Raw genomic sequence first — 57,671 nt, 5'->3', positions numbered from 1 at the left:
AACCCGGTGGTCACCCTCAACCGGGCCGTCGCCGCGGGCATGGCCCACGGGCCCGCGGCCGGTCTCGCCGTCCTGGACGGGCTCGGCGGCCGGCTGGCGGGCCACCACCGCCTCGACGCCGTCCGCGCCCACCTCCTGGAGGCGGCCGGCGACACCGGGGGCGCGGCGGCGCACTACGCCGCCGCGGCGGCCCGCGCCACCAACCTCCCCGAGAAGCGCCACCTCACCCTCCGGGCCGCCCGGCTCCGGGACCGGGCCTGACGCACCGGCACGAGGGGCCCCGCGGTTGCCCGGCCGCCCCCGGCGGCGCGCCCCTCAGCGCGCCGCGTGCCAGGCTGCGGCGTAGCCCCGCAGGAAGAGCGCCTCGGCGAGGGACATCCGCTCCAGCTCCACCGGGTCCACGCTCTCGTCGATGCCGTGGATGGCCGTCAGCGGCTCCTCCACGCCGACCAGCACCAGCTCCGCCCGCGGGTACAGCCGCCGCAGGGTGTTGCAGAGCGGGATCGAGCCGCCCTCGCCCGCCAGGACCATCTCCCGTCCGTACGCCTCCCGCAGGGCCGTGCCCATGGCCGCGTAGGCCGGGCCGCCGGTGTCGGCCCGGAAGGGGTCGCCGGTGCCGCCGCGGACGACCTCCACCCGCGCGCCCCAGGGGGCGGCGGCCTCCAGGTGGGCGACGAGGGCGTCCTGCGCCGCCCGGGCGCCGACGCCCGGCGGGACGCGCAGGCTCACCAGGGCGCGGGCCCGCGCCTGCACCGACGCCGTGGCGCCCACCACGGGCGGGCAGTCGATGCCGAGCACCGTCACCGAGGGCCGGGCCCACAGCCGGTCCGCCACCTCGCCGGTGCCGACCAGCCCCACCCCGTCCAGCACCCCGGCGTCGGCCCGGAACTGCTCCTCGGGGTAGGCGACGCCGTCCCAGCGCTGGTCCGCGGCCAGTCCGGCGACCGTCGTCGCGCCGTGCTCGTCGTGGAGCGTCCCCAGCAGCCGCACCAGGGCGGTGAGCGCGTCGGGCGCGGCGCCGCCGAACTGGCCGGAGTGCAGGTTGCCCGCCAGGGTGGAGACGGAGACCTCCACGGTGGTGCTGCCGCGCAGGGAGGCGGTGGCGGTGGGCAGACCGGGGGCGAAGTTGCCGGTGTCGCCGATGACGACCGCGTCGGCCGCCAGCAGCTCCGGGTGCGCCTCGGCGTACCGCTCCAGGCCGCCGGTGCCGCGCTCCTCCGAGCCCTCCACGACCACCTTGAGCCCGACCGGCAGGCCCGCGCCGGCCGCGCCGTCCCCCGCGCCCCCGTGCACGGCCCGCAGGGCGCGCAGCGCGGTGAGGTGCATGAGCACGTTGCCCTTGCAGTCGGCCGCGCCGCGCCCGTACCAGCGGCCCCCGCGCTCGGTGAGGGTGAACGGCGGGGAGGTCCAGGCGGCCTCGTCCAGCGGCGGCTGCACGTCGTAGTGGGAGTACAGCAGGACGGTGGGCGCGCCCTCCGGGCCGGGCAGCTCCCCGTACACCGACTGCGTGCCGTCGGGCGTGTCGAGCAGCCGGACGTCCCGCAGCCCCTCGGCGGCGAACGCGTCGGCGACCCAGCGGGCGGCGCCCTCGCACTCCTCGACCGGGTACTGCCGGGGGTCGGCGACCGAGGCGAACGCGACCAGGTCCGCCAGGTCCGCCCGGGCCCTGGGCATCAGCTCCCGCACGGCGTCGGCGAGGTTCTGCTGCGGGGTCATGCCGGCCTCCGGGGCGGGTACGGGGGAGTGCGACGGGGGTCCGGTAGATCGTCGCACACCCGACCGTGCGCCTCCCGCGCACCGCCGCGCCGGTGCCGGGCGGTCGCCCGGTCGGCGGCGGCACATAGGATGGCGCAACGTGACGGACAAGATCGAGGACGTCTGGGACGTCGTGGTGGTCGGGGCCGGACCGGCGGGCTCCTCCGCCGCGTACGCGGCCGCTGCGGCGGGACGCAAGGTACTGCTGGTCGACAAGGCCGAGCACCCCCGCTACAAGACCTGCGGGGGAGGGATCATCGGCCCGTCCCGGGACGCGCTGCCGCCGGGCTTCGCCCTGCCGCTGCAGGACCGGGTGCACGCGGTCACCTTCGCGCTGGACGGCCGCTGGGAGCGCACGCGCCGCTCCCGCCGGATGATGTTCGGCCTGGTGAACCGGGACGAGTTCGACCACGCGCTGGTCAAGGCCGCCCAGCAGGCGGGCGCCGTGCTGGAGACCGGGGTCACGGTCACCGGCGTGGAGCAGGGCGGCGAGGACGCGCCCGACCGCCGCACGGTGGGGGTCACCACCCAGGACGGGCGCACCCTGCGGGCCCGGGCCGTGGTCGGCGCCGACGGCAGCGCGAGCCGGGTCGGCCGCCACGTCGGTGTCGCCTTCGACCAGATCGACCTGGGCCTGGAGGCCGAGATCCCGGTCCCCGAGGACATCGCCCGCCTCTGGGAGGGCCGGATCCACCTCGACTGGGGGCCCCTGCCCGGTTCGTACGGCTGGGTGTTCCCCAAGACCGCCTCCCGCAGCCTCACCGTCGGCGTCATCTCCGCCCGCGGGCAGGGCGAGCGGACCAAGCAGTACCTGGCGGACTACATCGCCCGGCTCGGCCTGGCGGGCTTCCCGCCGTCCGTGGAGTCCGGGCACCTGACGCGCTGCCGCACCGAGGACTCCCCGCTCTCCCGCGGCCGGGTCCTGGTGGCGGGCGACGCGGCCGGGCTGCTGGAGCCGTGGACCCGCGAGGGCATCTCGTACGCGCTGCGCTCCGGGCGGCTGGCCGGCGAGTGGGCCGTGCGGGTCGCGGAGGCGGCCGAGCCGGCGGACGTGCGGCGGCAGGCCCTCAACTACGCCTTCGCCGTCAAGGCGGGGCTCGGGGTGGAGATGCGGGCGGGCAGGCAGCTGCTCGCCGCGTTCGAGCGGCGGCCGGCGGTGTTCCACGCCGGGGTCGTCTCCATGCCGCCGATCTGGCGGGCGTTCGTCCAGGTCACCCAGGGGGCGACCACCTTCGGCGAGGCGCTGCGCAGGTACCGCGGCGTGCAGCGGCTGGCGGCCCTCGCCGGCCGCTGACGGAGGGGCCGGGGCGGGCGGCGGGGCGAGGTCGCCCCGCCGCCCCGCGCCTCGGGCGGGACCGGACGGGTCCCGTCCCGGCGGCGGCCTGCGGGGCCTGCGCGGCCTGTGGGGCCTGCGGGGCATCGACCCGCGCCCGAGCCCCCGTCCCGCCGGGTGCCGGTTCCCGCTCCGCGCGCGGGAGCGCTCCCACGAATGCGGAATTCACGCCGTCCCAGGGATTACATGACCGCGTCATGCGGGGCTACGCTCGACTCGGCCTGTGCGGGAGCGCTCCCACGCGCTCACCGCCCACCCACCCAGGCCCTCTCCCACCCCGAGAGCGCGCTCTTCCACCCAGAGAGCACGGAGGACGATGTGACATCCCGCGCCACCCCCGGGCGCTCCGCCGCCCCCGCCGGCGGACCGCCGTCCGCACACCCGCCCGTACCCGCGCCCGGACACCGTCCGGAGCACCTGCCCGCCGGGCCGCCGGAGGGCCTGCCGGAGCACCCGTCCGGCCGCCCGCACCCGTACACGCACCCGTCCCACCCGCACCCGCACCGGGCGCCGCGCCGCCGGCTCCGCGCGGTCGCGCTCGCCCTCGCCGCCGCCGGCACGGCGGCGGCGGGCCTCGTGCTCGCCGGGCCGACCAGCGCCGGAGCCGCCGTGCAGGGCGCCCTCCCCGCCGGGACGCAGTTCTACCGCGACCCCGCCTCCCAGGTCGTCAAGTGGTCCGCCGCCAACCCCGGCGACTGGCGCCAGCCGGTCGTCTCCCGGCGGATCGCGAGCCAGCCGCAGGGCATCTGGTTCGCGAACTACCGGCCCGACACCGTCACCTCCGACGTCCGCGGCATCACCTCGGCCGCCGCCTCGGCCGGGCAGGTGCCGGTGCTGGTCGTGTACGAGATCCCCAACCGCGACTGCGGCGGGGCCTCCGCCGGCGGCGCGCCCGACCTGGGGTCGTACGACGCCTGGGTGCGCGGCTTCGCCGCCGGGCTCGGCAGCGGCCGTTCGCTCGTCCTGCTGGAGCCGGACTCGCTGGCGCTCACCAGCTGCCTCTCCTCCCAGCAGCAGGCCGACCGGTTCGCCTCGCTCTCCCGGGCCGCCGCCGCCATCCGCTCCGCCGCGCCCGCGGCCAAGGTGTACCTCGACGGCGGCCACTCGGCCTGGAACAGCGCCGCCGAGCAGGCCTCCCGGCTCCGCGGCGCGGGCGTCCTGACCAACGCGGACGGCTTCTTCACCAACGTCTCGAACTTCAACACCACCGCGAACGAGACGTCCTACGCCAAGGCGGTCCTCGGCGCGCTGGGCAGCCCCTCCCAGCTGCACGCCGTCGTCGACACCAGCCGCAACGGCAACGGGCCGGCGGGCGGGGGCGCCTGGTGCGACCCCTCCGGCCGGTCCATCGGCGCCTACCCGACCGCGGACACCGGGGACCCGGCGATCGACGCCTACCTGTGGGTGAAGCCGCCCGGCGAGGCGGACGGCTGCGCCGCGGCCGCGGGCACCTTCAGCCCCGACATCGCCTACGCCCTGGCCTCCGGGGCCCAGGACCCGCCGACCTCCACCAGCCCCCCGACGACCCAGCCCCCGACGACGCAGCCCCCCACCACCCCGCCCCCGACCACGCAGCCCCCCACGACCGCCCCGCCCACCGGCTCCGCCGCGTGCGCGGTCACGTACCGGGTCACCAACTCCTGGGCGGGCGGCTTCACGGCCGACGTCACCGTGAAGAACACCGGGAGCAGCCAGGTGAGCGGCTGGCGCCTCGCCTGGACCTTCCCCGGCGACCAGCGGATCACCAACGCCTGGAACGCCACGGCGTCCCAGTCCGGCGCCTCGGTGACCGCCGCCGACGCGGGCTACAACGCCGCCCTGGCGCCGGGCGCCTCGACGACGCTCGGCTTCCAGGCCGCCGTCGGCGCGGCCAACCCCGCGCCGACGTCCTTCACCCTCAACGGCGCACCGTGCAGCGCGTCCTGACGCGCTGAGCGCCCCACCGCGTGCCGCCGGCCGGAGTCCGGGCCGGCCGGCGGCACTTCCTCCCGGCCCCCGCGCGCGCCTCCCGGCCCCCCGCAGCCTCCGGCGTCAGAGCGGGTCGCCGAGCGGCCCGTGCTCCCCCTCCAGGGCCTCGGCCCAGTGGGCGGCCCAGTCCGGCTGCGTGCCGTCCGCGTCGGTGAAGCCGTACTCCCGGTACAGCCCCCAGGTGGCCAGCGCCCGGCCCGACCGCGCCATGACGTCCGGGTCGGCGGCGAGGGCGGCGACGGCCCGTCCGAGGTAGGCGGGGCTCTCGGAGTGGGCGAAGTGCGGGTCCTTCGCCGCGCCCTCCCGCCAGGTGGCCTCGGTGACGCCGAAGTGGTCCAGCATCGCCTCGGACCGCAGGAAGCCGGGGGTGAGCGCCACGGCCGCGACGCCGTGCGGCCGCAGCTCGGCGGCCTGCGCGACGGCGAGCCGGATCACCGAGGACTTCGCGAGGTCGTAGAAGAACGACCCGCGGTACCGGGCGGTGTTGCCGTCGGTGACCTCCACCACCAGGCCGCTCCGGCGGGCCACCATCAGCGGCAGCGCGAACCGGCTGGTGACGACGTGCGTCTCCACGGCCTGCCGCAGCAGCCGCAGCCCGGTGCCGAGGTCCTGCTCCCACAGCGGGTGCGCCCAGTCGGTGAGCGGGTCGCCGCCCCACACGCAGTTGACCAGCACGTCCAGGCGGCCGTCCTGCTCGGCCGCGATCCGGTCCACCAGGGCGCGGACCTCCTCCGGGCGGCTGTGGTCGGTGCGGAGGGGGACGCCGAGGCCGCCGGCGGCGGTGACCCGCTCCGCGGTCCCCTCGACGGTCTCGGGGCGGTCCATGGCGGAGCGTCCGGCCGCGCTGCTGCGTCCGGTGACGTACACCGTGGCGCCCGCCGCGCCGAGTTCGACGGCGATGCCGCGTCCGCCGCCCCTGGTCCCGCCGGCCACGAGGGCCACCTTCCCGGCCAGTGGCCGGCTGCCGTCGTTCACGCGTCCTCCAGGGGGGTGCCGTCGGATGAGGGGAGGTGGGGGCCGAGCAGGGCGGCGAGTTCGCGGCGCAGGCGCTCGGGCAGGGTGCCGCGCCGGTCCAGGGCCCAGGTCAGGCCGGTGCCGGCGACGACCGCCCGCACGGAGGAGGCCAGTGCCGCGGTGTCCGTGCCGGGCCGCAGCTCCCCGGCGTCCGCCGCCTCGGCCAGCAGGGCCGCGACCGCCCGCCCCTGCGCCTCGTGGACGGCCAGGGCGTGGGCGCGCAGCCCGGGGTCGGCGAGGTCGGCGCAGAGGAACGCCAGATGGTTGGCGTAGGCCTCGGGCGCGGCGATCCCGGCCGTGGACTCCACGGCGAGCGCGACCAGCGCCGCGAGGGCCGAACCGTGCCCGGCCCGGACCCGTCCGGCCAGCGCCTCCGCGTCCCGCGCGGACTGCTCGGCCAGGGCCAGGAGCAGGCCCCGCTTGGACCCGAAGCGCTGGACGAGGGTGGCGGGGGCGAGCCCCGCCTCGCGCGCCACGGCCGCGAGGGTGAGGCCCGCGGGGCCTGTGCGGCCCATCACCTCGGCGGTCCGGGCCAGGACGACCGCGTCGTCGACCCCCCGGGGGCGTCCTGCCACCGCGCTCTCCTCTCTATAAATGAATGTTCATTTATTAAACCTCCAGCCCGGCACTCCCGCAAACGGGGGGGCGGACGGAGAAAAAGAAGCAAGCATGCTTGTTTCTTTCGGGTGATGCTGCAAGGCTGCCGGGGGAGACGGCAGTGACGCCCTTTCAGGCGGAGGGAGTGCCCCCATGGTGGATCCCCGTACGGTGCTGGACGACCTGCGCGCGGAGAGCGACGAGGTCGACGCCCTGGTCTCCGGACCCGGCGAGCGGCACTGGCACGACCCCACCCCCGCACCCGGCTGGACCCTCGCCCACCAGGTCGCCCACCTCGCCTGGACCGACGAGCAGGCGCTGCTCGCCGCCACCGGCCCCGACCGCTTCGCCCGCCTGCTGGAGCGGGCCGCCGCCGACCCCGAGGGCTTCGCCGACGCCGAGGCCGCCCGCACCGCGGACCAGCCCCGCGACCGGCTGCTGGCCGCCTGGCGGTCCGGCCGCGAGGCCCTGCTGGAGGCGCTGGCCGCCGTCCCGCAGGGCGCGCGGATGCCCTGGTTCGGCCCGCCGATGAGCGCCGCCTCCATGGCCACCGGCCGCCTCATGGAGTACTGGGCCCACGGGCAGGACGTCGCCGACGCCCTCGGGGTGCACCGCGTGCCCACCGTCCGGCTGCGGCACGTCGCCCGCCTGGCCGTCCGGGCCCGCGACTACGCCTACTTCGTGCACGGCGAGCAGCCCCCCGCCGGGGAGTTCCGGGTCGAGCTGGCGCCGCCGGGCGGCGGGGAGGCGTGGACGTACGGGCCCGAGGACGCGGAGCAGCGGGTGACCGGACCCGCCCTCGACCTCTGCCTGCTGGCCACCCGCCGCCGCCACCGCGCCGACCTCGGCCTCAAGGCCGAGGGCGCCGACGCCGACCACTGGCTGGACATCGCCCAGTCCTTCGCCGGGCCCGCCGGGCGCGGCCGCACCCCGGGGCAGTTCGCATGACCGCCGCCCCCGCGCCCGGCCCCGCGCCCGCCCCGGACCCGGCGGCCGGGCCCGCGCCGCTGCGGATCGGCAACGCCTCCGGCTTCTACGGCGACCGCTTCGAGGCCGTCCGCGAGATGCTCACCGGCGGCCCCCTCGACGTCCTCACCGGCGACTACCTTGCCGAGCTGACCATGCTCATCCTCGCCCGGGACCGCATGAAGGACCCCTCCCGCGGCTACGCCCGCACCTTCCTGCGCCAGATGGAGGAGTCCCTCGGCCTCGCCGTCGACCGCGGCGTGAAGGTCGTCGTCAACGCGGGCGGCCTCAACCCGGCCGGCCTCGCCGACGCCCTGCGCGCCCTCGCCGGGCGCACGGGCGTCCCCGCCGCCGTCGCCCACGTCGAGGGCGACGACCTGCTGCCCCGCGCCGCCGAGCTCGGCCTGACCGGCGAGGACGGCCCGTCCGGTGAGGGCCGCCCGTCCGGCGGGGGCGGCCTGCTCGCGGCCCACGCCTACCTCGGCGCCCGCGGCATCGCGGAGTGCCTCCGCGCCGGGGCCGACGTCGTCGTCACCGGCCGCACCACCGACGCCTCCCTCGTCGTCGGCCCCGCCGCCGCCCACTTCGGCTGGCGCTGGGACGACTGGGACGCCCTGGCCGGCGCCACCGCCGCCGGGCACGTCCTGGAGTGCGGCGCCCAGGCCACCGGCGGCAACTACTCCTTCTTCACCGAGCACGACGTGCGCCGCCCCGGCTTCCCGCTCGCCGAGGTCCGCGCCGACGGCAGCAGCGTGATCACCAAGCACCCGGGCACGGGCGGCGCCGTCACCGTGGAGACCGTCACCGCCCAGCTGCTCTACGAGACCGGGCCCGCCCGCTACGCCGGGCCCGACGTCACCACCCGCCTGGACACCCTGCGCCTGCGCCAGGAGGGCCCCGACCGGGTCGCCCTCACCGGGGTGCGCGGGGAGGCCCCGCCGCCCGCGCTCAAGGTCGGCCTCAACCGGCTCGGCGGCTGGTACAACGAGGTCGTCCTCGTCCTCACCGGGCTCGACGTCGAGGCCAAGGCCGCCCTGGTGCGCGAGCAGCTGGAGGCGGCCCTCGGCAAGCACCGCCCCGCCGAGCTGCGGTGGACCCTCGCCCGCACCGACCGGCCCGACGCCGCCGTCCAGGAGGAGGCGAGCGCCCTGCTGCGCCTCGCCGTCCGCGACCCCGACCCGGAGGCCGTCGGACGCGCCGTCAGCGGCGCCGCCGTCGAGCTGGCCCTCGCCAGCTACCCCGGCTTCCACGTCACCGCGCCGCCCGGCAACGGCACCCCGTACGGGGTCTTCGAGGCCGCGTACGTCGACGCCGCCGCCGTGCCGCACACCGCGGTGCTGCCCGACGGCCGCCGGGTCGCGGTGCCCCCGGCGCCCCGGACCGCCGCCCCGGCGGAGGTCCCCGCACCGGAGCCGCCCGAACCGGAGCTGCCCGCGCCGCTGCCGCCCGGCCCGACCCGCCGCGCCCCGCTCGGCCTGGTCGCCGGGGCCCGCAGCGGCGACAAGGGCGGCGACGCCAACGTCGGCGTCTGGGCCCGCACCGACGACGGCTGGCGCTGGCTCGCCCACGCCCTCACCGCCGACCGCCTGCGGGAGCTGCTGCCCGAGACCGCCGGCCTGCCCGTCACCCGCACCGTCCTGCCCCACCTGCGCGCCGTCAACTTCACCGTCACCGGCCTGCTCGGCGAGGGCGTCGCCTCCCGCGCCCGCTTCGACCCCCAGGCCAAGGCGGTGGGGGAGTGGCTGCGCTCCCGCCACCTCGACATCCCGGAGGTGCTCCTGTGACCGTGCTCGCCTCGTCGCTGGACCCCGGCTCGCCCGACTTCGCCGCCAACCGCGACGCCATGCTCGCCAAGCTCGCCGAGCTCGACGCCGAGCACGCCAAGGCGGTCGGCGGCGGCGGACCCAAGTACGTGGAGCGGCACCGCCGCCGCGGCAAGCTCCTCGCCCGCGAGCGCATCGAGCTGCTCCTCGACCCCGACTCGCCGTTCCTGGAGCTCTCCCCGCTCGCCGCCTGGGGCAGCGAGTACCCGGTCGGGGCGGCCCTGGTCACCGGCATCGGCGTCGTCGAGGGCACCGAGTGCGTCATCACCGCCAACGACCCCACCGTGCGCGGCGGCGCCTCCAACCCGTGGACGCTCCGCAAGGCGCTGCGGGCCAACGAGATCGCGCTGCGCAACCGCCTCCCGCTGGTCAACCTGGTGGAGTCCGGCGGCGCCGACCTCCCCAGCCAGAAGGAGGTCTTCATCCCCGGCGGCGCCCTCTTCCGCGACCTCACCCGCCTCTCCGCCGCCGGCATCCCCACCGTCTCCGTCGTCTTCGGCAACTCCACCGCCGGCGGCGCCTACGTGCCCGGCATGTCCGACCACGTGGTGATGGTCAAGGAGCGCTCCAAGGTGTTCCTCGGCGGCCCGCCGCTGGTGAGGATGGCCACCGGGGAGGAGGCCGACGACGAGTCGCTGGGCGGCGCCGACATGCACGCCCGCGTCTCCGGCCTCGCCGACCACCTCGCCGTCGACGAGCCCGACGCGCTGCGCCTGGCCCGCCGCGTCGTCGCCCGGCTGCGCTGGGACAAGCGGGGCCCGGCGCCCGCGGCCGGGGTGGAGCCGCCCAAGTACGACCCGGAGGAGCTGCTGGGCGTCGTCCCAGGCGACCTGAAGACGCCCTTCGACCCGCGCGAGGTGGTCGCCCGGGTGGTCGACGGCTCCGACTTCGACGAGTTCAAGCCGCTGTACGGGACGAGCCTCGCCACCGGCTGGGCGTCGGTCCACGGCCACCCCGTGGGCATCCTCGCCAACGCGCAGGGCGTGCTCTTCAGCGCCGAGGCGCAGAAGGCCACCCAGTTCATCCAGCTCGCCAACCAGCGCGACATCCCGCTGCTCTTCCTCCACAACACCACCGGCTACATGGTGGGCCGGGAGTACGAGCAGGGCGGCATCATCAAGCACGGCGCCATGATGATCAACGCCGTCTCCAACAGCCGCGTGCCGCACATCTCGGTGCTCATGGGCGCCTCCTACGGCGCCGGGCACTACGGCATGTGCGGGCGGGCGTACGACCCCCGCTTCCTCTTCGCCTGGCCCAGCGCCAAGGCGGCGGTGATGGGTCCGCAGCAGCTCGCCGGGGTGCTCTCCATCGTGGCCCGGCAGTCGGCGGCGGCCAAGGGCCGGCCGTACGACGAGGACGCCGACGCGGCGGTCAGGGCCATGGTGGAGCAGCAGATCGAGGCGGAGTCGCTGCCGGTCTTCCTCTCGGGGCGGCTCTACGACGACGGGGTCATCGACCCGCGCGACACCCGCACCGTGCTGGGCCTGTGCCTCTCCGCGGTGCACAGCGCGCCCGTGGAGGGCGCGCGCGGCTACGGCGTCTACCGGATGTGAGGGCCACCGAACAGATGATCACCTCAGTGCTGGTCGCCAACCGGGGCGAGATCGCCCGGCGCGTCCTCCGCAGCTGCCGGGACGCCGGCCTGGACGGTGTCGCGGTCTTCTCCGACCCCGACGCCGACGCCCCGCACGTCCGGGAGGCCGACGCCGCCGTCCGCCTCCCGGGTGCGGCCCCCGCCGACACCTACCTCCGCGCCGACCTGCTGGTGCAGGCGGCGCTGGCCGCGGGCGCGGACGCCGTCCACCCCGGCTACGGCTTCCTCTCCGAGAACGCCGGCTTCGCCCGCGCCGTCCTCGACGCGGGCCTGGTCTGGATCGGCCCGCCGCCCGAGGCCATCGCCGCCATGGGCTCCAAGACCGGCGCCAAGCGGATCATGGCCGGGGCGGGCGTGCCCGTCCTCGACGCCGTCGACCCCGCCGCGGCGACGGAGGCCGACCTGCCGCTGCTCGTCAAGGCCGCGGCCGGGGGCGGCGGGCGCGGCATGCGCGTCGTCCGCGACCTCGCCGCCCTCGACGGCGAGCTCGCCGCCGCCCGCGCCGAGGCCGCCTCCGCCTTCGGCGACGGCGAGGTCTTCTGCGAGCCGTACGTGGAGACCGGCCGCCACGTCGAGGTGCAGCTCATGGCCGACGCCCACGGCACGGTGTGGGCCGTCGGCGACCGGGACTGCTCGGTGCAGCGCCGCCACCAGAAGGTCGTCGAGGAGGCGCCCGCGCCCGGGATCCCCGACGCCGTGCGCGAGGCCCTGCACGAGGCCGCCCGCACCGCCGCCCGCGCCATCGGCTACACCGGCGCCGGGACCGCCGAGTTCCTGCTCGCCCCCGACGGCCGGTTCTTCTTCCTGGAGATGAACACCCGCCTCCAGGTCGAGCACCCCGTCACCGAGTGCACCACCGGCCTCGACCTGGTCGCCCTCCAGCTCCGGGTCGCCGAGGGCGCCGCCCTGCCGCCCCGGCCCCCCGCCACCCGCGGCCACGCGATCGAGGCCCGCCTGTACGCCGAGGACCCGGCCGCCGACTGGCAGCCGCAGGCCGGCCCGCTGCACCTGCTGGAGCTGCCCGGCACCACCGCCCGCTTCCGCACCCCGGCGGGGGAGGAGTCCGGCCTGCGGCTGGACTCCGGCGTCGAGGACGGCGACACCGTGACCGTCCACTACGACCCCATGCTCGCCAAGGCGGTCGCCTGGGCGCCCACCCGCGCCGAGGCCGCCCGCCGCCTCGCCGCCGCCCTGGCCCGCGCCCGCATCCACGGGCCCGCCACCAACCGGGACCTTCTGGTGCGGGTGCTGCGCCACCCCGCCTTCCTCGCGGGGGACGTCCACACCGCCTTCCTGCGGCAGCACCACGCCGACACCGTCGCCCGCCAGGCCCCCGACAAGGAGACCGAGGCGCTGGCCGCCCTCGCCGCGGCCCTCGCCGACGCGGCGGGGCGGCGGGCCGCCGCCCCCGTCCTCGGCGGCCTGCCCGCCGGGTGGCGCAACGTGCCCTCCGCCCCCCAGGCCAAGCGGTACCGCACCGCCGACGCCGAGCACGAGGCCCGCTACCGGCACACCCGCGACGGCCTCCTCGCCGAGGGGCACCCCGGCGTCCGGCTGGTCTCCGCCGCGCCCGGCCGGGTGGTGCTGGAGACGGGCGGGGTGCGGCGGGCGTTCGCCGTCGCCCGGTACGGGGACACCGTCCACGTCGACGGGCCGCTCGGCGCCGTCGTCCTCACCGCCGTCGGACGCTTCCCCGACCCCGCCGCCCAGACCGCCCCCGGCTCGCTGCTCGCGCCCATGCCGGGCACCGTCGTGCGGACCGCCGTCGCCGAGGGCGACGCCGTGCGGGCCGGGCAGACCGTGCTGTGGCTGGAGGCGATGAAGATGGAGCACCGGGTCACCGCGCCCGCCGACGGCACCGTCGCCGAGCTGCGCGTCCGGCCCGGCCAGCAGGTCGAGCCCGGCGCGCTGCTCGCCGTGGTCCGGGAGGCCGCCCCCGCCGGGGGCGGCGCCTCCGCCGAGGGCCCCTGAGCGCCCGTGCCCCCGGGCCCCGGCCCGGCCGCCCCCGACCCCGGGGGTCCGGCACGGAGGGGTCCCGACTCCGGCACGCCGGACCCCTCCCCGGCCGGGCCCCCGGCCGCCGCACTCGGACCACGGCCTCCCGCCCGCACCCGTCACCCGGCGCCGCCGCGCCCCCGGGCCCGGCCGCCCGTACGGCCCGCGGTCCGTCCGCAGCCCGCGACCCGCCCCCCGCGCAAGCCCCCGCAGAAGACCTGCAGCACCTGCAGAAGGGACGATCGGCATGACCGGCACCACCTTCCAGGAGTCCGCGTTCAGCGAGTCCGAGGAGCGGCAGGCCCTGCGCCGCGCCGTCTCCGACCTCGGCCGCCGCTACGGCTCCGAGTACTTCCTCGCCAAGGCCCGCGCCGGCGAGCGCACCGACGAGCTGTGGCGCGAGGCCGGCAAGCTCGGCTACCTCGGCGTCAACCTGCCCGCCGAGTACGGCGGCGGCGGCGCCGGGTGCTACGAGCTGTCCATCGTCCTGGAGGAGCTGGGCGCCGCCGGCTGCCCGCTGCTCATGCTGGTGGTCACCCCCGCCATCTGCGGCTCCGTCATCGCCCGCTTCGGCACCGAGGAGCAGCGCCGCCACTGGCTGCCCGGCTTCGCCGACGGCTCCCTGCGGATGGCCTTCGCGATCACCGAGCCCGACGCCGGCTCCAACTCCCACCGCCTCGCCACCGTCGGCCGGCGCACCCCCGACGGCTGGCGGCTCACCGGCCGCAAGGTCTACATCTCCGGCATCGAGGGCTCCGACGCGATCATGGTCGTGGGCCGGACCGAGGACGCCCGCACGGGAAAGCTCAGGCCCGCCCTGTTCACCGTCCCCGTGGACGCCCCGGGCCTGGAGTACCGGCGCATCCCCATGGACATCGTCTCCCCCGAGTACCAGTACCAGGTCTTCCTCGACGACGTGCCGCTCCCCGAGGGGGCCCTCGTCGGCGACCAGGACACCGGCCTGCTCCAGCTCTTCGCCGGGCTCAACCCCGAGCGCATCATGGCCGCCGCCTTCTCCGTCGGCATCGGCCGCCACGCCCTGGCCAAGGCCGTCGGCTACGCGCGCGACCGCACCGTCTGGCGCGACCCCATCGGCGCCCACCAGGGCATCGCCCACCCGCTCGCGCAGTGCCGCATCGAGCTGGAGCTGGCCCGGCTGATGATGCAGAAGGCCGCCCACCTCTACGACCACGGCGACGACGCCGGCGCGGGCGAGGCCGCCAACATGGCCAAGTACGCCGCCGCGGAGGCCTGCGCCCGCACCGTCGACCAGGCCGTGCACACCCTCGGCGGCAACGGCCTCACCCAGGAGTACGGCCTCGCCGCGCTGCTCGCCGCCTCCCGCGTCGGCCGGGTCGCCCCGGTCAGCCGGGAGATGGTCCTCAACTTCGTCGCCCAGCACACCCTCGGCCTGCCCAAGTCGTACTAGGCGCCGCACCGGCCCCGGCGGTCCCGCGGCCCGGCGGCCCGTCCGGTCCGCACCCGCCCGTCCGCCCCCGCCGGGTGCGGCCCGGCCCCACCCGGAGGCCGGCCGCAGCCGCCGCGCAGCCGTCCGCCCCGCCCACCCGGAGGGTCCCATGGTGTACCGCAGCGAGTACCCCGACGTCCCCGTCCTCGACGTGCCCATCCACGACGCCGTCCTCGGCGGGGCCGCCGGCCGCGGCGACCTCCCCGCCCTGGTCGACGGGGTGACCGGCCAGACCCTGACCTACGCGCAGCTCGACGCCGCCACCCGCCGCGCCGCCGCCGGGCTCGCCGAGGCCGGGGTCGCCCCCGGCGACGTCGTCGCCCTGCACAGCCCCAACACCGTCGCCTACCCCGTCGCCTTCTACGCCGCCACCCGCGCCGGGGCCACCGTCACCACCGTCAGCTCCCTCGCCACCCCCGGCGAGATGGCCGCCCAGCTGCGCGACAGCGGCGCCCGCTGGATCGTCACCGTCTCCCCGTTCCTGCCCACCGCCCGGGAGGCGGCCGCCGCCCTCGCCGGCACCGGCACGCCCGTCCGGGAGATCTTCAGCTGCGACCCGGCCGAGGGCCACCGGAACCTCTTCGACCTGCTGGCCAGCACCGCGCCCGAGCCGTCGCCCGCCATCGACCCCGCCGCCGACGTCGCCGTGCTGCCGTACTCCAGCGGCACCACGGGCACCGCCAAGGGCGTCATGCTGACCCACCGCAACATCGCCACCAACCTCGCCCAGCTCGACGCCGCGCACCGCCCCGGGGTCGGCCAGCGCATCGTCGCCGTGCTGCCGTTCTTCCACATCTACGGCCTCACCGCCCTGATGAACCACCCGCTGCGCTGCGGCTCCACCGTCGTCGTGCTGCCCCGCTTCGACCTGGAGCAGTTCCTGCAGACCCTCCAGGACCAGCGCATCCAGGGCGTCTACGCGGCCCCGCCCATGGTCCTCGCCCTCGCCCGGCACCCGGCCGTCGACCGCTACGACCTCTCCTCGCTGGAGTACGTCCTCTCCGCCGCCGCCCCGCTGGACGCCGACCTCGCCGACGCCTGCGCCCGCCGCCTCGGCATCGACACCGTCCGCCAGGCGTACGGCATGACCGAGCTGTCGCCCGGCACCCACCTGGTGCCGCTGACCGACACCTCGCCGCCGCCCGGTGCGGTCGGGAGGCTGCTGGCCTCCACCGAGATGCGGGTCGTCGCCGTCGAGGGCGGCGCGGCCGCGGAGGACCTGCCGCCCGGCGAGCCCGGCGAGCTGCTCATCCGCGGCCCGCAGGTGATGAAGGGCTACTTCGGCCGCCCCACCGAGACCGACGCGGTGGTCGACGGGGACGGCTGGCTGCACACCGGCGACGTCGGCTACGTCGACGACCGCGGCTACCTGCACGTCGTCGACCGGGTCAAGGAGCTGATCAAGTACAAGGGCTACCAGGTGGCCCCCGCCGAGCTGGAGGCCGTGCTGCTCGCCCACCCGGAGGTCGCCGACGCCGCCGTCATCGGTGTCGCCGGGCCCGACGGCGGGGAGGTGCCCAAGGCGTTCGTGGTCCGCGGGCCGGGGAGTACGCTCACCGACCAGCAGGTGATCGACCACGTGGCCGGGCAGGTGGCCCCCTACAAGAAGGTGCGCGCCGTGGAGTTCGTGGACGCCGTCCCCAAGTCGGCGGCGGGCAAGATCCTCCGCCGCCGGCTGCGGGAGCGCGAACGCGGCGCCGCCGGCGCGCAGGTCCCCGCCCAGGGCCCCGTGCCCGGCGCACCCGCCGCACCCGCGACCGAGACCCCCACCTACGCCGGCAACGGAGCCGGCCCGGAAGAAGGCCCCGCGCGATGACCGACGCCACCGCCGCCCCCCTCGTCCGCCTCGCGGTCGAGGGGGCCGTCGCCACCCTCACCCTCGACTCCCCGCACAACCGCAACGCCCTCTCCTCGCGCCTGATGGCCGAACTGGAGCAGGGCCTCGCCGAGGCCGCCAAGGACCCGGCGGTGCGCGCCGTCGTCCTCGCCCACACCGGCAGGGTCTTCTGCGCCGGCGCCGACCTCTCCGAGGCCACCTCCGGCGATCCGACCGCGGGCCCCCGCCGCCTGGTGGAGATCCTGCGCGCGGTGGTGGAGTGCCCCAAGCCGGTGGTGGCACGCGTCGACGGGCACGCCCGGGCGGGCGGCCTCGGCCTCATCGGCGCCTGCGACATCGCCGTCGCCGGCCCCGCCTCCACCTTCGCCTTCACCGAGGTCCGGCTCGGCCTCGCCCCGGCCGTCATCTCGCTGCCGCTGCGGCCCAGGCTCGACCCCCGCGCCGCCTCCCGCTACTACCTCACCGGCGAGACCTTCGACCCGGCCGAGGCCGCCCGGATCGGCCTGGTCACCGTCGCCGCCGACGACACCGCGGCCGCGCTGGAGCCGGTCCTGGAGGCGCTGCGCCAGGCGTCCCCGCAGGGGCTGGCGGAGTCCAAGCGGCTGGTCGCCGCCGACGTGCTGCGCTCCTTCGACCAGGACGGCGAGGACCGGGTGGCGCAGTCCGCGCTGCTCTTCGGCAGCGACGAGGCCCGGGAGGGCATGACCGCCTTCCTGGAGCGCCGCCCGCCCGCCTGGGCGCGCTGACCGGCCCCGCCCCCCGACCGGGCCCCGGCCGGACCCCCGGCTGGAGCCCCCCGACGAGACGTCCCCGGACCAGGAGCACCCCGACCCCATGACCACCCACGCGGCCTCCCGCATGCCGCAGCAGGACCGCAGCCGGGCCACCCGCCGCCGGCTGCTGGAGGCCGCCGTGGAGTGCCTGGCCGAGTACGGCTGGGCCGGCAGCACCGTCGCCGTGGTCGCCGAACGGGCCGGGGTCTCCCGGGGCGCCGCGCAGCACCACTTCCCGACCCGCGAGGACCTGTTCACCGCGGCCGTGGAGCACGTCGCCGAGGAGCGGCTGTCCGCCGTGCGCGGGCAGCTCGCCGCGGCGCCGGACGACGGCGCGTCCCGCACGGGGATTGTCGTCGAGGTGATCGTGCGGATGTACACCGGCGAGCTGTTCCGGGCGGCCCTCCACCTGTGGGTGGCGGCCGCCCGGGAGGAGGCGCTGCGGGCCCGCATCGTCGCCCTGGAGAACCGGGTCGGCCGGGAGGCCCACCGGGCCGCCGTGGAGTTCCTCGGCGTCGACGAGCGCACCCCCGGCGTCCGGGAGACCGTGCAGGCCACCCTCGACATGGCCCGGGGCCTGGGCCTGGCCAACCTGCTCACCGACGACAGCGCCCGGCGCGCCCGCGTGGTCCGCCAGTGGGCCCGCATCCTGGACGCCGCGCTCGGCTGAACCCTGCCGCGGGCCCGCCGGTGTGACGTTCCTCCCCTGGCCGATCATGGCCGCCGCGCGGCGGCTACGGTGTGCCCATGCCCTTTCCGCACGCCCTGCTGTCCGCCGCCCGCGCCCGCCGCCGGCGCGCCGTCGGCCGCCTGGTCCACCGCGGCTGGCGCTGGGTGCAGGAGCGGGGCGCGGTCTCCCCGCAGAGCCCCGGGCCGTACCGCTTCGGGAGCCTGGGCGACGGCACGAGGCTGGCCTTCCCGCTGGGCACCGTCTTCAACGAGCAGTGGATCCACCTCGGGCCGTTCTGCATCGTCGGCGAGCAGGTCACCCTCTCCGCGGGCTTCCTGCCCGGCCTCGACCTCGGGCCGGAGCCGATCGTGCGGATCGGCGGCGGCTGCGTCATCGGCCGGGAGAGCCACATCGTGGGCCACCAGTCGATCGTGATCGGCGACGACGTGTGGACCGGACCCCGGGTGTACATCACCGACCAGGGCCACGAGTACCGCGACCCGGAGCTCCCGATCGGGAAGCAGTGGCCGCGCAACGAGCCGGTGGAGATCGGCTCCGGGAGCTGGATCGGCACCGGCGCGGTGATCCTGCCCGGCGCCCGGATCGGCCGCAACGTGGTGGTCGCTGCCGGGGCCGTGGTGCGCGGCGAGGTGCCCGACCACAGCGTGGTCGCCGGCGCGCCCGCCCGGGTCGTCCGCCGCTGGACGGCGGAGGCCGGCTGGGAGCCGCCGATCCGCACGCCCGCACCCCGGCCGGTGCCGGACGGCGTCACCGCCGAGCAGCTGCGGGCGCTCGTCGGCTGGGACCTGCGCCTGCCGGCGCAGTCCGACGGCGGGACCGGCGCCGACGCGGCGGACCCGTCCGCCGCGCCGTGAGCCGGCCGGCCGGGGCCCCGCCCCGCCCCGCACCGGGCGGGGCGGGCCGTCAGCCCGGTGTGACGGCGGCCGGCTCCGGGACGCCGCCGGGGTGCCCGGCCCGGACGACGCCGGGCTGCGCCCTGCGCAGCTGCCGCACCTCGGGCACGGCCACCGCGAGGAGGGCCAGCGCGGCGGTGACGCCCGCCGCCGCCCACAGCGCCCCGGTGAGGCCCGTCCAGACGGCCACCGGCCCCGCCACCGCCGTGCCGACGGGGGACAGCGCGAGGGAGCCGAGCCAGTCGTAGGCCGACACCCGCGCCATCCTCTCCGCCGGGATCTCCTGCTGGAGCGCCACCATCCAGTTGACGCCGAAGACCTCGGTCCCCACCCCGGAGAGGAGCATCGCCCCGGCGAGCACCGGCACCGGGGCGGACGCGGCCAGCGCCGCCGCGGGGAGGGCGAACGCCAGCACGCCCCAGTTGCCCGCCAGCAGGATGCGGCGCGGCCGCCACCGCAGCATCAGCAGCCCGCCGGCCACCATGCCGACCCCCTGGGCCGCCAGCGCCAGGCCCCAGGGCCCCGCCCCGCCGAGCCGCTGCGCCGCCACCACCGGCCCGTACACCGACTCCGTGGCCAGCACACAGGCCATCACCACGGCGAACTGCAGCACGACCGCCCACAGCCAGCGCCGGGAGGCGAACTCCTGCCAGCCCTCCAGCAGCTCCCGCGCCAGGTTCGCGGACGCCTCCCGCGCCCGCGCCGGCGGCGGGACCCGCAGCAGGGTCCGCAGTCCGGCGGCGAGGGCGAACCCGGCGGCGTCGGCCGCCAGCACCCAGCCGGGGCCGACCGCGGCGACCAGCACGCCGCCCAGCGCGGTCCCGCCGATCTGGGCCGCGTTGAGCGCCAGCCGGTAGAACGCGAAGGCCCGGCCCGCGTCCGCCGGGTCGACGGCGGCGAGGACGACGCCCTGCGCGGCGGGCATGTAGAACGCCTGGGCCGTCCCCGCCGCGGCGGAGAGCGCGAGCATCTGCCACAGCTGCGGGTGCCCGGTGAGCACCAGGACGGCGAAGGCGGCCTGGACGGCGGCGCTGCCCACGTTCGCGGCCACCATCACCCGGTGCCGGGGGAGCCGGTCGGCCAGGGCGCCGCCGAGCAGGACGAAGACCACGGCGGGGAGCAGCCGCGCCGCGGTCACCCATCCGACGTCCCCGGCGCTCCCGTCGGCGCCCAGCACCGCGAAGGCGGCGGCGACGGGCGCGGCGGCGCTGCCGAGTCCGGAGACGAAGGCGGCGGCGGTCTGGACGCGGAAGTCCCGGCCCGCCCAGGACGGGCGGCGGCGCGGAGCGGGAGCAGGAGCAGGAGCGGGTATCACGGGTGGCACCGCCGGATCATCGCTGCACGCGGCCGGGTGTGTCCACCCGGTTCCCGCCGCCCGGGCGGGCGTCCACGGGCGACGGGCCCGCCCGGCACGCGTCCCGGGGCACGCCGTCCGCGGGCAGGACGCGTCGCGCCTGCGGGACCGCCCGGCCCGGCGTGGGCCGGGCGGCGGGCGGTGTCGCCCGCCCGGGTCCGTGCGGGCGCGTCCCGCGGGCCCGCGGTGTGCACGGCGTGCACCCTGAACCGGGGAGCCGGGGGCGAGGGCCGGTCCCGGCGGCAGCGGGCCCGCCCGTCCGGGGCGGGGCGATCGAACGGCAGGACGCATTCGTGCAGAGGCGCAACGGGACGCGGCGGTCCGGGGGACCGGTCGGAGGGGGCACGCCGGCGGCCGCCAGGACCCTGTTCCTCGTCCTCGCCGCCGAGAACCTCGTGATCAACTACACCGCCACCGCCATGAACGTGGCCCTGTCGGCGCTCGTCGGGGACCTGCACACCACGCTGACCGGCGTGCAGTCGGCGATCTCGCTGTACGCCCTGGTGGTCGCCGCGTTCATCATCAGCGGCAGCAAGCTCGGCACACGCCACGGGTACCGGCGGACCTTCGCCCTCGGCGGCGGGACCTTCGTCCTGGGCGCGCTGATCACCGCCTCCGCCCCGAGCCTGCCGTTCGTGCTGCTCGGCTGGTCCGTGCTCCAGGGGCTCGGCGTCGCGCTGATGCTCCCGGCGCTGATGGCGATGCTCACCCGGACCTTCGCCGGGGCCGTGCGCACCAGGGTGCTGTCCCTGCTGGCCATGACGTCCGGGGTCGGTGCGGCGGCCGGTCCCGTCCTGGGCGGCCTGGTCACCACGTACCTGAGCTGGCGCGTGTCGTTCCTCCTGGGGGCCGTGACCACCCTGGCCGTGGCCTGGCTCATGCGGTGCACGGCCGGTGCCGGGCCCTTCCCGGGACGCCCCGGGCGGCGCCTCGACGCCGTCGGGGTGCTGCTGTCCACGGCAGGGCTGGTCCTGCTCGTCGTCGCGGCCCTGTTCGCGGGGCGGTACGGCCTGCTCAGGGCCCGGCAGGACTTCGAGGTGCTCGGCCGCACGCTGCTGGAGCGCGGCGGCCTGTCGCCCGTGCCCCTCCTGGCGGGCCTGGGGCTGCTGGTCCTGGCCGCCTTCGCCGCGTGGGAGCTGCGCCTCGTCAGGACCGGGGGCGATCCGCTGGTCCGCGTGACGGTGCTGCGGAACCGCGCCGTCCGGACCGGGATCTCGACGCAGCTGATGCTGATCCTGGTGCCCAACGGCGTGCTCTTCCTGATCCCGGTCTTCCTGCAGACGGCCTTCGGGTTCAGCGCCCTGCACTGCGGGGTCGTGCTCCTCCCGATCACCCTGGGGCTGATGGCGGCCGCCCCGCCGACCGCCCGGCGCATCGGGCGGGGGAGGACGACCCACCGGGCCGCCTCGATGGGGGCGTTCGTCTGCATGGGCGCCGGCTGCGTCGCCGTCGCCGTCCTGTTCAGCCCGCACGCCCGGGGGGTGGCGGCGGTGGGCCTGGCGCTCGCGCCGGGCGTCCTCCTCATCGGGCTCGGCCGGGGCATGGCCACGACGCTCACCGACCTCGTCCAGTCGGCGCCCGCCCCCGACGAGGTGAGCGACGTGACGGGGCTCTCCTACACGGCCGGCTACCTGGGGAGCTCGTTCGGCGTCGCGCTCGCCGGCGCCCTGATGACCACGGCGCTGCTGTACGCGTTCGAGGCCGGGACCGACGGCAGCGCCGTCCTGTCCACCGCCCAGAAGGGGATGGTGACGCGGACGCTGGAGCACCAGGTCCAGATCACCGCCGTGAACGACGACGCCCTGCGGGCGAGGGCGGCCGCACGGGGCGTCACGGGTGCCGCGGGCGGCGAGCTGGTGCGGATCAACGCGCGTGCCAGGGAGCGGGCGCTGGCCGTGTCGGCCACCGGCATGGCCGCACTGGCCGTCGTCGGCTGGCTGATGGCACGGCGCCTCCCCGTCCCTGCCGGGGCGGCGGCGGACGCGGGGCCCGGCCGTGGGGCGCCCGCGCAGGACCGGTAGGGCCCGGCTGCGCCGTTCCGTCTAAGGGCGGCGTCGTCGCAGGTGCAGGCGGCGCCCCGGGGCCGCCGGGTGCACCGGGCGCCCCGGTCCGCCGGACGTGCCGGGGCGCACGAGGCGGGACATGATGGAGGTGCGGATGCGTCGTGCGGAGAGGAGTGCGGCATGACCGGACCCGCCCCCTGCGGTGCCGGGGGCGTGCCGGGCGGCAAGTCCCGGTTCGACGACGTCTACGTCCGGCCCGACCCCCGCGCGTACTTCGGGCGGCTGGCGCCGCTCGCGTACGAGATCCCGCACCACGCCCAGCCGGTCTTCCGGCGGGCCGCCGCCGAACGGGCCGCGCTCGACGACGCCCGCCCCCACGGGCCGGCCGTGCTGGACGTGTGCTGCTCGTACGGGATCAACGCCGCGCTGCTCAACCACGACGTGACGCTGGCCGAGATGTGCGAGCGCTACACCTGCCCCGCCGCCCGGACGATGTCGACGGAGGAGCTGACGGCATCGGACAAGGCGTTCTACGCGGCACGGCGCCGGCCGGGCGCGGTGCCGGTGTTCGGCCTGGACGTCTCGGCCCCCGCCGTGCACTACGCGCTCGCGGCGGGCCTGCTGGACGCCGCCTTCACCGACGACCTGGAGCACGGCCCGCCCGGTCCCGGCCTTCGCCGCGCGCTTGCCGAGGTCGGCCTCGTCACCCTGACGGGCGGCGGCAGCTACGTCACCGCCCGGACGTTCGCGGCGCTGCTGGAGGGCGCCCGCAGACCGGTGTGGGTCAGCGCGTTCGTGCTGCGGACGGTGTCGTACCGCCCGATCGCCCGGGCGCTGGCCGCACACGGCCTGGACACCGCCGTCGACGCCTCCCGCACCTACCCGCAGCGCCTCTTCACCGGCGAGCGGGAGCAGCGCTACGCGGTCGCGGCGGTCCGGGCGCTCGGCGGCGACCCCGCAGGGCGCGAGGAGGACGGCCGTTTCCACACCCTGTACTACGCGTCCCGGCCCGGCACGCCGTGACGTCCGGTGCGCCGTGACGCCCTGCACGCCGTGACGGCCGGTGCGCCGGTCCCGGCGGGACGCCGGCCGCGGCCGGAGGCCGTCGTCCGCCGGACCGCGGACCTCCGCCGCCCGCCGGACCTCCGCCGCCCGCCGGACCTCCGCCGCCCGCCGGGCCGGTCGTCCGCCGGGCCGGTCGTCCGCCCGCCGGGCCGTCAGGGGGCTGCGGGGGAGCGGCGGCCGGCGCCGACGGCCAACAGGGCGGCGACGGCGGCGGCCGCGGCCACGGTGGTGAGGGCGGCGGGCAGGCCGAAGGCGCCGGCCAGGAAGCCGATGACCGGCGGGCCGACCAGCATGCCCGCGTAGCCGAGGCTGGAGGCGGTGGCCACGCCCTGCGGCCCGGCGAGCGCCCCGGCGCGGGCGATCGCCAGCGGGAACAGGTTGGCCAGGCCCAGCCCGACGAGGACGAAGCCGCCGACCGCGGCCGGGACCGAGGGCGCCAGCGCCGCCGTCAGCATCCCCGCGCTGGCGAGCAGTCCGCCCCCGGCCATCACCCGGGTCTGCCCGAGCCGCACCGACAGCCAGGTCCCGCCGAGGCGGCCCGCCGTCATGGCGGACGCGAAGGCGGAGTACGCCGCCGCGGCGAGGCCGGCGCCGGTGTGCAGGTCGTCGGTGAGGTGGAGGGCCGCCCAGTCCGCGAGGGCCCCCTCCCCGTACGCCGTGCACAGGGCGGTGAGGCCGAGCAGCACCACGAGGACGCGGGCGTGGCGGCCGCCGCGCGCCGCCGGGCCGCCCTGCGGGATCGGCCGCACGGGCTGCGGCCGCACCGGCGCCGGGGTGCGGACCAGGAGCGTGCCCGCAACGGCGGTGACGGCGAGTCCGAGGAGGGCGGCGAGGCCCAGGTGCCAGGCGGTGGTCAGCCGGCCGGCGAGCAGCCCGCCGAGGCCGGCTCCGCACAGCCCGCCGAGGCTGTAGGCGGCGTGGAAGCCCGGCATGACGGGGCGTCGGAGCGCGGCGACCACGTCGACGGCGGCGCTGTTCATGGCCACGTTCAGCGCGCCGTAGCCCGCGCCGAAGACGGCCAGCGCCGCGCCGAGGGAGACGGTGGAGTGCGCGTGCGCGGGCAGGGCCGTCCCGAGGCAGAGCAGCAGGGCCGAGCCCGCGGTCACCGGGTGGGTGCCGTGGCGCAGGCAGAGCCGGCCGACGACGGCCATGGTCGCGACGGCGCCCGCCGAGATGCACAGCAGGGCGAGGCCGAGCGCGGCGGGGGAGGCGTGGACCTGCGCCTTGACGGCGGGGACGCGCACCACCCAGGAGGCGAAGAGGAAGCCGTCGGCGGCGAAGAAGGCGGTGAGGGCCGCGCGCAGCGGGGAACGGGCGGGTCCGGCCGCGCGCGGGGCGGGAGGGCCGCCTGCGGCGGGGCGTCCGGCGGCGGGGCGGCGGGGCGCCCGGCCGGGGCTGCGGAGGGCGCGGGGGAGGAGGGCGGTTCCGGGGGCGGCGGCTATTTTGTTGAGTGGCGGCACAAATGCAGAATAGAGGGGTGCCGTACACGCCGACAAGTCCCGTACCGGGCGCCCCCCGGAGCCGCACCGCCGCCGGCTCCGCCGCCGGTGCCCTGCCCGGGCCCGCCGCCAGGCCCGCCCCGGACCGGGGCCGCACCGTGCTCGGGCCCGCCCTCGCCCTCGTCCACACCGGCCGGGCCCCCACCCGGTCCGCCCTGACCGAGGCCCTGGGCGTCACCCGGGCCACCGCCGGCGCGGTCGCCTCCGAACTGGCGGCGCTCGGCCTGGTCACCGTCGACGCCCGGCCCGCGGGCGGCGGCCGCGGACGCCCCTCGCACCGGCTGGCCGTCGACCCGGCCGGCCCGGTGGTCCTCGCCGCCCAGATCCACGCCGACGGCTTCAGCGTCGCCCTGGCCGGCCTCGGCGGCGTCCTGGAGGAGCCGGTGGACCTGCCGCTGCCGCGCCCCGGCGACCCCGGCCGGGTCCTCCGCGCCGTCGCCGAGGCCGGCGCGCGCCTGGTGGCCGCGAGCCCCCGGTCCTGCCTGGGCGCCGCCCTCGCCGTCCCCACGCCCGTCGCCGAGCCGGACGGCACCGCGCTCGCCGCCCTCTACCTCGACTGGCCGGCGGGCACCCCCGTGGCGGACCTCTTCGCCGCCGCCGTGGCGGAGGCCGTCCCCGGCGCCGCGCTGCCCACCGCCGTCGCCAACGACGCCAACCTCGCCGCCCTCGCCGAGCACCGGCACGGCGCCGGCCGGGACGCCCGCCACCTGCTGTACGTCACCTCCGGCCACCGGGGCGTCGGCGGCGCCCTCGTCGTCGACGGCCGCCTGCACACCGGCAGCGCCGGGCTCGCCCTGGAGGTGGGCCAGCTGGTGGTCGACCCGGCGGGGCGGCCCTGCCCCTGCGGCCGCCGCGGCTGCCTCGACGTCGAGGCCGACCCGCCCGCCCTGCTCGCCGCGGCCGGCCGCACCCCGCGGCCCGGCGAGCCGCTGCTCGACGCCGCCCGCGCGGTCACCCGCGCCGCCGGCCGGGACCCGGCGGCCCGCGCCGCCGTGGACCGGGTCGCCGACCGCCTGGGCGCCGGCATCGCGGGCATGGTCAACATCCTCGACCCGGACCGGATCGTCCTCGGCGGCCTGCACCGCGACCTGCTCGCCGCCGCCCCCGAGCGGCTGCCCGCGGCGGTCGCCGGGCAGTGCCTGTGGGGCCGCCGTGCCGGGGTGCCCCTGCTGCCGGCCGCGCTCGAGCGGCCCGACCTGGCCGGCGCCGCCGAACTGGCCTGGCAGCCCTACCTCGACGACCCGTCGGCGGTCGCGGCCTGATCCGCGGCGCGGGGGAGGCGGGGCCCGGCCGCCCGGCCGCCCGGCCGCCCGGCCGCCCGGCAGGGGAGGCGGGGCGGGAGGCCGGCCCGTTTGCCGACGGGGGCCCGGCGGCGCCCGCCGGACCCCCGTCGACGGACGCAGGGCGGCGGTTCTGCGCGGGCGGCCAGGGCGCGCAGGCGGTCCGCACCCCCCGCGGCGGTCCGCACCCGGTCCACCGCCGCCCGCCGCCCGCCGCTCCGCGGCGCCCCGTGCCCGGCGCGGCCCCGCCCGCTCCGTGCGTGATGATGCTCCCGGTGAGCCGGCACATCCCCAACAGGGCAGTCGGAACGTCAGCCGGTCGGAGGGTCGGCCCCACCGGCAGCGCCATCACGTACATCATCACTGGCGGTCGAAGAGGCGCTCCCAGGTCTCCGGGCCCGGGTAGCCGTCCGCGGCGGCACCGCGCCACCCCTGGGCCCGCTGGAAGTCGCGGACGTTCAGGCGGTCGGCCTCCGTCCACACGCGGTTCGGCCCCACCCGGTACCGGCCGCCGTAGCCGCGCGCCACGAGGCGGCGCCCGAGCTCCAGGATCCCGCCGCCGATCCGCCCGGGGCGGAAGGCGCCGGCGCCGGGGAAGGCGCGGGTGCCGCCGGCCGCCGGCAGGGAGCGGTACCCGTACCCGTACCCGTCCGCGTGCGGGATGTCCGCCCCGCCGCCCTCGACCAGCAGCCGCCAGGTCTCCGGGCCCGGGTAGCCGTCCGCGGCGGCACCGCGCCACCCCTGGGCCCGCTGGAACGCCCGGGTGGCCTCCCGGTCGGGGAAGCCCCAGTCCGGTCCGGGACCGTCGTCGTAGAACCGGCCGCCGCCGCGCGCCACCAGCAGCGACCCCAGCGTGCTCACCGCGTCGTTGGTGGCGCCGGGGCGGAAGGAGTCCTCGCCGGGGAACGGCGTCTCCTCGCTGCTGCCCTGCACCAGGTACCGGTAGCGGTAGGCGCGGTACTGCCCGGAGTGCGTGAAGTAGCCGTAGGGGATGGTGCGCCGCAGGGTGTGCGGCGGCGCCTGCTCGTAGCCCACGTACGCCCGGTGCGAGCGGTCGGCCCAGTGGTCGAAGAGGACGACGTGGGAGCCGCGGACCGGGTGGCGGGCGTTGTGGAAGAGCAGGATGTCGCCCGCCGCGAGCTCCCGCTTGGGGATGCGCTCGGCGAAGTCGGCGAGGTTGCCCGTCCAGGCGCTGTCCGGGAGGTCCCAGGCCATGGAGATGAAGCCGGAGCAGTCGGTGCGGTAGCCGTCGCGGTAGCGCGACTGGCTGTAGGGGATGCGCCGGTCCAGCCAGCGGGCCGCGCGGGCGACGATCTCGGCGCGGGTCAGCTCCCGCACGTCCGTCCGCGCCCGCCCGCTCCGGCGCGCCGGCCGCCCTCCGGGGGCGGCCGCGGTACCGGTGGCCGCGGCCGCCGTCCGGGCGCCTGCCGCGGTCCGGACCGCGGGCGCGCCGGCGGTCAGCGCGACGGTGCGGACCGGGCCGCCCGCCGCGGGCAGGTCGGCGGCGGACGGCAGTCCGGCGGCCGGCCGGGCCGGCGCGTCCGCGGGGGCGGCGTGCGCGGCTCCCGCCGCGGTGAGCGCCGTGCCCGCCGCGGCGACCGCGACCAGGGGGCGCAGCGGGGCGTGCCCCTGGCCGCCGCCGGTCCCGGCGCGGCGGAGCCGGCGCACGTCGTGGGCGAGCCGTGTCGCGCTGCACGCGGGGCAGAGGCAGCCCTCGGCTGACGGTACGTCACGGAATGTCGGGGTCTCCACAGTGTCCCTCCCTCGGTCGGAAGGCCGACTGTAGCCAGATCGTCCAGGATTAGTACTATTTGTAACGGTGTGTCGTGCGCGGTGCACTCCTCCGGCCGCCCCGCCCCGCCCCGCCCCGGCTCGCCCGCCCCGCAGCGCGACGCAACGGGCGGTGGCGGCACCCCGGGGTGCCGCCACCGCCCGCCCTGCACCGTCCGTGCCGCCCGTGCCTCCGGTACGGCCCGTACCGTCCGCGCCCCGACGCCGCCGGCCGTGTCCTCCGCGTCAGCCGCCCGGCACCGCCACCGGGCGGGCCCGGTCCGGCCGTGCGGGCGCGTACGGGACGTCCCCCACACCCGCGGGCACCAGCAGCGGCGCGGTGCGCAGCGGGGCGGCCGGCCGCAGCGGGTCCACCGCGAGCCGCGGCCGGGCCACCGCCCGGCGGACCCCGGCGGCGGGCGGCGGGGCGGCGAGCACCGGGTCGGAGCCCAGCGAGAACCAGACGACCTTCCCGGCCAGGCGGCCCTCCGGCTCGGCCTCGGCGCCCCACTCCTTGCTGAGGGCCGCCACGATGGCGAGCCCCCTGCCGCTGACCTCCCACACGTCGGCCTCGCGGGCCACCGGCAGGGTCGGGTCGGCGTCGTGGACCGACACTGTCAGCAGGTCGGCCGCGGCGGCGAGCCGCAGCACGCACTCCTCGCCGCCCGCGGCGTGCTGGTGGACGTTGGCCAGCAGTTCGGTCAGCCCCAGCAGCGCCGAGTCGACCAGGGGGGAGAACCTCCAGTACCGCAGGTGTGCCGCCGTTATCCGGCGCACGGCTTCGAAGCGGCTCGGGACTGCGGCCAGCCGCAGTTCGTAGTGCCTGACCCGATCCTCCATGACGCGACGACTCCCTCCGAGGTGGGGCCGGCTGCGCGTCGCGAGACGCTCGAACGCGCAGAGTGTCTGGGTCGCAACGGAACGCGATGTGCACCAGGGTCACCCCGATGCGGGGGTTCCGCAACTTGCGCATCCGCGGGCGCGGTGCTGCGCCGGGGGCGCACGGTGCGATCGGGCCGGTGGCGGGCCGTGCGCGCGGGCGCGTCCGGCCGTTCGGCGGACGGGGGTGGCATAAGGGGCGCATGGAGGGCGCGTAACAGTCACTTATGGTCTTCGCCTGTTACGCTGTGCGTCGCACACCACCGGCGCGAGGAGGCCCGACGGCATGGCAGACCCCCGGGGGACGGGCGTCCCGGCCCCGACCGTGGACGTCGACCGGTCCGACGACGCCTACCGCGACTGGCTCAAGGAGGCCGTGCGCAAGGTCCAGGCCGACGCCAACCGCTCCGCCGACACCCATCTGCTGCGCTTCCCGCTGCCCGAGGACTGGGGCGTCGACCTCTACCTCAAGGACGAGTCCACCCACCCCACCGGCAGCCTCAAGCACCGCCTCGCCCGCTCGCTCTTCCTCCACGCCCTGTGCAACGGCTGGATCCGCCCCGGGCGGCCCGTCGTCGAGGCGTCCAGCGGCTCCACGGCCGTCTCCGAGGCGTACTTCGCCCGCCTGGTCGGCGTGCCCTTCGTCGCCGTCATGCCCCGCACCACCAGCTGGGAGAAGATCGGCCTCATCGAGTTCCAGGGCGGCACCTGCCACCTCGTCGACGACCCGCGCACGGTGTACGAGGTCTCCGCGCGCCTCGCCGAGGAGACCGGCGGCCACTACATGGACCAGTTCACCTACGCGGAGCGCGCCACCGACTGGCGCGGCAACAACAACATCGCCGAGTCGATCTACAGTCAGCTCCGCATGGAGCGCTTCCCCGAGCCCGCCTGGATCGTCGCCACCGCCGGCACCGGCGGCACCTCCGCCACCCTCGGCCGCTACGTGCGCTACCTGCAGTACGACACCCGCATCTGCGTCGCCGACCCGGAGAACTCCTGCTTCTTCGACGGCTGGGTCAGCGGCGACCTCGACGTGCACTGCGACCGGGGCTCGCGCATCGAGGGCATCGGCCGCCCCCGGATCGAGCCGAGCTTCGTGCCCGGCGCCATCGACCGCATGATGAAGGTCCCCGACGGGGCGTCGGTCGCCGCCGTCCGCATGCTGGAGCGCGTCCTCGGCCGCCGCGCGGGCGGCTCCACCGGGACCGGCCTGTGGAGCGCGCTGCGGATCACCGCCGAGATGCGGGCCGCCGGGCGTCGGGGCAGCGTCGTCACCCTGCTGTGCGACCCGGGCGACCGCTACCTCGACAAGTACTACTCCGACGACTGGCTCGCCGCCCAGGGCATCGACACCGCCCCCTACGCCGCCGTGCTCGACGCCTTCCTCGCCGGCGGCGGGTGGCGGGACTGACGCTCCGTCAGGAGCTCCTGCGGGGTCAGCGGGGGGCCGCGGCCGCGAGGCGCTCGTCCAGCCGCCGCGCGGCCCGCCGGAACGCCCGCCCCAGCAGCGGCCGCGCCGCGCCCCACAGGGCGGCGGCGGGCCGCCGGGCGTCCAGCGCCGTCGTCCACTGCAGCCGGGTGCCGCCGTACGGGGACGGCGACAGCCGCCACTCCTCCGCCATCTCCAGCACCCCGGGCACGTTGGTCTCCTCCACCCGGTAGGCGAACCGCCGCCCCGGTTCGGCAGCCGTCACCGTCTCCGTGAAGCGCGCGCCGCCCACCAGCCCGACCCGGCGGCGGCCGCCCTCCCGGCACGGGGGGCCGTCCGCGTACGCCACCGAGGACACCTCGCGGAACCACGCCGGCCAGCCCTCGGGCACCTCCGCCAGCTCCCGGTAGACCGCCTCCGGCGGTGCCGCGAGCACGGCCGTGAGGACCAGGCGCAGCGGCGCCGCGTCGAGGAAGTCCGCGCTCCCGGGCCTCAGCCGCCGTGCCATCGTGCCGCCTCCCGCTCCGTGCGACCCCGCTCCGTACGACCCGGCTCCCGCGGGTCCCCGCCCCGGGCGGTCCCGTCCCGCATGCCTCCGCCCCGGCCGGTCCGCCGCCACGGCGGACCCGCGTCCGGGGGCGCCATCGTACGGGAGGCGCCGCCGCCGCGGCGAGGGCGCGCGGGAGGGCGGCGGGTCAGTCGGACGCGCCCGCCAGCACCAGCTCGCCCACGTGCTCCCGGGCCGCCTGCCGCGCCTCCTCGGGCAGTCCGGCGTCGCACACCCAGGTGTCCACCTCGTCCAGCGAGGCGAAGGTGGAGAGCCCCACCGTGCCCCACTTGGTGTGGTCGGCCACCACCACCAGGCGGCGGGTGGAGGCCACGAAGCTCCGGTTGGTCTCCGCCTCCGCGAGGTTGGGCGTCGACAGGCCCGCCTCCGGCGAGACGCCGTGGCAGCCGAGGAAGAGCAGGTCGAAGTGGAGCGACCGGATCGCCCGGTCGGCGATCGGCCCCACCAGCGCGTCCGAGGGGGTCCGCACCCCGCCGGTCAGCACCACGGTCGTGCCCGCCCCGCCGCCCTGCCGCCCCGCGGCCTCGAACACGTCGGCCACGCGCACCGAGTTGGTCACCACCGTCAGCCCCTCCACCTGGGCCAGCCGGTGGGCGAGCGCGAAGGTGGTGGTGCCGCCGGAGAGCGCCACCGCGCTGCCGGGGGAGACCAGGCCGGCCGCCGCGCGGGCGATCTCCTCCTTGGCGCCCTGCTCCAGCGACGACTTCGCCTCGAACCCCGGCTCGTGCGTACTGGCCTCCTCGACCGGCACCGCCCCGCCGTGCACCTTCTCCAGCACGCCCTGCCGGGCGAGGGCGTCGAGGTCCCGGCGGATCGTCATGTCCGAGACGCCGAGGCGCCGGGTGAGCTCGTTGACGCGCACGCCCCCGCGGCGCCGCACCTCGTCGAGGATCAGCGCCCGCCGCTGCTCGGCGAGCAGGTTGCCGTTGTCGGTCAAGGGGGCCGACCCGCCTTCCGTTTGCGCTCCGTCCCTGGTGTGGGGGGCCATCGTCGCACGCGCGCCCGGGGCGCGGCCACGTCCGGGCGCGCGTTCCGGCCCCGGCGCGCGCCCCTCGTCCGGGGGGCGTCGCCGCACGGGAGGTGTACGCACGGCCCCGGAGCGGAACCATGGACTCACCGGGTCCGTCCCGGGCGGACCGCCGCACGCCGCCCCTCCGGGCCCGCCCGCCTCCGTACGCGTCCTCCGCACCTGCCGCCGCCCTCGCGCCCCCGCGCCGCCCGGACCCCCGTACCCGCCCCCCCTGCGCCTCCGGCCCGTCCCGCCGCCGGGCGTGCGACCCGCACCGGCCGCGCGCCCCCGTCCGGCCCGGCGCGCCGTGCCCCACGACCCGCGCCGCCCACGACCCGCACCCGCCCCGCCCCGTCCCCACCCGCCCCGCCCCGTCCCCACCCGCCCCGGGGGAGAGCCCGTGACTCCTGCACCCGGACCGGCCGGCGGGCCGCCGCCCGCGCCGGCCCCGCCGCCCGCCGCCCTGCCCGCCCCCGCCCGGCCCCCGGACCCGGGGGCACGGCCCGGCCCCGCCCTGGAACTGCTCGTCCACGGCGTCGGCGGCGCCACCCCCGACGGCATGCTGGCCGACCCGTACCCGGTCCGGGTGCTCGGCGACGAGACCGCCGGCCTCTACCGCCGCCGCTCCGACGTACAGGCCCAGGACCACCCGCAGGGGCGCCGCCGCGGCCCCCTCCAGGAGGCCTACTGCTGGTCCGGCCTCACCTCCGGTGACGGCACCCGTGCCCTGTGGCTGCTGCTGCTCCCCTTCATGGTCGTCAACCTCGCCCACTGGATGCGGCCGCCCGCCCCTCCCGGACGGCCGCCCGGCCGCACCGGGGCCGCCTACGACCTGCTGCTGCGGCTGCTGGCGCTCGTCCTCACCGTGCTGCTCGCCGCCGGGGCCTGCGAGGTGGTGCTGGACCTGGCCGCCTGGCAGTGCGCCGGGAGCACCGGCTGCGCCTCCCACCTGTCGTGGCTGCGCTTCGCCGCCGACCCGCACAACCGGTGGCACCAGCCGGGGCGCCGGCTGGTCCTCGGCGCGCTGCCGCCGCTGGCCCTGGTCGCCCTGCTCGGCCACCTCTCCCACCGCACCTGGAGCGTCTTCGAGGCCCACCAGCCCGGCGGCGTCCGGGCGGCCGGGCGGTCCGCGGCCCCCATGGAGCAGCCCGGGTTCTGGTACGGCAAGCGACCCGTCGGCCGGCTCCGCATCGCCCACCTCGCCGCCGCCCTCGCCACCGTGGGCGCCGCCCTGACCGCCCCCGCGCTGCGGCACGACGCCGCGCACGGCGGCCCGCACCCCGTCCTGCTCGGCGCCGGCGTGCTGCTCGCCGTCCTCCTCGCGGCGGTGGCGGCCGCCGCGGTGGCGGTCACGGCGGGCAGCTCCCGCCGTGAGCACCGTCCGGACGACGGCCGGGACGGGCCGCTCCTGCGCCGCCTGCACTGGGCCGCCCTCGCGCTCTGCGCGGCCGCCCTCCCCTACAGCGGATGGGGCCGCGGCGACTGGACCTCCTCCGGCCCGCTGCCCGGCGCGGGCACCGTGTTCACCGTGCTGACGGGCGCCCAGCTGCTGCTCGTCCTCGGCCTCGCCGCCGTCACGGCGCTGCTCGCCCGCGCCGCCCGGTCCGCGGCGGGCGCCGCCTCCGCCGCACCGGACGGCGGGCCCGGGCGGTCCGGTCCCGGTGCGCAGGGACCGGGCGCCGGGAGTGCTCCGGACGCGGGGGCCGACGGCCCCGGCCCCGCGGGCGCCGACGGTCCGCACAAGGGCGCCGCCGGTCCGGACGCGGGCACGGGGAACGCGGGCACAGGGGGCCCAGGCGACGCGGGAGAGGCGGGGGAGGCGGGGGAGACGCCGCCCGCCGCCCTCGCCGGACCGCCGCGCGTACCCGGCGACGCCCCCGCGGCCGTACCGCCGCAGGCCCGCCGCCGCGCGCCGGACCCCGCCGCCCCGGGCTCCTCCCGCGCCGAGGGGCCGCCCGCGGGCCCGCAGCCGCCGGACCCCGCCGCCCCCGCCGTGCACGGCCTCCCGTCCACCGGTGCGGCGCCGGCCGCATCCCCGGCCGGTCCTCCCCATCCGCCGCCAGGCGCCTCTCCGGCCCCCGTCCCGCCGGCCCCCCTCCCGTCCTCCGACGGTTCGCCGGATGCACCCCCGGACGGTCCGGGGGACCGCCCGCAGCCCCTCCACGCGCCCGGCTTCGGCGGCCCCGACGGGCCCGCGCTCCGCGGCTTCGGCGGCCCGGTGACGGCCGGGCTCGCCTGCGGTCTGGCCGTGCTCCTCACCTCCGGCGCGGTCGTCTGGGCCTCCGACTGGCTCAACCGCGGCGCCGGCCCGGGCGAGCGCCGTGACGCCCTGCCCGGACCGCCGCCGCTCCTCATCTGGCACGCCGCCTGCTTCCCCGTCGTCCTGCTGGCCGCCGCCGCCCTGCTCCTCCCGCTCGGCGGCCGCACCCTGCTCCAGCAGCGCCGCCTCGCCCGCCGGGTGCCCGCCGCCTACGGCCTGGACCCCGCCGCGGCGAGCCCCGAACGGTCCGCCGCCGTCGCGGGCGCGCTCGCCCGGGCCCGCCTCACCGACTCCGCCCCGGCCCTCCTCTGCGCCCTCGCCCTGCTCTCCCTGGCGGCCTGCGCGGGATCGCTCGCCGGGGCGCTCGCCAGCCGCACCGTCCCCGCCGTCGCCGCCCGCGGCACGCCCGTCGCCGTCTCGTACACCGCCGACGCCGCCCAGGCCCTCGGGTCCTGGCTCATCGGCACCGCCGTGGTGGCCCTGGTGACGCTCGGCCGCCGCGCCTACAAGGGCGCCACCGCCCGCCGCACCGTCGGCATCCTCTGGGACGTCGGCACCTTCTGGCCGCGCGCCGCCCACCCCTTCGCCCCGCCCTGCTACGCCGAGCGGGCCGTGCCCGACCTGGTGGCCCGCATCCGCGCCTGGTGCGACCGCGTCCCGGACGGCCGGATCGTCGTCTCCGCCCACTCCCAGGGCACCGTCATCGCCGCCGCCGCGCTGTGGCAGCTGCCCGGACCGGTCCGCCGCCGGGTCGGCCTGCTCACCTACGGCTCGCCGCTGCACCGCCTGTACGGGAGGTTCTTCCCCGCCTGCACCGGACCGGCGGACCTCGACCGCCTGCACCGCCGCACCCGGGCCTGGCGCAACCTCTACCGGTACACCGACCCCATCGGCGGCCCCGTGCGGGTGCCCGCCGCCCCGGGCGAGGAGCCCGTGGACGCCCCGCCGCTCACCGACCCGCCCTCCTACGGCCGCACCCCGGAGCAGCCGCTGCCCACCCAGGTCGAGGGCCACTCCCACTACCAGGCGGACCCGGCCTTCGCCGCCGAGCGCGAGGCCCTGCTGGACCGGCTCGACCGGCTCGACCGGCGGTGACGGCGGACCGGCCCCGTCGTCCCAGGCCTGCCGTTCCACCCCGGCGGCCGCCCGGCCTGCCGGGACCCGGGTGCACGCGACGCGGTCGTTCCCCGCGCCTCGCGACGTCGGGTGACGAAGCCGCAGGGAACGGCCGCCGTCCGCGGGCCACCCCGTCGGCGTGCCCGCAGGCGGGGCGACGGGCCTTTCGCCCCGCTTCCGGGCCGGGGTCCGCGACTGCCCCCACGCCCGTGCGGACGCGCCCTTCGGGCCGACCGGCGCGGTGGCGGGCACGGGCAGGCCGGTCAGGACCCCGAGGCCGCATCCGGCTCGGGCGTCCTCCCTGCGGGGGAGGCGGATCGACGGTGCGGATGACGAAGACGCCCGGCACCGGTGGCATCGTCGAAGGGCCGGTCCACCCCAACCCGCACGGAGCTTCTGATGACAGGTCAAAACCCTTCGGACGTCACGGTCGCCCCGCCGCGGTGGGCCGTGCGGGCGGCATGGGCGACGGTGCTCTGCACGGTGCCGTCGTGCGTGTGGCGGCTGTCGCTGGGCCTCGGGGCCGACGTCGGCTTCACGGGCCGGCTCGGGGCGATGTACACCGGCACGGCGGTCACGGTCTACGTGCTCGTCCTGTCGGTGGTGTCGCAGGCCGCCGCCTGCCTGACGCTCGGCCTGGTGAGACCCTGGGGGGAGCGGGTGCCGCGCTGGATCCCGCGGCTGGGCGGCCGCCGCATCCCCCCGTCGGCCGTGGTCGTCCCCGCCTCGCTCGGCGCCCTCGCGGTCGCGGCCCTGTGCGCCGCGGTCGCGCTGGTCCCCGGCGGGCCCCTGGACAACCCCGACTTCCCGCACGGCGGCGCCGGCGTGGTGATGGATCTCTGCTACGCGCCGCTGCTGGCGTGGGGGCCGCTCGTCGCGGTCCTCACCGTCGCCTACGCCCGACGCCGCGCCGGGCGCGCGGCGTAGGCCCGGGTCCCGGATCGAGGACAGCGTCCTCCGGGTCCCCCCCGGCCCCGCGCAGGCCGCGGGCGGACGGCCCGCGACGCGCGGTGTGCGACGGCCCGGGGCCTCCCGGCGGGCGGAAGGCGTCCGCCGGGAGGCCCCGGGCCGGCCGCTGCGCCGTCAGGGGCGGGTCTTGGCCAGCAGTTCCACGACCTCGGCGGTGGTACCGGTCTCGCCGAGGCGCGGGAAGATGCGCTCCACGCTGTTGCGGTGGGCCTCGGCGTCCATGTCCGCCATGGCGTCGGTGGCCAGGGTCACGTGGTAGCCGTGCTCGTACGCGGCGCGCGCGGTGGACTCCACGCCGATGCTGGTGGCGATGCCGGCCAGCACGACCTGGGTGACGCCGCGGCGGCGCAGCTGGAGGTCGAGGTCGGTGCCGTGGAAGGCGCCCCAGTTGCGCTTGGTCACGGTGATGTCGCCGGAGTGCCCGGCCAGCTCGGCCACGACGGTGTCCCACCCCTCCGGCCGGGGGCCGCCGGGACGCCGCACCTCGGTCCGGCCCGGCACGGCGTCCGAGCCGTCGGGGGCGGAGGTGACCCGGACCAGGACGACCGGCAGGCCGTGGGACCGGAAGGCGTCGGCCAGTTCCACGGCGCGCGCCACGACCTCGGGGCCGGTGGAGGGGGCGGTGGGCAGGGCGGTGATGCCGTTCTGCAGGTCGACGACGACGAGGGCGGTGCGCGGGTCGAGGGTGCTGAGCGTCATGGTGCGGTGCCTTTCGTGCAGGGACGTGTTCCAGTGGTGCCGGGTGCCGGGTGCCGGGTGCGCCCGGGGGCCACTGCCCGGCCGGGGCCCGCTGCTCCGGTGCCGGGGGCGCCTGCCGGTCCGCTCCGCCGCGGTGTGCGGTCCGGCGGGGCACCGTCAGGGCGGGCGGCGGTGGCGAGGAGCGGCCGGTGCGGGCCGCCGGTGACGGCGCGGCGCCGGAGGGACAGCCGCCGGCGCGGGCCGTCACGGCTGCGTCAGCCGGTCCAGCAGGGCCATCGCCTCGACGACGGTCCGCCGCTCGTCCTCCGTGCAGCGGTCCTGCAGGGCACGCGCCAGCCACTCCTCCCGGGCCTGCCGGCCGCCCTCCACCCGCGCGTGCCCGGCCGGGGTCAGGCTGACCAGGTGGCGCCGCCCGTCCCCGGGGTCGGCGTCGCGCCGGACCAGGCCCTGCTGCTCCAGTACCGCGAGCGTGGCGGCCATCGACTGCGGGCGCACCCGTTCCGCGGCGGCCAGGCCGCTCGCCGAGGCGGGCCCCTCCCGGTGCAGCCGGGTGGCGACCGAGACCTGGGAGGGGGTGAGGTCCTCGGGGCCCGCCAGCTCCCTGAGCCGGCGGCGCAGGCGGCTGAAGACCGCCCGCACGTCGCCCGCGGCACGCGCGGCCGACGCGCTGACGCCCCCGGCGTCCCCGGTGCGCCCGGCGTCCCCGGTGCGCCCCGCGTCCCCGGTGTCCTCGGCGTCCCCCGTTCCTCCGGTGTCCTCGGTCATGCCGCCACCGTGGTTTCCCCGGTCGGATCTGTACAGTCGGGACTGTTCAGTCCGGACTGTCCTTCCGGGCGGGGCGTCCGGCCCCGGGCGGAGGGCGGCGACGTCCGAACGGCCCTCTGCACCGGCCTCCTCTGGCACAGTGGGCGCATGCGCCTGATCAAGTACGGCCACGCCTGCGTCCGCCTGGAGTCCGACGGCCGGGTGCTCGTCATCGACCCCGGCACGTTCTCCGAGGCGGAGGCCCTCGACGGGGCCGACGAGGTGCTGGTGACCCACGAGCACCCCGACCACCTCGACGTGGACAAGCTCGTGGCGGCGAGCGCGCGCAACCCGGCGCTCCGGGTCCACATGCCTCCGCAGGCCGTCGAGCAGGCCCCCGGACTGGGCGGCGCGGCGGTCGCCGTCGAGGCGGGGCGGCGCTTCACCGCGGCGGGGTTCACCGTCGACGTCGTGGGCGGGGCGCACGCCGAGATCTACAACGGCCTGCCCGGCTGCGCCAACGTCGGCTTCGTCGTCGACGGGAGCCTCTACCACCCCGGCGACGCGCTGTTCGTCCCGCAGCAGCCGGTGGAGACGCTGCTCGTGCCCGCCGCGGCCCCCTGGCTCAAACTCGCCGAGGCGCTGGACTTCGTGCGGGCGGTGAAGCCGGTGCGGGCGTTCCCGATCCACGACGCCACCCTCAACGACCTCGGCCGGCAGTACGTGGCCTCCTGGATGGAGTCCGAGGGCGGGACCGACTGGACGACCCTCACCGCCGGGGAGTCCGCGCGGTTCTGACCCCGCCGCGGCTCCGTCGGGGCGTCCCGGGGCCGGCGCCCGGGAACCGGCTCCGGCGACCGGCGACCGGCGACCGGCGACCCGGAGCCGGCGTGCCGGAACCGGTGCCCCACCGGTCCGCCGCCCCGTCAGACCGGCAGGTCGTCCGGGACCAGCAGCTGGAGCTCCTCCGTGGACGGGTCCGCCAGCTGGGCCACCCGCACGGCGTGCCGCTCGACCATGGTCTCGAAGACCTGGCGTGCGGTGCGCCCGTTGCCGAACGACGGCCCCCGGTCCAGGGCGGCGAAGTGCTCCAGCAGGGCGGCCGCGGTCTCGTCCGCCAGCCGGTACTCGTGCTCCGCGCACTGGGTCCGGGCGATCTGCAGCAGTTCCTCGGCGGAGTAGTCGGGGAAGGTGACGGTCCGGGAGAAGCGCGACGCCACACCGGGGTTGGCGGAGAGGAACCGCTCCATCTCGGCCGTGTAGCCGGCCACGATGACCACCACCTCGTCGCGGTGGTCCTCCATCAGCTTCACCAGGGTGTCGATGGCCTCCCGGCCGAAGTCCCGCGCCCCGTCCTCCGGCGCCAGCGCGTACGCCTCGTCGATGAAGAGCACGCCGCCGCGCGCCCGGTCGAACGCCTCCGAGGTGCGCAGCGCCGTCGAGCCGATGTGCTCGCCGACCAGGTCGACCCGGGCCACCTCCACCAGGTGGCCGCGCTGCAGCACCCCGAGCGCCGCCAGGATCTCCCCGTACAGCCGCGCCACCGTGGTCTTGCCGGTGCCGGGGGAGCCGGTGAACACCAGGTGGCGGCGGAGCGAGGGCGCCTTGAGCCCGGCCTCCTGCCGCCGGCGGCCCACCGAGATCAGGTCGATCAGGGTCCGGACCTCCTGCTTGACGGTCTCCAGCCCGATCAGCGCCTCCAGGTCGGCCAGCGCCTCGTCGGCGGGCCGGTGCGCCGGCGCCGGGACGGCGGAGTCCACCAGCGGCGCGCCCTCGGCGGCCGTCCGGGCGCCGGGCAGGGCGCCGGACGCCGGCCGCGCGCCCGTGAAGCCCCCGCCCAGGATCCCGCCGGAGCCCGCCGCGTGGTCCGCGGCCGGCCGGGCGGCGGCGGCAACCGAGGCCTGCGCCCGCACCTCGTCGCTGCTGCAGTCCTCCAGCACCGGCCCCGGCTCGGAGAACTCGAAGCCGCCCCGCGCGTTCTGCTCCGCCCGGCAGCGGGTGATGACGGTCCGGCAGCCGTCGATGACGTGGAAGCCGTAGCCCTTGCCGTGGGAGACCCGGCAGTCCTCGAAGACCCCCTTGCCGCCCGCCGAGACGTACACCGCGGCGTCGGCGCTGCCGCGCACCGAGCAGGAGCGCACCACCGGGTCGGCGCCGCGGGCGACGATGACGCCGGTGGACACGTCGGCGATCTCGCAGCCCTCCAGCGTGCCGCCGCTGCCGTGGTCGCGGAACCACAGGCCGGTGCCCGCGTCCTGGATCCGGCAGCGCTCCAGCCGCACGGTCGCGCCGCCGCTCACCGACACGGCGGAGCTGCGGATCTGGGTCAGCGAGCAGTCCACGGCCTCGGCGTGCGACGCGCGGTCCAGGACGAACAGCGCGTCGGGCACGTCGTGGACGCGGCAGTCGGAGAGCGAGACCCGGGCGCCGTCGCTGATCCACACCGCCGGGTAGTCGCCGGTGCTGTCGTGCAGCTCGCTGGCGGTCGCCTCGGCCCTCGTGCCCGCGTCCCACACCGACAGGCCGTTGCGGCCGAAGGACCGCACGCTGCTGCGCTCCAGGGTGAGCACCGAGCGGCCGCGCAGGTCCGCGCCGTTCTCCGGCACGTCGTGGACGCGGGTGCCGACCAGGGCGAGGACGGCCTCCGAGTCGAGGGTGACGCCGTTGCCGGACACCCGGTGCACCTCGCAGTCGGTGATCCGGCCGGCGGCCCGCGCCTCGGCCTGGACGCCGGTGCCGTCGATCTCGTACACCTCGCAGCCGACCGCCTCGACCACCGTCCCCTCGCCGGACAGCAGCAGCCCGGCCCCCGACGCGTGGTGCACGCGGCTGCGCTCCAGGCGCGCGGTGGCGCCCTCCAGCACCGCGACGCCGGCCTGCCCGGCCGAGGACACCTCGCACTCCTCGAAGACCGCGGACGCGCCGTCGCGGACCCGGATGCCCAGGCCGCCGGGGTTCTCCACGGTGCAGCGCCGCACGGTGGGGCGCGCCCCGCCGCGGACCTCGATGCCCACCGCGGAGACGGTGCTGACGCGGCACCCCTCGATCTCGGCGACCGTTCCCCCGCCCTCGGCCAGCACCGCCGCCGAGGCGGTGTCGTGGCCCTCCAGGACCAGGCCGCGGACGGAGGCGGAGGCGAGCAGGGTGACGGCCGGGCCCCCGGAGGGCTCGATCCGCACCGAGCCTAGGGGGCCCGCGGCGGTCACGGTGACGGGCTTGTCGAGGACGAGGTTCTCCCGGTACGTTCCCGCCCGCAGGGTGAGGGTGTCGCCGGGCTCGGCGGCGGCCAGCGCCTCCGCCAGGGTGTCGTACTCGCCCGCCCTGCGCCGCCAGCGGGAGGCGCCGTCCTGCGTGACTCGGACCCTCTGCTCTCCCATAGCGGAACGCGTCCCCACCTCTCGTCCGGCCGTGCTGCGGCCGCGCCCCCGGGGACGGCCGGGGGCGGAGCCGATGCCCAACGGTAGCGCCTCGGGCATGGTCGTCCGTGCCCGGCCGCCGGAAGTCCCCCCGGTCAGCGTCCGGACGGTCGGCGTCCGGCCACCGGGCGCGGACCCTCCTCCAGCACCGCCACCGGATCGCCGACCCGGACCGTGCCGAGCACGGGACCCGCCTGCCCCGCCGGACGCTCGGGAACCAGGTTCTGCCCGAACAGCAGCCGCCGCCCGATCCGCCGGTGGCGGCCCAGCGCCCGCAGCGGCTCCGGGCCGCGCACCGTACCGGTCTCCTGGTCGGTGGTGGTGATCACGCAGCGGCCGCAGGGCTTGACGACCCGGAAGACCACCTCGCCGACCCGGATCCGCCGCCAGCCGTCCTCGGCCCACGGCTCGGTGCCCCCGACCACCAGGTTCGGCCGGAACCGCTCCATCGGCACCGGCGCGCCCGCCTCCGGGTCCGGGCCGCCGGCGTGGTCGGCGGCGATCGCCGCGTTGAGGGCGTCCAGGGAGGCGGTGGCGGCCAGCAGCAGCGGGAAGCCGTCGGCCATCGACACCGTCGCGCCCGGCGCGTACTCCGGGTCCGCGGGGCGGGCGAGCGGGTCGTCCAGGTGCACCAGCCGCAGGTCGGCGCCGAACAGGGCGGAGAACCAGGCGTGGGCCTCCGCGGCCGCCACCGCCGCCCGGAAGGGCGTGCCCCACACCTCCACGCCGGCCGTGGGGTCGCCGCGCTCCGCCGACGGGGCGGCCACCTCCAGCGGACGGGCCCCGGGGGCGGCCAGCAGCAGGCCGCCGTCCGGCCGCGGCTCGGCCCGGACCAGGGCGAGGCGGGGGTGCTCGCGCTGGCTGACGAACCGTCCCGAGGGGTCGGCCAGCATCCACCGGCGGTCCCCGGCCAGGCCCCACGGCTCGACCGCGGCGGACTGCGGGCTCAGGCGGCGGCCCGACTTCAGGGGGTGGACGTGGAGCGAGGTCAGACGGGACATGCAGCCATCGTGCCAGGTCGTCCGCGCGCCCGCGCTTCCGCACGTCAGGGCGGTGGTGCCGGACGTCCGGAGTCCCGGGTGGGCCCGGCTGGGCCCGGGCGGGCCCGGGCGGGCCGCGGTGCCGCGACGGGGTGCCGGCGCGGACGGGCGCGCGTTCTCCGGGGTCCGCCGCACCGGGCGGCGGCCTCGGCCGCACCGCCCGCTGCCCATGCGCCGCCGGGACGGCGGCGCGTCCGGGCCCCGGCGGCCGGACCCGGACATGCGACCGGGCCGACCGGCTGGTGCCGGTCGGCCCGGTGGCGACCCTCCCCCCTGCCCGGCGTACGGCCGGGAGGGGCCCGGTGCTCCCCCTGGTGCGCCGTGGCACCGGGGTCGTGCGGTGGGGCGGCCGGCACCGCGGTGCCGGCCGGCCGGTCAGTATCCGGGGTAGGCCCCCCGCTGCGGGTACTGCTGCTGGTCCCCGTACTGGGCCGGCGGGGCGGGCCGCTGCGGCATCGGGCGGACCGGGGCCACCGGGGCCATCGGCGCGGCGGCGGGACGCAGCCCGTTGCCGCCGAAGCTCTGGCCCGCCGGGCCCGGGTACCCGTAGCCGCCGGGCTGGCCCTGGCCGCCCTGCGGTGCCATGCCCTGCGGGGGCACGCCCTGGCCAGGGGCCGCCATCCGCTGGCCGGGCACGTACGGCTGGGGCGCGCCGTACGGGGAGCCCGGCTGCGCCGCCGCGTACTGCGCCGCCGCGTACTGCGGTGCCGGGGCCTGCGCGGGCACGTACGCCGTGCTCGGGCCGGGGCCCAGCGCGGGGCGGGAGGCGAGCGCCGGCAGGTTGCTGCCGGAGGACTCGTAGCCGCCGTAGCGCGGCTGCTCGTACGGCGCGGGGAACGCCGGCGGCAGGGCGGCGGGCACGTTGATGGGGGCGATCTGGGGGACACCGCGTTCTGCGACCAGGCTGTCGTAGATCGGGGTCTCGGAGGAGAAGGACGGAGAGCGGTAGCCGACTCCGTCGAAGGAGCGCGGGGAGGTCATGCGCATACCGTAAGCCACCTCGTGGCTGCTGAGGAGAGCGGTGAGGCACGGAGTTGGAGTGTTTACCGGGACTTCGCGATGACACTTGCATCGAAAGTATGAAAAACGGTCACGGACTGCCGGTGCGCCTGTCAAGCACCGACGCGCGTGACGCACGACGCCACTCCGAACCGCCCCGGACCGGTCGCCCATCCGGTCGCGGACGTGCAGGCGCGCGCACGCCGGCCGCAAGCCCCGGCAGGCGGCCCACCGCCCCCCGCGCGCCCCGCCCGGGAGCGCCCCTGCCCCCTCCGGACGGGCCCGGGGGCCGGACCGGGGGCCGGACCGGGGGCCGGACCGCGGCCCCCGGGGGACGCGCCCCTGCCCCCGGACCCCGCCGGGGGCAGGGGACCGCTCCGGCCTCAGACGCCCTCGGCGCGCAGCTGCTCCGCGCCGGCATGGATCCGCAGCACGGCGTCCGCCGTCCGCCGCACCGTGCCGGCGTCCATCTGCGTCCACAGCGGGACGGTGAGCACCGAGTCGGCCAGCCGGTCGGTGCGGGGCAGCGCCTCCGCCTGCCCCAGGTGCGCGTACGCCTTCTGCCGGTGGACCGGCGGGTGGAAGTACCGGCGGCTGTCCACGCCCTCGGCCTTCAGCGCCCGGGACAGCTCCAGGGCGGTGAGGCCGAAGGCGTCCGCGTCCAGCATCAGCGTGAGGTCCTTGAACGTGGAGGTGTCGCCGTCGTCCGGCAGCGCCACCCGCAGACCCGGCACCCCGGCGACCGCCGCCGCGAACCCCGCCGCCAGCGCCCCGCGGTGCGCCACCCGTTCCGGCAGGCCCTCCAGCCAGGTGAGCCCCACCGCGGCGTGCAGTTCGCTCATCCGGGCGTTCAGACCGGGGAAGAGCGTGTCGTAGTCCCCGGGGTTGCCGTAGTCGCGGGCGCAGCGCAGCGTCTCCGCCAGCGAGCCGTCCCGGGTGGCGACCAGCCCGCCCTCGCCCGCCACCGCCACCTTGGTCGGGCTCATGCTGAACACCTCGGCCAGGCCGAAGCCGCCCACCGGCACACCGCCCCGGCGGCTCCCCAGGGCGTGCGCCGCGTCGTACACCAGCGGCACCCCGGCGGCGCCGGCCGCCTCCCGGAGCCGTTCCACCCGGCAGGGCGTGCCGTACACGTGCGTCGCCACCAGGGCGGCGGGCTCCCGCGCGGCCGCCAGCCGGGCGGCGGCGTCCTCCGGGTCGAGGGTGACGTTCTCCTCCAGCGCCTCGGCGAAGAGCGGCACGCCGCCCGCCCAGTGCGCCGCGTGCGCGGTCGCCGAGAAGGTGAAGCCGGGCATCACCACCGGGCGCCCCGCCGCCACCCCGGCGGCCTGGAGGACCAGCATCAGGCCGGCGGTGCAGCTGGAGACGGCCACGACGTGCTCCACCTCCAGCAGCTTGGCCGCGCGCTCCTCCAGCTCGGCCACGGTCGGGCCGTTGGTCAGCCGGCCGCTGTCGAGGACGGTGCCGAGGCGGCGCAGCAGCCCGTCCCGGTCGGGCACCTCGACGACGGTGAGCGGCAGCCCCTCGGGGAAGGCGGGTGTCCCGCCGAGCGCTGCGGGCAGGGCGGCGGAGGTCTGGTCTGCGGTCATGGGTCGATCCCCCCTGGATCAGTGGGCTCAGTGGGCTCAGTGGGCACGGGGTCCCCGGGCGACGGGGTCCCCGGTCGGGCGGGTCGGCGGACGGGCGGGTCGGCGGACGGGCGGGTCGGCGGACGGGCGGGTCGGCGGACGGGCGGGTCGGCGGACGCGCGGGCCGGCGGACGGGCGGACCGGCGGATGGGCGGACCTCCCGGTGCTCCGGTCTCCGGCCGCCCGCCCGTCCGGTCACGGTCGGCGGGGCCGGTGGGGCGGCTGGGCGGACGGGTGCCTGCGGGGCGCCCCCCGGCGTGCGGGGACAGGGTGGCGGAACGCCCGGACGGCCCCGGCCGGCACCGGCCGGGGACCGGGCGCCGCCGGTCCGCGGGGCGGCCGGTCCCCCCGTCCGGCCGTCCCCGCGGGCCGCTCCCGCGGCCGCGGACGGCCCGTCGGCCGGACGGCGGCCGGCCGGGGCACCGCCAGCAGCACCAGCACCAGGGGCAGCACCTGCACCCGCTCGCGGGAGAGGATGCCCAGGTTGTTGATGCTGGAGAACGCCCAGCAGAACAGCAGCGCGTAGACGACCGTGAAGGCCATGTAGGGCCGTCGCAGGACGAGCCGCGGCACCTGCCGCAGCCTCGGCCAGGAGCGGACGAAGACGGCCAGCAGCGCGAAGCACTCCACCGACTGCACGAGGTTCTGGAGGTTGGACGCCTCGAACGGGAACGGCCGGAAGAGCACCGTCACCACCGCCGCCGGCAGTCCCAGCGGCGACAGGCTCACCCGTGGCCCCGCGTCGTCGCCCGCCGCGGCAGCCGCCCCCGGGTCGAGCTGGGAGCCGCCCTGCGAGGTGCGGCGCGCCGTCTCCTGCAGCACCTGGTGCACGGCGCCCTGGCCGGCCCCCTCGGTCCCGAAGAACGAGCTGACCTGCTGGAGCATCAGCATCACGCCGATCCCCAGCACGGCGACGGTCACGACGGTGCGCAGCGGCCCGAGCGCACCGGCCTCCCTCGGCCGCCGCCGCAGCACGTACGCGACCACCAGTCCGGCGCCCGCCAGCACGGTGACGTGCGGCCGGACCATCGCCGTGCCCAGCGAGCCCGCCACCAGCCAGGCGAAGGCGCCGCGCCGCCGCTCCAGCAGCCGGGCGGTGCCGTGGGCGGTGGCGCCCAGGCAGAGCATCATCCAGGCGTCCTTGCCGATGCTGGACGGCCAGAACAGCAGCGAGGGGAGGAAGAAGACCAGCTTGGCGTAGCGGCGCGACTCCGCCTCGGGGAAGGCGGTCAGCAGCGCCCGCCAGAACAGCAGCAGGCCCCAGAAGCCCATCCAGGAGAAGACCAGGAAGCCGCCGAGCAGGCAGGGGCCGGTGACCAGGTAGACCAGGCCCGTGACGATCACGACGAACCCGGTGCCCGCCACCTTCATGCCCAGGTCGTAGTGGCCGCCGTCGAGCACGGCCCCGTGCTCCAGCGCCGCCGCCAGCGCCCGGCCCCTCTCGTCGTACATCCGGGCGTCGGCCTGCCCCCCGTACAGCACGAACGCCATCAGGTAGCGGGGGAAGGCGCAGAGCAGCTTGAACGTCAGCGCCGCCACCAGCAGCCGGAAGGCGCCCGGTTCGGGGTCGGCCGCGGCGACCCGGGCCAGGACGGGCGTGCTCACCGCCATCAGCACGGGCAGCACGAGCAGCGCGCCCCACACGTCGTACGCGGTGTGCGCCATGGCCCAGGCGAACACCGCCACGTAGCCCGTCACCAGCAGCCCCGCCGTGCAGGACGCCCAGGGGACCCCGCGGGCCCAGCGGGCCGGCGGGAACGCCCACCCGTGCCCCGCGGGCATCAGAAGACCTCCAGGTCGCCGAGGGTGAAGCGCCAGTCCGCGAGGGCACCGCCCGGCGCGGCGTCCTGGCTGCCGCCACTCCGGCCGGGGCTGCCGCCGGGTGCGCGGGAGACCAGCGTCATCCCGGTGCGCGGCGCGGTGAGGTAGCCGCAGCGCAGCGCGGCTGCGGCGGCCTCCGTGCCCGGTGCGAGGTGGGTGGCGACGTGGTCGCAGCCCGCGCCCGCGGCGGCCCGCAGCAGCCGGGCGGCGGCCGCCCGGTCGCCGGGGCGCACCACCACGTCGGCCAGGGTGAACTCGGTGAGCGGGCCCCGGCGGCGCGGCCGCCCGAACGCCACCCCGGCCAGCTCGCCGCCGCGCACGTCCGCCAGCACCCGGTAGTCCAGGCCCGGCGCCCCGCCGTAGCGCCAGCGCAGGAAGGCGGGGGTGCGGAGGGTGGCCAGCCGCGGGTCGGCGGCGTCGGCCGCCGCCCGCTCGCGCAGCAGCTCCGCCAGCGGTCCGGCGCCGTCGTCCGGCGCCGCCCCGAACCACTCCGCGGCGGCCGGCAGCGGGCAGCGGGACCCGGCGTCCCGCGGCGGGGCGGGGGAGGCCCGGCGGGCCACGGCGGCGCGCACCCCGCGGGCGAAGGCGGCCGCCCGCACCGGCCGCACCGCGACCGGCACCCGGCCCGCCTCCCGCCAGCCCATGGAGAGGTAGCCGGGGAGACTGCTCGCGTTGGGCGTGTTGAGGACCAGCTCCGCGTCGCCCGCCACGTCCTCCAGCAGGCCCAGGGTGAGCCGCCGGAAGACCCCCCGGCCCCGGAAGTCCGGGTGGGTGGCGGTGTCCACCGGCCGCACCGCGCGGACGGTGCGCCCGGCGGCGGCGTACTCCCAGCGCAGGAAGAGCCGTACCCCGGCCAGCCGGCCGTCCGGGGCCTCGGCGACCAGGCCCGGACTCTCCCCGAAGGGGTTGCGCAGGTGCTTCCAGGCGAAGAACGCGGCGCTGCGCTCGCCCGTGGGGCCGCCGGCCAGCGACGCGGTCAGCAGCTCCAGGGTCCGCGGCAGGTCGGCGGGCCGCCACGGGCGGACCGTGAGCCCTTCCGTGCCGGGTGACCCGCCCGCCGTGCCCGCCGTGTCTGCCCCGCCCGCCCCGCCCGCCGCGCCCGCGGCGCCTGCCGTGCCCCGCTCGGGCGGTGCGGTCGCGGACGGACCGGCCGACGCGGCCCCGGCCCCGGCGCCGAGCCCAGGGGAGTCGATGCCGTTCACCGTCGTCCGTCCCCCAGCACCCGGGCGTACACGGCCTCCACGGCCCGCTGCGCGCCCGCCGCGTCGAAGCGCCGTGCCCGCTCCCGGGCCGCGGCGCCCATCCGGTCCCGCAGGCCCGCGTCGCCCACCAGCCGCGCCAGGGCCCGCGCCAGCGCGTCCGGGTCGGCGGGCGGCACCAGCAGGCCCTGCTCGCCGTCGTCCACGACCTCGGGGATCCCGCCGACCCGCGTCACCGCGGACGGCAGACCGCAGGCCATCGCCTCCATCAGCGCCACCGGCAGGCCCTCCTGACGGGAGCTCAGCGCGAAGACGTCCAGGGCGGGCAGCAGCTCCGGCACGTCCGGCCGGGAGCCGGCCAGCACGACCGCCCCGTCCGCCAGGCCCAGCGCCGCCGCCCGCCCCCGCAGCTCCTGCTCCAGCGGTCCCGAGCCGATGAGCACCAGCACCGCGCCCGGGTGCGTGCGCCGCAGCCGGGCATGCGCCTCCAGCAGGGTCCGCTGGTCCTTCTTCGGCGTCAGGTTGCCCACGCTGCCGACGACCACCGCGTCCTGCGGCAGCCCCAGCCGGCCGCGCGCCGCGGACCGCGCGGCCGGTCCGGGCGGGGCGCCGGAGAGGTCCGGCCCGTGGTGCACCACCGTCAGCCGCCCGCCCAGGTCCCGCCCGCCGCGGGAGACCGTGTCCGCGACGGCCCGGGAGACCGCGACCACCGCGTCGTTGCGCCCGTACGTGGCCGCGTTGGCCCAGCGGGTGGGCCGCCGGTACCGCTCCCAGAGGTTGTGCTCGGTGTGCACCAGCCGCACCCCGTGCAGTCCGGGCCCGCGGAGCAGCAGCCGTGCCGCCACCGCGGGCACGGGCATGTGGGTGTGCACCAGCCGGTAGCCGCGCTCGACCGCCAGGCGGCGCAGCCGCAGCGGCCAGCGCGGGTCGGCCCGGCCGGACGCCCCGGGGGTGCCGCCCAGGCAGTGAACCCTGATCCCGGCCTCCTCCAGGGCCGGCGCCAGGGCGTCCTTCCAGGGCAGCACGTAGGCGACGTCCACCTCGTACCGGTCGCGGTCCAGGTGGCGGGCGCAGGTGACCAGCAGCTGCTCCGCGCCGCCGCGGCCCAGGCCCTTGGCCAGCCACAGGACCCTGGTGCGGCCGCCGGGTGCGGCCTGCGGCAGCGGTCCGGCTTCCGGCCCGGGGGCCGGCCGGGGGTGCGGCTGCCGCTCCGCCCCGGGGGTGGTGTCCGCGGCCTCGGCGTCCGTCACCGGTCGTCCCCCTCGGTCCGGCGCGCCGCGGCGGCGGCGCCGAACCCGCCCTCGCCGAACCCGCCCTCGCCGAGCCCGCCCTCGCCGAACCCGCCGCCGTCCGACGCGTCGCCGCCGCGGGCCCAGCTCGGGGCGTGCCGGTCCCGCTCGCGCTCGCGGGCCGCGTAGGCGGCGGCCGGCTCCTCGCCGGTCCTGTCCAGGGCCCGCGGCCGGTCCCCCCGGCCCAGCGGGGTGACCGGCGCCGGCGTCGTCTCCGAGCGGCGCAGGCCGGTGCGCGGTCCGCCCCCCGACGGCGACAGCGAGGCGGTGAGGGCCACCCCGGCCACCGGTACGCCGGTCCGGGCGAGCAGCTCGCTGACCCGCGCCGCCTGCTCCGGCGTCACGTTGCCGCTGCGCGCGGTCACCAGCACCGCGTCGGCGTGCTGCACCAGGTCGTAGGCGTCGTTCGCGTGCAGCAGCGGCGAGGTGTCGACCAGGACGACGTCGGCGTACCGCCGGACCCGCTGCAGCACCTCCCCGGCCCGCAGCACCAGGGCCGCCGGATAGGCGTTGGTGTTGCCCGCGCCGATGACGCTGACCCCCTCCACGTTGGCGGGGCGGACGACGTCCTCGACGCCGGCGGACCGGTCGCCGCCGAGCAGCTCCGCCATGCCCGGGCCGCCGCCCGCGCCCAGGTGCTCGTGCACCCCGGGGTGGCGGAAGTCGCAGTCCAGGACGAGCACCTCGCGGCCCGTCTCGGCGAGCGCGGCCGCCAGGTTGGCGACCGTGGTGGTCTTGCCGTCGCCGCTGCGTCCGGACATCACCAGCACCACCGGCGCCGGGTGGGCGAGGCGCCGGGAGACCAGGGCGGCGGCGGCCGCCGGGCCGCCGTCCCCCTCGCCGTCCTTGACGTGCAGGGACAGCGACGCCGGACCGGTCAGCAGCAGGGTGGAGCGCAGCGACCGGTAGGCCTCGGCGGCGGGCGCCGCGGGACGGGCGGTCACCACCGGCTCGCGCAGCCGCCGCAGCCGCCGCGAGAGGACCGGGATCTCGCCGATCACCGGGAGGCCGAACGCCTCCTCGGCGCCGTTGCGGCTGCGCAGGCGGCTGTCGACGCGGTCCAGCATCAGCGCGGCGACCACCCCCAGGGCCAGGCCGAGGACGACGGCGAGGGCCAGGCGCAGCGGGCGGCTGCTGGGTGCGGTGAGGATGCTGCCGTCCGCCGGGCTGCTGTCGATGGAGCCCCACTGCCGCACGGCGTCGGTCCGGGAGGCGTTCTGCAGGTTGGAGATGTCGGTCAGCGTCTTGGTGACGGCGGCCCTGGCGGCGTCGACGTCCGGTGCCAGCCTGGCCTGCTCGGCGGCGCCCGCCCCGGCGGCCCGGGCGTTGAGGGCGTCGAGTCGGGCCTGCTGCTTCTGCTGCTCCTGCTGGAGCGACCTGATGGAGGCGGCCGTGTTCCGCTGCGCGGCCCGGACGTAGCCGGCGATGGTGGCGTCCGAGAAGGCGCTGACCACGGCCGAGCAGGACTGCTGGGTGGGGCCGTGCGCGGTGAACTGGAGCATCTGCTCGCTGACCGCCGCCACCTCCCGGCGTGCCAGCAGCCCCTGGATGTCGGTGGTGCCGAGCTTCCTCGCGGCCTCCTGCGTGACGTCCGAACCGGTGGCGAAGGACAGCACCTGGTCGATCTTGACGGTGTCCCCCGAGCCGGCCGCCGGCACGATGCTGACCTTGCACTGCCACTTGCCGTTGTCGACGGCGGTGCCGGCCGGCGTGAGCAGCCAGCCGACGACGAGCGCGGCCAGTGCGCAGCCGACGAGCAGCCGCCAGTACCGTCGCAGGATGGTGAGATGGTTTGCCGGTTCCACCGGTGGAGTTCCCCTCGCGGTCGTGTGCTCGCTGCTGCAGGCCCGGCCGCCTCGCCCCGCAGGCGTGCCGCCGGCCGTGCCGTGCCCGTGCCGCGGCGCCGGCCCGCGGGCCGGCGCGGGCCCGCGGGACGCGCCCTGCGGTTCTGCCGTGCGCCGGTGCGAGCGCCGCGCCCTCCCCCTGGCGGCGGCCACGCACCCGGTGCCCCGGAACCTCCTGCTTCAGAACCCCTCGACGCGGGGCCCGGCCGACCGGGTCGGCGGGCCCCCGTGCGCCGACGGCCGCGGGCCGGCGCCGGGGTCCCGGCGGGCGCGGTCCGGCACGGGACTCCTGCGATGCGCGGTACTCCTGGGACGGTCGTGCACGTGTACCCCCCTGACGACGCGGAAGTTCTCGTCCGCACCCCCGTGGGCTTCCGGCGTCACCTGCGATGCTTGCCCCAGCAGGCCTCCGGCGCAACCGCTTTGGCAATTCCCGCCGGGCCTGACGCCCCGCCGGGCGCCCGCCCGGCGCCCGGGGCGCGCCCTGCCGCCTCAGCGCCCGGCGAGCGCCCGCTCGTAGAACCCCACCATGCGCTCCGTCACGTGCTGCAGGGTGAAGAGCGCCAGGAAGCGCGCCCGCGCCGCCTCCACCCGCCGCCGGGCGGCGGCGGGGTCCCCCAGGGTGCCCGCGAGTGCGTCCGCCAGCGCCGCGGGCCGCTCCGGCGGGACCAGCAGCGCGTACTCCTCCGAGCCGACGGTCTCCCGCAGGGCCGGCACGTCGGAGCAGACGAGCGGCACCCCGACACCCATCGCCTCCATGGCGGCGCTCCCCAGGCCCTCCCAGCGCGAGGGGGCGGTGAAGACGTCGGACGCCGCCATCAGGTCGAAGACGTCGTCGCGCGCCCCCAGGAACCGGACCGACCCCTCGGCGGCACCCGCCGCACCCGTGGCGTCCGCCGCCTCCGCCGCCTCCGCGGCCTCCGCGGCCTCCGCGGCCTCGGCGAGGGCGCGCAGCCGGGGCGTCTCCGCGCCGGTCCCGCCGGCGAGGAGCAGCACCGCCCCGGGCGCCGCCCGCCGTACCGACGGCCACGCCTCCAGCAGCACGTCCAGGCCCTTCTGGTACTGCTGCCGGGCCGCGGCGAGCACCACGGGCGCGTCCTGCGGCACGCCCAGCGCCGCCCGCACCGCGGCGCGGCGCTCCGGGCCGGCGGTGCCCAGCACCCGGGGGTCGCGGCCGCGCGGTACCACGTCGATCCGGTCCGCGGGGATCCGCAGCCGCCGCGCCATCGCCTCCGCGACGTGCCGGGTCAGCGCGTGGAACCGCCGGGTGCCCTGCGCGGTGGCGGCGTCGGCGGCCTGGGCCGCACGCACCTTCCACGGCCGCAGCCCGCGGGCCCGGACGTGCTCCGGCCCGTACGCCGAGTTGACCAGGCTGGAGACCACGGGCACCCGGGCCGCCAGGGCGGCGCTGCGGCCCAGCACGTCCGCCTCGTACAGGGTCGTGTGCACCAGGTCGGGCCGGCGCTCGCGCAGCAGGGCGTGCAGGGCGCGCAGGCGCGCCACCCGCCCGCCGGGGCGGTCCGCGCTGAAGAGCGTGGCCCCGGCGGCGGCCAGCTCCCGGTGCATCCCCTCGCGCTCCACGAGGTAGGCGACGTCGAGCCTGACGCCGCCGCGGACCAGGTGGGGCGCCATGCCGGCGAGCGCCTGCTCGGCGCCCCCCACCCGGTCCAGACTGTCGATCACATAGAGCACGTGCATGTGCCGCGTCCCCCCTCGGTGCCCCCGCGCGACGCGCGCGGGGCCGTACGGGGCCCGGCGGCGCGATCGCCGTCCCAGCATCGCAGGCCGGTGCGCCGTCCGCCGCCGAATGTCTGTTCCCGCGACCGCGTGTTCCTGCGGCTGCGTGCCCCCGTGCCCCCGCGGCCGGCTGTCCCCGCGGCGCGCACGCCGTCCCGGGGCGCCGGAGGGGTGCCGTCCGTGCTCGGAAGCGGTCCCCTCCGGGCCCCGACCCGATCCGGCCCGGCCCCGTCCGGACCGTTCCCGGCCACTCCGTGCCCCGGAAGGACCGCCGGCCCGCCGAACCGGCTGTGCCCGGCCGCCCGCTGTGCCAGGGTGTGGCCGTGCCCGACACCGCGTCCGCCGCGTGCCCCCGCGTCCTCCACCTGGTGACCGACCCCCGCCGGCGCGGTGCCCAGAACCTCGCCCGCGACCTGCACGGCGAACTCCTCGCCCGCGGCGCCCCGAGCGCCGTCGCCGCCCTCCAGCCCCACCCCGACGCCCCCGCCGGCGACCCGCTGCCGGTCCTCGGCCCCGCCCGCTTCCACCCGGCGACCCTCCGCGCCCTGCGCGCCGCCGCGGCCCGCGCCGACGTCGTCGTCGCCCACGGCTCCAGCACCCTGCCCGCCTGCGCCGCCGCCCTGCTCGGCAGCCGCACCCCCTTCGTGTACGTCGGCATCGGCGACCCCCGCCACTGGACCGCCACCCCCGCCCGGCGCCTGCGGGTCGCCGCCGCCCTCCGCCGGGCGGCCGCCGTCACGGCCCTGTCCGACGGCGCCCGCGACGTGCTGCTGGAGCACTTCCGGCTCCGCCCCGAACGGGTCCGCACCATCCCGAACGGCCGCGCCGCCGACCGGTACCCGCCCGCCGCCGGCCCCGGGGACCGGCTCGCCGCCCGCCGCGCCCTCGGCCTGCCGCCCGACGTGCCGCTGGCCGCCGCCGTCGGCGCCCTCGCCCCGGAGAAGCGCGTCGACCTCGCCGTCGACGCGGTCACCCGCACCCCCGGCGCCCACCTCGCGGTCGCGGGGGAGGGGCCGCTGCGCGCCGCCCTGGAAGAGCACGCCGCCGTCCTCGCACCCGGCCGGATCCACTTCCTCGGCGGACTGCCCGACCCCGCCGTCCTCTACCGCGCGGCCGACGCCCTCGTGCTCGGCAGCGACAGCGAGGGCGTGCCCGGGGTCCTCATCGAGGCGGCCCTGGCCGCCCTGCCCGCCGTCGCCACCGACGTCGGCTGGGTCCGGGAGGCGGTCGTCGACGGGGCGACCGGCGTCCTGGTGCCGCCCGGCGACGCGCAGGCCCTCGCCGACGGCCTGGGCAAGGTCCTCGGCGGCGACCGCACCACCCTGGGCGCCGCCGCCCGCCGCCGCGCCCTGGACCGCTTCGAGCTGGGCGTCGTCGCCGACGCCTGGCAGGCGCTGGTCGCCGAGGTCGCCGCGGGCCGGTAGGCCGTCACCCCCGTTCCCCGCGGGGACCGCCGGCGCCCTTCCCGCAGGGCCCCTCCGCCCCCGCCGCCCCGTCCGGATCGACAACGCCGGACCGCGGGCGGACGCTGGTGCTGCCGTGTCCCGACGCGAGGAGAGGTGCACGCCATGCCCGAGCCCTCGGAGCCCGCGGAGCCCTCGGAGCCCTCCCCGCCGTCGCGGCCCTCCGCCCCGCCGCCCGGCCCGCCGCCGCCCTCCGCGCGGTCGCGGCCGCCCGGCCCGCCGCCGGACGCCGGGGGAGCGGCCGGGGCGGGGCGCTACGGCCGGGACCTCTTCCCGCCCGGCCGCACGGGTGAGGCCGCCCGCATCGACCACGGCGCCGAGGCCTACGACGCGGTGACCCGGGCCCGCCTGCTCGCGCTCGGCGCCGGACCGGGCCTGCGCTGCCTGGACGTGGGCGCCGGGACGGGCACCGTCGCCGCCTGGCTGGCGGAGGAGGCCGGTGCGGAGGTGCTGGCCCTCGACCGCGACGTGCGCTTCCTCCCGGCGCCGCCCGGCGGCCGGCTGCGCACCCTCGCCGCGGACCTCACCGACCCCGGCCTGGACCCCGGCAGGTTCGACCTGGTCCACGCCCGCTTCGTGCTCATGCACCTGCCCCGGCGCGACGAGGTGCTGGCCCGCCTGGCCGGCTGGCTGGCGCCCGGAGGGTGGCTCGTGGTGGGCGACGCGGTCGACCTGACCACGGCCGGATCGCCGAACGCGGCCTACCGCCGGGCCATGGGGGCCATGTGGGAGGCGCTGCGGGAGACCATCGGCACCGACATCACGCGGGTGACCCGCTACCCGCAGCAGCTGAGCGCCCTGGGACTGGCGGACGTGGGCGCGGAGATCCACGTGCCGCCGCTGACCGCCGACGCCCCGATCACCGCCTTCTGGCGGGAGACCTGGACCAGGATGCGCGAGGCCCTGACCGCCCCCGGCCGGCTGGACCCCGACGAGCTGGACGGGGCCCTCGCCCACCTCTCCTCGCCGGGCCTCGCCGACCTCTCCCCGGGCCTGCTCACCGCCTGGGGGCGGGCGCCGCCCGCCGGGACCGGCGGTCCCTCCCCCGGGCGGTGACGCCCCGCTCCTCGGCCCGCTCCCCGGCCCGCCCGCCGGCTCCCGGACGCCTCCGGTCCCCTTCCGGCCGGAACCCTGCACCCGGTCCGCACACCGCCGGCCGCCGAACCGCCCTCCCTCCGGCCGTTTTGTCAGTACCATCCCCCGCAGGGTGCTGACGAGGAGAGGGGCGCGGTGGTGTCGGAGACGACCGCGGCGTCGGTGGCGGCGGCCGGTCGCGCGGAGCGCCCGCCGGCCGCGTCCGCCGTGCCCCGGCCGCCGCTGTACGAGCGGGACCGGGAGCTGGCCGCCGTCCGCGAGGCCGTGGACCGCCTGCGCGGCGGGACCGGGGACGGCACCGGGCTGGGCGGCCTGCTGCTCTTCAGCGGCGCCGCCGGCCTCGGCAAGACCACCCTCCTCGCCGAGGCGCGCCGCGCCGCGACCGCCCGCGGCTGCACCGTGCTCTCCGCCCGCGGCAGCGAGCAGGAGCGGACCGTCCCGTTCCACGTCGTGCGCCAGCTCCTGCAGCCCCTCCTGGTCTCCCGCACCGAGGCCGAGTGCCGGGAGCTGTTCGGAGGCTGGTACGAGGTCGCCGGCCCCGCCGTCGGCGTCACGGCCCGCGCCGACGGCGCGCCCCCCGACCCGCAGGGCGTCCGCGACGGGCTGGACTGGGTGGTCACCCGCCTCGCCGTGCACGGACCGCCGGTCGTCGTCGTCCTGGACGACACCCACTGGGCCGACGCGGAGTCCCTCGCCTGGCTCGCCTCCTTCGCGGTCCGCATCCGGGAGCTGCCCGTCCTCGTCGTCCTCGGCTACCGGCCCGAGGAGGTGCCCGGCGGCACCGAGGGCTTCCGCGACCTGGTCACCGGCCGCGGCGCCCGCCCCATCGCCCTCACCGCCCTCAGCCCGGACGCCGTGGCCGGCCTGGTCCGCAGCACCCTGGGCGACGACGCCGACGACGCCTTCTGCCAGGAGTGCTGGACGGTCACCGGCGGCAACCCGTACGAGGCGGCCGAACTGGTCGCGATGGTCCAGGACCGGGGCCTCGCCCCCGTCCCCGGCGCCGCGCCGCTGCTGCGCGACCTCGCCGCCACGGCCCGCGGCACCGGGCTGGTCCGCCGCCTGGAGCGCCTCGGGCACGCCGCGGTGCGGCTCGCCTGGGCCGCGGCGGTGCTCGGCACCGAGATCTCGCCCGGCCTCGCCGCGGCCGTCGCCGGACTGGGCTCCGCCGAGGCGGTCGACGCGGTGGACCGGCTGCGCACCGCCCGCATCCTCACCGGCACCGCCATCCTGGAGTTCGTCCACCCGCTCATCGCGACCGCCGTCTACCGCGCCATCCCGGCGCCCACCCGCACCGCCCTGCACGGGCAGGCCGCCTGGGCCGTCGACGACGCCGGGCTCGGCACGGCGGCCGCAGCCCGCCACCTGCTGGAGACCCACCCCGAGGGCGACGGCGCCACCGTCGGGCGGCTGCGCGCCGCCGCCCGCGAGCACCTCCGCGCGGGCGCCCCCGAGGCGGCGCGCCGCTGCCTGGAGCGGGCCCTGCGCGAGCCCCCGGCCCCCGAGGTCCGCGCCGAGGTCCTGTACGAGCTGGGCTGCTCGGCCCTGCTGACCGAGCCCGCCGTCACGGTCAACCACCTGACCGCCGCCCTCGCCGAGCCGGACCTGGACCCCGACCTGCGCGAGGACATCGCCTTCCGCCTCGCCCAGGCGCTCGCCCACTGCGACCGGATGCAGGAGGCCGCGGACGTCGTCGGTGCGGAGGCGGCCCGCGCCGGGTCCCACCGCGCCCGGCTGCGGCTGCAGGCCGCCCACTTCCTGTGGCAGGTCTTCGACACCGCGGAGGACGGGGGGCCCGCCCGCTCCCGCCGCCTCGCCCGGCTCGCCGCCCACCTGGGCGGCCGCACCGAGGGCGAGCGCGCCGTCCTGTGCCTGCGCGCGTGGGACGCCACCGTCCGGGGCGAGCCCGCGGCCACCGCGGTCGCCGCCGCCGAGCGGGCCCTCGGCCTGCCGTCCTCCGAGGCGCCGCACCCCGGGCCCCCCGTGTCCCGGCCCGCCGCGTCCGGGCCCCGGCGCCCCGACGGGCCGCCCCTCGTCCCCGCGCCCTCCGGCGTGCCGCTCCCGGACGCCGGGCCGCCGCCGGCCGGGACCGACCGTCCCTGCGGGCTGCCCGCGCCGCGCCCCGCCCTGGACTACACCGACCCCGACTGGGGCTTCGAACTGCCCAGTGTCGCCGCGCTCTCCTTCCTGTACGCGGACCAGCCCCACCGGGCGGAGCAGATGTTCACCGCGGCCGTCGCCGAGTGCGAGCGGTCCGGCTGGAGCGGCGCCCACCTCTCCTTCGCCTTCACCCTGCTCGGGCTGGTGCGCTTCCGCCGCGGCAGGCTCGACGAGGCGGAGGCCTGCGCCCGGGAGGGCGTGCGGCTCGCCGACCGCGTCGGCCCCCGGGTGCCCGCCCAGTGGTACGCGGTCGGCCTGCTCGTCGACGTCCTGCTCTCCCGCGGCCGCACGGACGAGGCCCAGCAGGTCGCCGACGCCCACGACTTCGGGCCGCCGTTCCCCCGCGCCGTCGTCTTCCCCGACCCGCAGACCGTGGTCGGCCGCCTGCACCTCGCCCGCGGCCGCCACGCCGCGGCCGCCGCCGAACTCTCCGAGGTGGGACGGCGGATGGAGGCCAAGGGCGCCCTCAACCCCACCTGGTGCCCCTGGGCCGGGCACCTGGCCCTGGCCCTCGCGCACGAGGACCCCGCCGCCGCCCGCCGCCTCGCCGCGCAGGCCCTGGGGCGCGCCCGCCGCCAGGGCACGCCCACCGCGGTCGGCCACGCCCTGCGCACCGCCGCCGC

At 78.4% G+C, this 57,671-nt stretch carries 42 protein-coding genes (2 of these 42 running past the window's edge); 22 read left to right on the top strand and 20 right to left on the bottom strand.

Translation table 11 applies throughout. The features are described 5' to 3' along the window. Positions 1 to 261, top strand: the end of a protein-coding gene (locus ACFY07_RS16885) for an RNA polymerase sigma factor (RefSeq protein WP_390869417.1). 951 nt of this gene lie to the left of the window's left edge; 261 of the gene's 1,212 nt are visible here — the last part of the coding sequence; its start codon lies beyond the left edge, outside the window; it ends in the stop codon at positions 259 to 261. A gap of 54 nt (positions 262 to 315) precedes the next feature. On the opposite strand, the gene ACFY07_RS16880 is transcribed toward ACFY07_RS16885, so the two are convergent. Continuing rightward, complete coding sequence (locus tag ACFY07_RS16880) at positions 316 to 1,716, bottom strand: dipeptidase (protein ID WP_390869354.1); 1,401 nt, start codon at positions 1,714 to 1,716, stop codon at positions 316 to 318. 139 nt (positions 1,717 to 1,855) lie between these two features. Here ACFY07_RS16880 and ACFY07_RS16875 point away from each other — a divergent pair, with 139 nt between their 5' ends. Continuing rightward, complete coding sequence (locus ACFY07_RS16875) at positions 1,856 to 3,049, top strand: geranylgeranyl reductase family protein (RefSeq protein WP_390869353.1); 1,194 nt, start codon at positions 1,856 to 1,858, stop codon at positions 3,047 to 3,049. A gap of 357 nt (positions 3,050 to 3,406) precedes the next feature. Next, positions 3,407 to 5,014 carry a glycoside hydrolase family 6 protein gene (locus ACFY07_RS16870; RefSeq protein ID WP_390869352.1) on the top strand — a complete coding sequence of 536 codons (1,608 nt, stop codon included), beginning with the start codon at positions 3,407 to 3,409 and terminating at the stop codon, positions 5,012 to 5,014. A gap of 105 nt (positions 5,015 to 5,119) precedes the next feature. On the opposite strand, the gene ACFY07_RS16865 is transcribed toward ACFY07_RS16870, so the two are convergent. Then, complete coding sequence (locus tag ACFY07_RS16865) at positions 5,120 to 6,031, bottom strand: SDR family oxidoreductase (RefSeq protein ID WP_390869351.1); 912 nt, start codon at positions 6,029 to 6,031, stop codon at positions 5,120 to 5,122. Then, positions 6,028 to 6,645, bottom strand: a complete 618-nt coding sequence (locus ACFY07_RS16860; protein WP_390869350.1) for a TetR/AcrR family transcriptional regulator — start codon at positions 6,643 to 6,645, stop codon at positions 6,028 to 6,030. Before ACFY07_RS16860 ends, ACFY07_RS16865 begins: the two co-directional genes overlap by 4 nt. Positions 6,646 to 6,820: 175 nt before the next feature. Here ACFY07_RS16860 and ACFY07_RS16855 point away from each other — a divergent pair, with 175 nt between their 5' ends. The 9 genes from ACFY07_RS16855 (at position 6,821) to ACFY07_RS16815 (ending at position 18,671) form a co-directional block, all read left to right on the top strand. Then, the gene (locus tag ACFY07_RS16855; protein ID WP_390869349.1) at positions 6,821 to 7,615 is read left to right on the top strand and encodes a TIGR03084 family metal-binding protein; all 795 of its coding nucleotides are present in this window, start codon (positions 6,821 to 6,823) and stop codon (positions 7,613 to 7,615) included. Further along, on the top strand, positions 7,612 to 9,417 hold the full coding sequence (locus ACFY07_RS16850; protein ID WP_390869348.1) for an acyclic terpene utilization AtuA family protein: 1,806 nt from the start codon (positions 7,612 to 7,614) through the stop codon (positions 9,415 to 9,417). The genes ACFY07_RS16855 and ACFY07_RS16850 overlap by 4 nt, the downstream gene beginning before the upstream one ends. Next, the gene (locus tag ACFY07_RS16845; RefSeq protein WP_390869347.1) at positions 9,414 to 11,012 is read left to right on the top strand and encodes an acyl-CoA carboxylase subunit beta; all 1,599 of its coding nucleotides are present in this window, start codon (positions 9,414 to 9,416) and stop codon (positions 11,010 to 11,012) included. Before ACFY07_RS16850 ends, ACFY07_RS16845 begins: the two co-directional genes overlap by 4 nt. Before the next feature lie 14 nt (positions 11,013 to 11,026). Next, positions 11,027 to 13,024: an acetyl/propionyl/methylcrotonyl-CoA carboxylase subunit alpha gene (locus ACFY07_RS16840; protein WP_390869346.1), complete on the top strand. Its 1,998-nt coding sequence runs from the start codon at positions 11,027 to 11,029 to the stop codon at positions 13,022 to 13,024. Between the two features lie 271 nt (positions 13,025 to 13,295). Continuing rightward, positions 13,296 to 14,477, top strand: coding sequence for an acyl-CoA dehydrogenase family protein (locus tag ACFY07_RS16835; protein WP_230652773.1), 1,182 nt, complete (start codon positions 13,296 to 13,298; stop codon positions 14,475 to 14,477). A gap of 148 nt (positions 14,478 to 14,625) precedes the next feature. Then, positions 14,626 to 16,332, top strand: a complete 1,707-nt coding sequence (locus tag ACFY07_RS16830) for an AMP-binding protein (protein ID WP_390869345.1) — start codon at positions 14,626 to 14,628, stop codon at positions 16,330 to 16,332. Continuing rightward, on the top strand, positions 16,329 to 17,099 hold the full coding sequence (locus tag ACFY07_RS16825; RefSeq protein ID WP_390869344.1) for an enoyl-CoA hydratase family protein: 771 nt from the start codon (positions 16,329 to 16,331) through the stop codon (positions 17,097 to 17,099). The genes ACFY07_RS16830 and ACFY07_RS16825 overlap by 4 nt, the downstream gene beginning before the upstream one ends. Positions 17,100 to 17,187: 88 nt before the next feature. After that, complete coding sequence (locus ACFY07_RS16820) at positions 17,188 to 17,796, top strand: TetR/AcrR family transcriptional regulator (protein ID WP_390869343.1); 609 nt, start codon at positions 17,188 to 17,190, stop codon at positions 17,794 to 17,796. A gap of 77 nt (positions 17,797 to 17,873) precedes the next feature. Further along, the gene (locus tag ACFY07_RS16815) at positions 17,874 to 18,671 is read left to right on the top strand and encodes a DapH/DapD/GlmU-related protein (RefSeq protein WP_390869342.1); all 798 of its coding nucleotides are present in this window, start codon (positions 17,874 to 17,876) and stop codon (positions 18,669 to 18,671) included. 49 nt (positions 18,672 to 18,720) lie between these two features. Here ACFY07_RS16815 and ACFY07_RS16810 read toward each other — a convergent pair whose 3' ends face one another. After that, positions 18,721 to 20,034, bottom strand: coding sequence for an MFS transporter (locus ACFY07_RS16810; protein WP_390869341.1), 1,314 nt, complete (start codon positions 20,032 to 20,034; stop codon positions 18,721 to 18,723). Positions 20,035 to 20,357: 323 nt separating this feature from the next. Between ACFY07_RS16810 and ACFY07_RS16805 the strand changes: the two genes are divergently transcribed. After that, entirely contained in the window at positions 20,358 to 22,085 is a 1,728-nt protein-coding gene (locus tag ACFY07_RS16805; protein WP_390869340.1) for an MFS transporter, read from the top strand. A gap of 162 nt (positions 22,086 to 22,247) precedes the next feature. After that, positions 22,248 to 23,090 carry a hypothetical protein gene (locus ACFY07_RS16800; protein WP_390869339.1) on the top strand — a complete coding sequence of 281 codons (843 nt, stop codon included), beginning with the start codon at positions 22,248 to 22,250 and terminating at the stop codon, positions 23,088 to 23,090. A gap of 194 nt (positions 23,091 to 23,284) precedes the next feature. On the opposite strand, the gene ACFY07_RS16795 is transcribed toward ACFY07_RS16800, so the two are convergent. Continuing rightward, the gene (locus ACFY07_RS16795) at positions 23,285 to 24,592 is read right to left on the bottom strand and encodes an MFS transporter (protein WP_390869338.1); all 1,308 of its coding nucleotides are present in this window, start codon (positions 24,590 to 24,592) and stop codon (positions 23,285 to 23,287) included. Positions 24,593 to 24,684: 92 nt separating this feature from the next. Between ACFY07_RS16795 and ACFY07_RS16790 the strand changes: the two genes are divergently transcribed. Continuing rightward, on the top strand, positions 24,685 to 25,893 hold the full coding sequence (locus tag ACFY07_RS16790) for an ROK family protein (protein WP_390869416.1): 1,209 nt from the start codon (positions 24,685 to 24,687) through the stop codon (positions 25,891 to 25,893). Between the two features lie 378 nt (positions 25,894 to 26,271). Here ACFY07_RS16790 and ACFY07_RS16785 read toward each other — a convergent pair whose 3' ends face one another. Both ACFY07_RS16785 and ACFY07_RS16780 read right to left on the bottom strand, forming a co-directional pair. Continuing rightward, a complete protein-coding gene (locus tag ACFY07_RS16785) occupies positions 26,272 to 27,663 on the bottom strand; it encodes a peptidoglycan-binding protein (protein WP_390869337.1) in 1,392 nt (463 codons plus the stop codon). 264 nt (positions 27,664 to 27,927) lie between these two features. Beyond that, positions 27,928 to 28,521 (bottom strand): ATP-binding protein, encoded by a 594-nt coding sequence (locus tag ACFY07_RS16780; protein ID WP_390869336.1) that lies wholly within the window; start codon positions 28,519 to 28,521, stop codon positions 27,928 to 27,930. A gap of 325 nt (positions 28,522 to 28,846) precedes the next feature. Here ACFY07_RS16780 and ACFY07_RS16775 point away from each other — a divergent pair, with 325 nt between their 5' ends. After that, positions 28,847 to 29,974 carry a PLP-dependent cysteine synthase family protein gene (locus ACFY07_RS16775; protein WP_390869335.1) on the top strand — a complete coding sequence of 376 codons (1,128 nt, stop codon included), beginning with the start codon at positions 28,847 to 28,849 and terminating at the stop codon, positions 29,972 to 29,974. A gap of 25 nt (positions 29,975 to 29,999) precedes the next feature. On the opposite strand, the gene ACFY07_RS16770 is transcribed toward ACFY07_RS16775, so the two are convergent. Both ACFY07_RS16770 and ACFY07_RS16765 read right to left on the bottom strand, forming a co-directional pair. Continuing rightward, positions 30,000 to 30,500 (bottom strand): SRPBCC family protein, encoded by a 501-nt coding sequence (locus tag ACFY07_RS16770; RefSeq protein WP_230652751.1) that lies wholly within the window; start codon positions 30,498 to 30,500, stop codon positions 30,000 to 30,002. Between the two features lie 187 nt (positions 30,501 to 30,687). Beyond that, positions 30,688 to 31,497 (bottom strand): DeoR/GlpR family DNA-binding transcription regulator, encoded by an 810-nt coding sequence (locus ACFY07_RS16765; RefSeq protein WP_230652749.1) that lies wholly within the window; start codon positions 31,495 to 31,497, stop codon positions 30,688 to 30,690. Positions 31,498 to 31,969: 472 nt separating this feature from the next. Here ACFY07_RS16765 and ACFY07_RS16760 point away from each other — a divergent pair, with 472 nt between their 5' ends. Both ACFY07_RS16760 and ACFY07_RS16755 read left to right on the top strand, forming a co-directional pair. Beyond that, positions 31,970 to 34,924 (top strand): hypothetical protein, encoded by a 2,955-nt coding sequence (locus tag ACFY07_RS16760; protein ID WP_390869334.1) that lies wholly within the window; start codon positions 31,970 to 31,972, stop codon positions 34,922 to 34,924. A gap of 420 nt (positions 34,925 to 35,344) precedes the next feature. Continuing rightward, the gene (locus ACFY07_RS16755; RefSeq protein ID WP_390869333.1) at positions 35,345 to 35,872 is read left to right on the top strand and encodes a hypothetical protein; all 528 of its coding nucleotides are present in this window, start codon (positions 35,345 to 35,347) and stop codon (positions 35,870 to 35,872) included. A 156-nt stretch (positions 35,873 to 36,028) separates the two neighbouring features. Here the strand turns inward: ACFY07_RS16755 and ACFY07_RS16750 are convergent, their stop codons facing one another. Then, positions 36,029 to 36,613, bottom strand: a complete 585-nt coding sequence (locus ACFY07_RS16750; RefSeq protein ID WP_390869332.1) for a hydrolase — start codon at positions 36,611 to 36,613, stop codon at positions 36,029 to 36,031. Positions 36,614 to 36,856: 243 nt separating this feature from the next. Continuing rightward, positions 36,857 to 37,378: a MarR family transcriptional regulator gene (locus ACFY07_RS16745; RefSeq protein ID WP_390869330.1), complete on the bottom strand. Its 522-nt coding sequence runs from the start codon at positions 37,376 to 37,378 to the stop codon at positions 36,857 to 36,859. 147 nt (positions 37,379 to 37,525) lie between these two features. Here ACFY07_RS16745 and ACFY07_RS16740 point away from each other — a divergent pair, with 147 nt between their 5' ends. Further along, a complete protein-coding gene (locus tag ACFY07_RS16740; protein ID WP_390869329.1) occupies positions 37,526 to 38,155 on the top strand; it encodes an MBL fold metallo-hydrolase in 630 nt (209 codons plus the stop codon). Positions 38,156 to 38,283: 128 nt separating this feature from the next. Here ACFY07_RS16740 and ACFY07_RS16735 read toward each other — a convergent pair whose 3' ends face one another. The 9 genes from ACFY07_RS16735 to ACFY07_RS16695 all read right to left on the bottom strand — a co-directional run bounded on the left by ACFY07_RS16735 (position 38,284) and on the right by ACFY07_RS16695 (position 52,291). After that, complete coding sequence (locus ACFY07_RS16735) at positions 38,284 to 40,734, bottom strand: right-handed parallel beta-helix repeat-containing protein (protein WP_390869328.1); 2,451 nt, start codon at positions 40,732 to 40,734, stop codon at positions 38,284 to 38,286. A 134-nt stretch (positions 40,735 to 40,868) separates the two neighbouring features. After that, positions 40,869 to 41,774 carry an MOSC domain-containing protein gene (locus ACFY07_RS16730; RefSeq protein WP_390869327.1) on the bottom strand — a complete coding sequence of 302 codons (906 nt, stop codon included), beginning with the start codon at positions 41,772 to 41,774 and terminating at the stop codon, positions 40,869 to 40,871. 414 nt (positions 41,775 to 42,188) lie between these two features. Beyond that, positions 42,189 to 42,794 (bottom strand): DUF6643 family protein, encoded by a 606-nt coding sequence (locus ACFY07_RS16725; protein WP_390869326.1) that lies wholly within the window; start codon positions 42,792 to 42,794, stop codon positions 42,189 to 42,191. A 401-nt stretch (positions 42,795 to 43,195) separates the two neighbouring features. Next, entirely contained in the window at positions 43,196 to 44,401 is a 1,206-nt protein-coding gene (locus ACFY07_RS16720) for a DegT/DnrJ/EryC1/StrS family aminotransferase (RefSeq protein WP_390869325.1), read from the bottom strand. A 234-nt stretch (positions 44,402 to 44,635) separates the two neighbouring features. After that, complete coding sequence (locus tag ACFY07_RS16715) at positions 44,636 to 46,222, bottom strand: hypothetical protein (RefSeq protein WP_390869324.1); 1,587 nt, start codon at positions 46,220 to 46,222, stop codon at positions 44,636 to 44,638. After that, positions 46,222 to 47,463 carry a GNAT family N-acetyltransferase gene (locus ACFY07_RS16710; RefSeq protein WP_390869323.1) on the bottom strand — a complete coding sequence of 414 codons (1,242 nt, stop codon included), beginning with the start codon at positions 47,461 to 47,463 and terminating at the stop codon, positions 46,222 to 46,224. The genes ACFY07_RS16715 and ACFY07_RS16710 overlap by 1 nt, the downstream gene beginning before the upstream one ends. Continuing rightward, positions 47,460 to 48,710, bottom strand: a complete 1,251-nt coding sequence (locus tag ACFY07_RS16705) for a glycosyltransferase (protein WP_390869322.1) — start codon at positions 48,708 to 48,710, stop codon at positions 47,460 to 47,462. Before ACFY07_RS16705 ends, ACFY07_RS16710 begins: the two co-directional genes overlap by 4 nt. Then, positions 48,707 to 50,554 (bottom strand): P-loop NTPase, encoded by a 1,848-nt coding sequence (locus tag ACFY07_RS16700; protein WP_390869321.1) that lies wholly within the window; start codon positions 50,552 to 50,554, stop codon positions 48,707 to 48,709. The genes ACFY07_RS16705 and ACFY07_RS16700 overlap by 4 nt, the downstream gene beginning before the upstream one ends. 531 nt (positions 50,555 to 51,085) lie before the next feature. After that, entirely contained in the window at positions 51,086 to 52,291 is a 1,206-nt protein-coding gene (locus tag ACFY07_RS16695; protein WP_390869320.1) for a glycosyltransferase family 4 protein, read from the bottom strand. A gap of 362 nt (positions 52,292 to 52,653) precedes the next feature. Between ACFY07_RS16695 and ACFY07_RS16690 the strand changes: the two genes are divergently transcribed. The 3 genes from ACFY07_RS16690 to ACFY07_RS16680 form a co-directional block, all read left to right on the top strand. Next, positions 52,654 to 53,754: a glycosyltransferase family 4 protein gene (locus tag ACFY07_RS16690; RefSeq protein WP_390869319.1), complete on the top strand. Its 1,101-nt coding sequence runs from the start codon at positions 52,654 to 52,656 to the stop codon at positions 53,752 to 53,754. A gap of 144 nt (positions 53,755 to 53,898) precedes the next feature. Next, a complete protein-coding gene (locus ACFY07_RS16685; protein ID WP_390869317.1) occupies positions 53,899 to 54,849 on the top strand; it encodes a class I SAM-dependent methyltransferase in 951 nt (316 codons plus the stop codon). 246 nt (positions 54,850 to 55,095) lie between these two features. Then, positions 55,096 to 57,671, top strand: the 5' portion of a protein-coding gene (locus ACFY07_RS16680; protein WP_390869415.1) for an ATP-binding protein. 331 nt of this gene lie beyond the right edge of the window; 2,576 of the gene's 2,907 nt are visible here — the first part of the coding sequence; the start codon lies at positions 55,096 to 55,098; the stop codon falls past the right edge of the window.

Source organism: Streptomyces sp. NPDC001380 (genome assembly GCF_042895785.1).
Classification (GTDB): domain Bacteria; phylum Actinomycetota; class Actinomycetes; order Streptomycetales; family Streptomycetaceae; genus Peterkaempfera.
Note: the sequence above shows the minus strand (reverse complement) of the source record. Positions and strands in the feature narration are given on the sequence as shown.

Excerpts from the sequence above, each read along its gene's own strand:
- ACFY07_RS16880 (WP_390869354.1), bottom strand. The coding sequence starts at position 1,716 with ATGACCCCGCAGCAGAACCTCGCCGACGCCGTGCGGGAGCTGATGCCC.
- ACFY07_RS16855 (WP_390869349.1), top strand. The coding sequence starts at position 6,821 with ATGGTGGATCCCCGTACGGTGCTGGACGACCTGCGCGCGGAGAGCGAC.
- ACFY07_RS16850 (WP_390869348.1), top strand. The coding sequence starts at position 7,612 with ATGACCGCCGCCCCCGCGCCCGGCCCCGCGCCCGCCCCGGACCCGGCG.
- ACFY07_RS16840 (WP_390869346.1), top strand. The coding sequence starts at position 11,027 with ATGATCACCTCAGTGCTGGTCGCCAACCGGGGCGAGATCGCCCGGCGC.
- ACFY07_RS16835 (WP_230652773.1), top strand. The coding sequence starts at position 13,296 with ATGACCGGCACCACCTTCCAGGAGTCCGCGTTCAGCGAGTCCGAGGAG.
- ACFY07_RS16830 (WP_390869345.1), top strand. The coding sequence starts at position 14,626 with ATGGTGTACCGCAGCGAGTACCCCGACGTCCCCGTCCTCGACGTGCCC.
- ACFY07_RS16825 (WP_390869344.1), top strand. The coding sequence starts at position 16,329 with ATGACCGACGCCACCGCCGCCCCCCTCGTCCGCCTCGCGGTCGAGGGG.
- ACFY07_RS16820 (WP_390869343.1), top strand. The coding sequence starts at position 17,188 with ATGACCACCCACGCGGCCTCCCGCATGCCGCAGCAGGACCGCAGCCGG.
- ACFY07_RS16815 (WP_390869342.1), top strand. The coding sequence starts at position 17,874 with ATGCCCTTTCCGCACGCCCTGCTGTCCGCCGCCCGCGCCCGCCGCCGG.
- ACFY07_RS16800 (WP_390869339.1), top strand. The coding sequence starts at position 22,248 with ATGACCGGACCCGCCCCCTGCGGTGCCGGGGGCGTGCCGGGCGGCAAG.
- ACFY07_RS16780 (WP_390869336.1), bottom strand. The coding sequence starts at position 28,521 with ATGGAGGATCGGGTCAGGCACTACGAACTGCGGCTGGCCGCAGTCCCG.
- ACFY07_RS16775 (WP_390869335.1), top strand. The coding sequence starts at position 28,847 with ATGGCAGACCCCCGGGGGACGGGCGTCCCGGCCCCGACCGTGGACGTC.
- ACFY07_RS16770 (WP_230652751.1), bottom strand. The coding sequence starts at position 30,500 with ATGGCACGGCGGCTGAGGCCCGGGAGCGCGGACTTCCTCGACGCGGCG.
- ACFY07_RS16755 (WP_390869333.1), top strand. The coding sequence starts at position 35,345 with ATGACAGGTCAAAACCCTTCGGACGTCACGGTCGCCCCGCCGCGGTGG.
- ACFY07_RS16750 (WP_390869332.1), bottom strand. The coding sequence starts at position 36,613 with ATGACGCTCAGCACCCTCGACCCGCGCACCGCCCTCGTCGTCGTCGAC.
- ACFY07_RS16745 (WP_390869330.1), bottom strand. The coding sequence starts at position 37,378 with ATGACCGAGGACACCGGAGGAACGGGGGACGCCGAGGACACCGGGGAC.
- ACFY07_RS16740 (WP_390869329.1), top strand. The coding sequence starts at position 37,526 with ATGCGCCTGATCAAGTACGGCCACGCCTGCGTCCGCCTGGAGTCCGAC.
- ACFY07_RS16735 (WP_390869328.1), bottom strand. The coding sequence starts at position 40,734 with ATGGGAGAGCAGAGGGTCCGAGTCACGCAGGACGGCGCCTCCCGCTGG.
- ACFY07_RS16730 (WP_390869327.1), bottom strand. The coding sequence starts at position 41,774 with ATGTCCCGTCTGACCTCGCTCCACGTCCACCCCCTGAAGTCGGGCCGC.
- ACFY07_RS16725 (WP_390869326.1), bottom strand. The coding sequence starts at position 42,794 with ATGACCTCCCCGCGCTCCTTCGACGGAGTCGGCTACCGCTCTCCGTCC.
- ACFY07_RS16720 (WP_390869325.1), bottom strand. The coding sequence starts at position 44,401 with ATGACCGCAGACCAGACCTCCGCCGCCCTGCCCGCAGCGCTCGGCGGG.
- ACFY07_RS16715 (WP_390869324.1), bottom strand. The coding sequence starts at position 46,222 with ATGCCCGCGGGGCACGGGTGGGCGTTCCCGCCGGCCCGCTGGGCCCGC.
- ACFY07_RS16695 (WP_390869320.1), bottom strand. The coding sequence starts at position 52,291 with ATGCACGTGCTCTATGTGATCGACAGTCTGGACCGGGTGGGGGGCGCC.
- ACFY07_RS16685 (WP_390869317.1), top strand. The coding sequence starts at position 53,899 with ATGCCCGAGCCCTCGGAGCCCGCGGAGCCCTCGGAGCCCTCCCCGCCG.